47 protein-coding genes, 2 rRNA genes and 1 riboswitch (1 of these 50 cut by a window edge) are annotated in these 57671 nt (G+C 46.9%); of the genes, 18 read left to right on the top strand and 31 right to left on the bottom strand.

All coding sequences use genetic code 11. The features are described from left to right. Nucleotides 1-90: 90 nt before the first annotated feature. The 6 genes from ACZ5DR_RS10285 to ACZ5DR_RS10260 all read right to left on the bottom strand — a co-directional run bounded on the left by ACZ5DR_RS10285 (nucleotide 91) and on the right by ACZ5DR_RS10260 (nucleotide 7193). Entirely contained in the window at nucleotides 91-654 is a 564-nt protein-coding gene (locus tag ACZ5DR_RS10285; protein ID WP_377369013.1) for a hypothetical protein, read from the bottom strand. A gap of 126 nt (nucleotides 655-780) precedes the next feature. Beyond that, complete coding sequence (locus ACZ5DR_RS10280) at nucleotides 781-1776, bottom strand: phospholipase A (RefSeq protein ID WP_377369011.1); 996 nt, start codon at nucleotides 1774-1776, stop codon at nucleotides 781-783. Between the two features lie 29 nt (nucleotides 1777-1805). Continuing rightward, nucleotides 1806-2153, bottom strand: coding sequence for a 5-carboxymethyl-2-hydroxymuconate Delta-isomerase (locus ACZ5DR_RS10275; RefSeq protein WP_377369009.1), 348 nt, complete (start codon nucleotides 2151-2153; stop codon nucleotides 1806-1808). Between the two features lie 33 nt (nucleotides 2154-2186). After that, entirely contained in the window at nucleotides 2187-3131 is a 945-nt protein-coding gene (locus tag ACZ5DR_RS10270) for a 2-hydroxyacid dehydrogenase (protein WP_377369007.1), read from the bottom strand. A 103-nt stretch (nucleotides 3132-3234) separates the two neighbouring features. Then, nucleotides 3235-5634 carry a putative bifunctional diguanylate cyclase/phosphodiesterase gene (locus ACZ5DR_RS10265; protein WP_377369005.1) on the bottom strand — a complete coding sequence of 800 codons (2400 nt, stop codon included), beginning with the start codon at nucleotides 5632-5634 and terminating at the stop codon, nucleotides 3235-3237. Between the two features lie 356 nt (nucleotides 5635-5990). After that, complete coding sequence (locus ACZ5DR_RS10260; protein WP_377369003.1) at nucleotides 5991-7193, bottom strand: MFS transporter; 1203 nt, start codon at nucleotides 7191-7193, stop codon at nucleotides 5991-5993. A 99-nt stretch (nucleotides 7194-7292) separates the two neighbouring features. Here ACZ5DR_RS10260 and ACZ5DR_RS10255 point away from each other — a divergent pair, with 99 nt between their 5' ends. Continuing rightward, nucleotides 7293-8189 carry a LysR family transcriptional regulator gene (locus ACZ5DR_RS10255; protein ID WP_377369001.1) on the top strand — a complete coding sequence of 299 codons (897 nt, stop codon included), beginning with the start codon at nucleotides 7293-7295 and terminating at the stop codon, nucleotides 8187-8189. Between the two features lie 51 nt (nucleotides 8190-8240). Here the strand turns inward: ACZ5DR_RS10255 and ACZ5DR_RS10250 are convergent, their stop codons facing one another. Further along, on the bottom strand, nucleotides 8241-8822 hold the full coding sequence (locus ACZ5DR_RS10250) for an NnrU family protein (RefSeq protein ID WP_377368999.1): 582 nt from the start codon (nucleotides 8820-8822) through the stop codon (nucleotides 8241-8243). 153 nt (nucleotides 8823-8975) lie between these two features. Between ACZ5DR_RS10250 and ACZ5DR_RS10245 the strand changes: the two genes are divergently transcribed. The 4 genes from ACZ5DR_RS10245 to ACZ5DR_RS10230 all read left to right on the top strand — a co-directional run bounded on the left by ACZ5DR_RS10245 (nucleotide 8976) and on the right by ACZ5DR_RS10230 (nucleotide 15564). After that, the gene (locus ACZ5DR_RS10245) at nucleotides 8976-10844 is read left to right on the top strand and encodes a cation:proton antiporter domain-containing protein (RefSeq protein ID WP_377368997.1); all 1869 of its coding nucleotides are present in this window, start codon (nucleotides 8976-8978) and stop codon (nucleotides 10842-10844) included. A gap of 172 nt (nucleotides 10845-11016) precedes the next feature. Then, nucleotides 11017-12612: a glucan biosynthesis protein G gene (locus ACZ5DR_RS10240; RefSeq protein WP_377368995.1), complete on the top strand. Its 1596-nt coding sequence runs from the start codon at nucleotides 11017-11019 to the stop codon at nucleotides 12610-12612. Further along, nucleotides 12612-14762: a glucans biosynthesis glucosyltransferase MdoH gene (gene mdoH, locus ACZ5DR_RS10235; protein ID WP_377368993.1), complete on the top strand. Its 2151-nt coding sequence runs from the start codon at nucleotides 12612-12614 to the stop codon at nucleotides 14760-14762. The genes ACZ5DR_RS10240 and mdoH overlap by 1 nt, the downstream gene beginning before the upstream one ends. A 223-nt stretch (nucleotides 14763-14985) precedes the next feature. Further along, nucleotides 14986-15564 carry a porin family protein gene (locus ACZ5DR_RS10230; RefSeq protein ID WP_377368991.1) on the top strand — a complete coding sequence of 193 codons (579 nt, stop codon included), beginning with the start codon at nucleotides 14986-14988 and terminating at the stop codon, nucleotides 15562-15564. Nucleotides 15565-15626: 62 nt separating this feature from the next. Here the strand turns inward: ACZ5DR_RS10230 and ACZ5DR_RS10225 are convergent, their stop codons facing one another. Genes ACZ5DR_RS10225 through ACZ5DR_RS10210 form a run of 4 tightly spaced genes read right to left on the bottom strand, consistent with a single transcriptional unit; the run spans nucleotide 15627 to nucleotide 19213 of the window. Beyond that, a complete protein-coding gene (locus tag ACZ5DR_RS10225; RefSeq protein ID WP_377368989.1) occupies nucleotides 15627-16847 on the bottom strand; it encodes an MFS transporter in 1221 nt (406 codons plus the stop codon). Nucleotides 16848-16888: 41 nt separating this feature from the next. Then, on the bottom strand, nucleotides 16889-17332 hold the full coding sequence (locus ACZ5DR_RS10220; protein WP_377368987.1) for a pseudoazurin: 444 nt from the start codon (nucleotides 17330-17332) through the stop codon (nucleotides 16889-16891). After that, complete coding sequence (locus ACZ5DR_RS10215; RefSeq protein ID WP_377368985.1) at nucleotides 17319-18158, bottom strand: ABC transporter ATP-binding protein; 840 nt, start codon at nucleotides 18156-18158, stop codon at nucleotides 17319-17321. Before ACZ5DR_RS10215 ends, ACZ5DR_RS10220 begins: the two co-directional genes overlap by 14 nt. A 2-nt stretch (nucleotides 18159-18160) precedes the next feature. Beyond that, nucleotides 18161-19213, bottom strand: coding sequence for a FecCD family ABC transporter permease (locus ACZ5DR_RS10210; protein ID WP_377368983.1), 1053 nt, complete (start codon nucleotides 19211-19213; stop codon nucleotides 18161-18163). Nucleotides 19214-19467: 254 nt separating this feature from the next. Here ACZ5DR_RS10210 and ACZ5DR_RS10205 point away from each other — a divergent pair, with 254 nt between their 5' ends. Continuing rightward, nucleotides 19468-20562, top strand: a complete 1095-nt coding sequence (locus tag ACZ5DR_RS10205; RefSeq protein WP_377368981.1) for an ABC transporter substrate-binding protein — start codon at nucleotides 19468-19470, stop codon at nucleotides 20560-20562. Between the two features lie 163 nt (nucleotides 20563-20725). Continuing rightward, the gene (locus ACZ5DR_RS10200; protein ID WP_377368979.1) at nucleotides 20726-21478 is read left to right on the top strand and encodes a MipA/OmpV family protein; all 753 of its coding nucleotides are present in this window, start codon (nucleotides 20726-20728) and stop codon (nucleotides 21476-21478) included. 64 nt (nucleotides 21479-21542) lie between these two features. Here ACZ5DR_RS10200 and ACZ5DR_RS10195 read toward each other — a convergent pair whose 3' ends face one another. The 11 genes from ACZ5DR_RS10195 to cobJ all read right to left on the bottom strand — a co-directional run bounded on the left by ACZ5DR_RS10195 (nucleotide 21543) and on the right by cobJ (nucleotide 36742). Then, nucleotides 21543-21773: a DUF2789 domain-containing protein gene (locus tag ACZ5DR_RS10195; RefSeq protein WP_377368978.1), complete on the bottom strand. Its 231-nt coding sequence runs from the start codon at nucleotides 21771-21773 to the stop codon at nucleotides 21543-21545. An 84-nt stretch (nucleotides 21774-21857) separates the two neighbouring features. Then, entirely contained in the window at nucleotides 21858-22514 is a 657-nt protein-coding gene (locus ACZ5DR_RS10190; protein WP_377368976.1) for an NAD(P)H-binding protein, read from the bottom strand. Between the two features lie 180 nt (nucleotides 22515-22694). Next, complete coding sequence (locus ACZ5DR_RS10185) at nucleotides 22695-24557, bottom strand: methyl-accepting chemotaxis protein (RefSeq protein ID WP_377368974.1); 1863 nt, start codon at nucleotides 24555-24557, stop codon at nucleotides 22695-22697. A 650-nt stretch (nucleotides 24558-25207) separates the two neighbouring features. Continuing rightward, nucleotides 25208-26797, bottom strand: a complete 1590-nt coding sequence (locus ACZ5DR_RS10180) for an ABC-F family ATPase (protein ID WP_377368972.1) — start codon at nucleotides 26795-26797, stop codon at nucleotides 25208-25210. Between the two features lie 151 nt (nucleotides 26798-26948). Continuing rightward, the gene (locus ACZ5DR_RS10175; RefSeq protein WP_377368970.1) at nucleotides 26949-27980 is read right to left on the bottom strand and encodes a GGDEF domain-containing protein; all 1032 of its coding nucleotides are present in this window, start codon (nucleotides 27978-27980) and stop codon (nucleotides 26949-26951) included. Nucleotides 27981-28144: 164 nt separating this feature from the next. Beyond that, nucleotides 28145-28729: a hypothetical protein gene (locus ACZ5DR_RS10170; protein WP_377368968.1), complete on the bottom strand. Its 585-nt coding sequence runs from the start codon at nucleotides 28727-28729 to the stop codon at nucleotides 28145-28147. 137 nt (nucleotides 28730-28866) lie between these two features. Continuing rightward, nucleotides 28867-30138, bottom strand: a complete 1272-nt coding sequence (locus ACZ5DR_RS10165; RefSeq protein WP_377368966.1) for a sirohydrochlorin chelatase — start codon at nucleotides 30136-30138, stop codon at nucleotides 28867-28869. 81 nt (nucleotides 30139-30219) lie between these two features. Further along, a complete protein-coding gene (gene cobN, locus ACZ5DR_RS10160) occupies nucleotides 30220-34056 on the bottom strand; it encodes a cobaltochelatase subunit CobN (protein ID WP_377368964.1) in 3837 nt (1278 codons plus the stop codon). A gap of 10 nt (nucleotides 34057-34066) precedes the next feature. Beyond that, complete coding sequence (gene cobW / locus ACZ5DR_RS10155) at nucleotides 34067-35143, bottom strand: cobalamin biosynthesis protein CobW (RefSeq protein WP_464543917.1); 1077 nt, start codon at nucleotides 35141-35143, stop codon at nucleotides 34067-34069. A gap of 9 nt (nucleotides 35144-35152) precedes the next feature. Beyond that, nucleotides 35153-35932 (bottom strand): precorrin-4 C(11)-methyltransferase, encoded by a 780-nt coding sequence (cobM, locus tag ACZ5DR_RS10150; RefSeq protein WP_377368960.1) that lies wholly within the window; start codon nucleotides 35930-35932, stop codon nucleotides 35153-35155. 33 nt (nucleotides 35933-35965) lie between these two features. Further along, nucleotides 35966-36742: a precorrin-3B C(17)-methyltransferase gene (gene cobJ / locus ACZ5DR_RS10145; protein WP_377368958.1), complete on the bottom strand. Its 777-nt coding sequence runs from the start codon at nucleotides 36740-36742 to the stop codon at nucleotides 35966-35968. Nucleotides 36743-37017: 275 nt separating this feature from the next. Then, nucleotides 37018-37179: riboswitch (FMN riboswitch) on the top strand. 97 nt (nucleotides 37180-37276) lie between these two features. On the opposite strand from cobJ, the gene ACZ5DR_RS10140 reads away from it, so the two are divergent. Continuing rightward, entirely contained in the window at nucleotides 37277-37762 is a 486-nt protein-coding gene (locus ACZ5DR_RS10140) for a 6,7-dimethyl-8-ribityllumazine synthase (protein ID WP_377368956.1), read from the top strand. Between the two features lie 47 nt (nucleotides 37763-37809). On the opposite strand, the gene ACZ5DR_RS10135 is transcribed toward ACZ5DR_RS10140, so the two are convergent. Together ACZ5DR_RS10135 and ACZ5DR_RS10130 are read right to left on the bottom strand one after the other, a co-directional pair. Then, nucleotides 37810-38448: a hypothetical protein gene (locus tag ACZ5DR_RS10135; RefSeq protein WP_377368954.1), complete on the bottom strand. Its 639-nt coding sequence runs from the start codon at nucleotides 38446-38448 to the stop codon at nucleotides 37810-37812. A gap of 93 nt (nucleotides 38449-38541) precedes the next feature. Next, a complete protein-coding gene (locus ACZ5DR_RS10130; protein WP_377368952.1) occupies nucleotides 38542-40713 on the bottom strand; it encodes a malate synthase G in 2172 nt (723 codons plus the stop codon). Between the two features lie 348 nt (nucleotides 40714-41061). Here ACZ5DR_RS10130 and ACZ5DR_RS10125 point away from each other — a divergent pair, with 348 nt between their 5' ends. Next, a complete protein-coding gene (locus tag ACZ5DR_RS10125; protein WP_377368950.1) occupies nucleotides 41062-42657 on the top strand; it encodes an isocitrate lyase in 1596 nt (531 codons plus the stop codon). A gap of 232 nt (nucleotides 42658-42889) precedes the next feature. Beyond that, nucleotides 42890-43435 carry a glutathione peroxidase gene (locus ACZ5DR_RS10120; RefSeq protein ID WP_377368948.1) on the top strand — a complete coding sequence of 182 codons (546 nt, stop codon included), beginning with the start codon at nucleotides 42890-42892 and terminating at the stop codon, nucleotides 43433-43435. A gap of 62 nt (nucleotides 43436-43497) precedes the next feature. On the opposite strand, the gene ACZ5DR_RS10115 is transcribed toward ACZ5DR_RS10120, so the two are convergent. From ACZ5DR_RS10115 to ACZ5DR_RS10105, 3 genes are all read right to left on the bottom strand, one after another. After that, nucleotides 43498-43893 (bottom strand): MmcQ/YjbR family DNA-binding protein, encoded by a 396-nt coding sequence (locus ACZ5DR_RS10115; protein ID WP_377368946.1) that lies wholly within the window; start codon nucleotides 43891-43893, stop codon nucleotides 43498-43500. A gap of 40 nt (nucleotides 43894-43933) precedes the next feature. Then, a complete protein-coding gene (locus tag ACZ5DR_RS10110; RefSeq protein WP_377368944.1) occupies nucleotides 43934-45049 on the bottom strand; it encodes an AbrB family transcriptional regulator in 1116 nt (371 codons plus the stop codon). A gap of 161 nt (nucleotides 45050-45210) precedes the next feature. Further along, nucleotides 45211-45825 carry a phosphatase PAP2 family protein gene (locus tag ACZ5DR_RS10105; protein ID WP_377368942.1) on the bottom strand — a complete coding sequence of 205 codons (615 nt, stop codon included), beginning with the start codon at nucleotides 45823-45825 and terminating at the stop codon, nucleotides 45211-45213. Between the two features lie 168 nt (nucleotides 45826-45993). On the opposite strand from ACZ5DR_RS10105, the gene ACZ5DR_RS10100 reads away from it, so the two are divergent. The 7 genes from ACZ5DR_RS10100 to ACZ5DR_RS10070 all read left to right on the top strand — a co-directional run bounded on the left by ACZ5DR_RS10100 (nucleotide 45994) and on the right by ACZ5DR_RS10070 (nucleotide 53182). Next, complete coding sequence (locus ACZ5DR_RS10100) at nucleotides 45994-47157, top strand: MFS transporter (protein WP_377368940.1); 1164 nt, start codon at nucleotides 45994-45996, stop codon at nucleotides 47155-47157. 151 nt (nucleotides 47158-47308) lie between these two features. Further along, nucleotides 47309-47743, top strand: coding sequence for a MarR family transcriptional regulator (locus ACZ5DR_RS10095; protein WP_377368938.1), 435 nt, complete (start codon nucleotides 47309-47311; stop codon nucleotides 47741-47743). Nucleotides 47744-47746: 3 nt separating this feature from the next. Next, nucleotides 47747-48814, top strand: a complete 1068-nt coding sequence (locus tag ACZ5DR_RS10090) for an HlyD family secretion protein (RefSeq protein ID WP_377368937.1) — start codon at nucleotides 47747-47749, stop codon at nucleotides 48812-48814. Beyond that, complete coding sequence (locus ACZ5DR_RS10085; RefSeq protein WP_377368935.1) at nucleotides 48804-49823, top strand: DUF2955 domain-containing protein; 1020 nt, start codon at nucleotides 48804-48806, stop codon at nucleotides 49821-49823. Before ACZ5DR_RS10090 ends, ACZ5DR_RS10085 begins: the two co-directional genes overlap by 11 nt. A 198-nt stretch (nucleotides 49824-50021) precedes the next feature. Then, entirely contained in the window at nucleotides 50022-51020 is a 999-nt protein-coding gene (locus tag ACZ5DR_RS10080; protein ID WP_377368933.1) for an ABC transporter substrate-binding protein, read from the top strand. Between the two features lie 82 nt (nucleotides 51021-51102). Further along, on the top strand, nucleotides 51103-52002 hold the full coding sequence (locus tag ACZ5DR_RS10075) for an ABC transporter permease (RefSeq protein ID WP_377368931.1): 900 nt from the start codon (nucleotides 51103-51105) through the stop codon (nucleotides 52000-52002). Continuing rightward, nucleotides 51995-53182, top strand: coding sequence for a quaternary amine ABC transporter ATP-binding protein (locus ACZ5DR_RS10070; RefSeq protein ID WP_377368929.1), 1188 nt, complete (start codon nucleotides 51995-51997; stop codon nucleotides 53180-53182). Before ACZ5DR_RS10075 ends, ACZ5DR_RS10070 begins: the two co-directional genes overlap by 8 nt. Before the next feature lie 28 nt (nucleotides 53183-53210). Here ACZ5DR_RS10070 and ACZ5DR_RS10065 read toward each other — a convergent pair whose 3' ends face one another. Together ACZ5DR_RS10065 and ACZ5DR_RS10060 are read right to left on the bottom strand one after the other, a co-directional pair. Beyond that, nucleotides 53211-53861 (bottom strand): glutathione S-transferase, encoded by a 651-nt coding sequence (locus ACZ5DR_RS10065; RefSeq protein ID WP_377368927.1) that lies wholly within the window; start codon nucleotides 53859-53861, stop codon nucleotides 53211-53213. 55 nt (nucleotides 53862-53916) lie between these two features. Further along, nucleotides 53917-54465 carry a DUF2058 domain-containing protein gene (locus ACZ5DR_RS10060; protein WP_377368925.1) on the bottom strand — a complete coding sequence of 183 codons (549 nt, stop codon included), beginning with the start codon at nucleotides 54463-54465 and terminating at the stop codon, nucleotides 53917-53919. 175 nt (nucleotides 54466-54640) lie between these two features. Between ACZ5DR_RS10060 and ACZ5DR_RS10055 the strand changes: the two genes are divergently transcribed. Continuing rightward, entirely contained in the window at nucleotides 54641-55510 is an 870-nt protein-coding gene (locus tag ACZ5DR_RS10055) for a lipase family protein (protein ID WP_377368923.1), read from the top strand. Between the two features lie 761 nt (nucleotides 55511-56271). Here the strand turns inward: ACZ5DR_RS10055 and rrf are convergent. Further along, a 5S ribosomal RNA gene (rrf, locus tag ACZ5DR_RS10050) occupies nucleotides 56272-56386 on the bottom strand. 209 nt (nucleotides 56387-56595) lie between these two features. After that, nucleotides 56596-57671, bottom strand: a 23S ribosomal RNA gene (locus tag ACZ5DR_RS10045); it runs 1811 nt beyond the window's last position.

Here is a 57671-nt window from a genome sequence, read left to right as displayed (position 1 = left end):
TGCACTTCAGTGATGCTTTTATGACAAAAAAGCCCCGCTGAGCGGGGCTTTTTAGGGAACCGAAACTTTAATGAATTTCTATTTAGAGCATTAAAGTCCGTTTACAGATTTGAATTTGGCGATCAAATCACTTGGTTGCTGCTTCTTGTTTTCATTGTTTAGGGCATAAACAACGGTTTCACCCTTTGGACCAGACGCGATATCTGTGTAACGCAGTGGTACTTCACCAACAACACGAGCCGTATTCATTTCTTCAAGAGATTGGAATACGTAAATTCGGCCTTCCATACGCATTTCGCCATAGAAGTCTTCTGCACCCGCTAGGTCACCATCAAACATTTCAACGCTAGCGATACCGGACATTTTCTTCTTGTCTTCATTAGTTAGACCAAAGACCACCGTCTCGCCTTTTGGTCCATCGCCAATACGTACTTTACGGAAAGAGGTTTCGCCGACAGTCAGAAACTCTTCATAAACATCACGGTCATCAAAGACATAAATGCGACCGTCATCGTGCACTTCATAAAGGTCATCATTATTCATAGGTGCGCTTTGAGCAGCCATAGAATCATTTGATTTTACGTTTCCACCACAGGCTGTTAGCAATACAGATGCGGCAATAAGACCCAGTGTAGGCAAAGTTATTTTTTTCATGGTTGTCTCCTTGAGTTAATTGCCTTACACCATACCGTCTAAATGTGACAGTTTTAGTGCACCTTTATTGCAACTTCTTTAGAGTATTTACCCTTAAGGAGAATTGGCCATTTTAACAAACGAGGGTTAGAGCCACCCCGTCAACATAAAGCCCAAACCTAAGGTACGGGTATAGTTGTCATAATCCAGCATGGATTGACCATAGCCCTCAAAGTATTGAGCATAACCACGCACTTTCCCCCAAAGCGGGAAACTCACCCCTAATTGGATGGCACCTTTGTTATCACTTCGAAGGTTGTTTCGCAGCAAGACGTCATAGGTCACATCATCGATCACATGGGCGATCTGGATATCCCCATAACCTAGATAACGTTCAATATCCGGGTTGTCATCATCGGAGGATTCGGGGATGCGATACCAAGGGCGGAAAGCAAAAACCGTATTCTCCCTTTCAAACACAAAGGATAAAAACAAGCGGTTCCAAGAACGGGACCATGGATCTTGACGCCCATTAGACTGATGGTTGATACCATAATTTAGATAAGTCAGTTTTGTTCCAAAAAAGCTTAAATCTGGCTGAGTCACAATAAAGGCTTCTGGCTCATAGTTAGTATCACGGAACGGAGCAGAAGCATTACTGTTGTAGGCCTGCCAAAAGGACCTCTGGGTGTAAGCAAACCAAAGAGTCGTGTTCTCACCAGCGATACTTGTTGCCACTGGAAACTTCACACTGAATTGAAACTGAAACTCTATGTCCTGCAAGTTGTCATTTTCAATACCTTGTTGGGATTCACGATCATTCGGATCATGAGTAAAACTAAAAGGCAGGAAATAGTTAGGTCGATGGGGCGTTAAAACAAACGGGTCATCGACCGTGGCACGCTCCCGTGCTGCCCTTTGCTCAATTAGACCATTTGCTTTTTTAGCCCGAACTGCAATCGGCTCAGGAACTTCCGGCTCCTTTAGGATAGGCACATTTTTTGATGCCTCATTGTCTTCCGATTGGGCGGGAACCTCAGAGTTTTTGACACTTCCAGTGCTCGTTGCTTGGGTATCTTCTACGGCAAAGGCCGGAAACGACAGTACATAAAGCCAAAATAGACTTCGCTTAATCCAAGGCATCCATTGATCCTCATGGTTAGGTAAGAGTCTTAAGCTGGAAAGACCTTGCGCATGTAGCTTTCGTTTTCCATCTCAAGAATTTCAACCGTAAGGCTAACTTGTTTCAACGCAAAGCGACACAAAGCTTCTAGGACAGACTGTGAAAGTAGCGTTTTCTGCTCTTGCGTTCTTCCACTCAAAATCCGAACCGTCACATGAATGAAAGCGTCCTGCGCACCACCCGTAATGAAGTGTTTGCAGGGAAAAGCCCTAAGCTTAATATCACTCGGCTGAAAAAGCTGAGAGTTAATACAGGCTTCTTGAACAGCTTCCAGTAAGTCCATAGGCGGCACTTCTTGTTCAAGATTCTGGCTGTACTCTAAGATACAGTGCGGCATAGTCTTTTCCTTTTATTAGTATTTTGAAAAACGTTAATAACCAAGCTGTAAATCTACTGTATTGGGCAGTATGTTTAGCATTCGATAATTGCGAACATTCTGAGCCACTATTTGCGACGCTGAGTAAATGGATGTGGCCGCGGAAATATGGGGCAACACACTCACTTTTGGATGCGTCCAATAAGGATGAGAGCGTGGCAATGGCTCAATGGCAAACACATCCAATACTGCTCTCTGTAAGCGTCCCGTGTTTAAGGCATAAAGTAAGGCTTCATCATCGATTATTTTCCCTCGAGCAAAGTTAATCAGCTTAGCCCCTGGCTTTATTAGATCCATACTTTCAAAACTAAGAAGATTTTCCGTATGCTGCGTCAAAGGAAGCAAGCAGACCAGTATATCACTTTTATTTAGAACGCTCTCAAAACCCTCTTCACCGGAAAAGCATTCCACGCCGGCAATCGTTTTTTGCGAACGACTCCAACCAATCACATTAAAGCCATTGGACTTCAAGCGCTCGGCACTGGCTTTACCGAGTTCACCCAATCCCAGTAGTCCGACGGTACGTTCTCGAGCAGGTACATAGGGTAAGGGTTGCCAAAGCGCTTTCTGCTGCTGCAAGGAATAATCAGGGATGTCTCGATGTAAAAACAGCGACCAGGTTAACACCGCCTCAGCCATAGTGTTGCTCAGCTCAGGATCCACGAGTCGCACAATTCTAAAAGCTGGGTTGTCCAGCTCGTTCACCATTCGCTCCACCCCAGCCCAGACACTGTGTACCCAAACAAGGTTAGGTAGGCGTTTTAGATCTTCAGGATCAGGATTTGCCACCACCGCAATATCTGCCATCTTGCATTCCGCATCACTTAGCTTATTAAGAGGTAAAATACTTTCATCGGGCATCTGGCGAGACAGCTGCTCTAACCAAAGTCTCTCGTCTGCTTCATCTAAGCGATGGATAAATGGGATGGGGGCTTTCATGAACTAACACCTTAATTTAAATCGAATAAGCATGACAAACATACCGAATCAAACACAAAAGTGAAACGTTCACCCAGTATTGCGGTCACGTGAAATCGTTTAGTTAAACGACTTTAAAAGGATTGCGACACAATTCGGCAAACTGAATAGCAGGACAAGGTCGGCCAAAGAAATAGCCTTGGTAAGTGAAACATTCCATGGCTTTTAAGTGGTCAAAGTGCGCTTGAGTTTCCACCCCTTCCGCCAACACATTCACCCCAAGTGCTTTCGCCATAGCAATCACAGCCAAGACAATGGCACGATCATTTGGGTCGTCAATCAAATCACGGACAAACGATTGGTCAATTTTGAGTCGGTTGATCGGCAGCTCTTTTAGATACTTCAAAGAGGAATAGCCAGTCCCAAAATCATCGATGGATAAATGAATGCCTAATGCCCGAATCTGAGCCATTTTAGACAAGGCCAGCTCTAGGTCTGACATGAGCATATTTTCGGTAATTTCCAGATCCACCGCGCTGGCTGGCAAGCCAGATTTTTCCAATGCGTCAGTAATGTCTGGCACTAGATTTGGATGAAGAAATTGAATGGGGCTGACGTTTATAGAAATTCGCCAATCATCTTTCCAGATCCCCTCTTTCCGCCATTGGGCCACCTGTCTAGCTGACTCTTGAAATACAAACCGGCCGATATCGTGAATGAGTCCGATTTCTTCCGCAACCGATATGAACTCGTCGGGAGAAATAAAGCCATCATCCGGGTCGTTCCAACGTAATAATGCTTCCGCACCAATAATATGACCCTGATCGTCATTCTGGGGTTGGTAATAGACTTCAAATTCATTTTTGCTTAAGGCTCGGTGCAGAGATTTTTCCCGACTAAGACGCTTATCAGAAATAGCCTGCATATCGTCTTGGAAGAAGGCAAAGGTGTTACGCCCCACTTCCTTAGCTCGATACAGAGCCGTGTCCGCTTGACGCAAAACCGTCGCTGGCGACTCTTCTGAGCCATCGAAAAAGGACACCCCGATACTGGCAGTGACATGAAGTTCATGTCCGGCCACCCACTTGGCTTTGGCACATTCATTTAGGACTTGCTGGACGAAGTTCAACACATGGGCGTTTCTATCCCCTTCGCCCCCTCCCATACTTCCCCATAGGAAGGCAAACTCATCTCCTCCCATACGAGCAAACGTCATATCAGCGGGTACACTTGGTAAGATAGAATCCACCACCTCAATCAGCAGCTGATCACCCACGTTATGACCAAGGGAATCATTAATGGTTTTAAAGCGATCAAGATCGAGCATGATTAAAGCGCCCGTTTCATCACTGGCCAAGCCATTCATACTTTTTTGTAGGCGATCAACCACTAGCGATCGATTCGGCAAACGGGTTAACGAGTCATAATAGGACAAGCGGTTTATCCGCTGCTGTGCTTCTTTTCGCTCTGACAAGTCACGCACTAACAGCACCATCTCAGGCTCATCCTGAACCAGATACTTGGCGATCCTTATTTCCACGGGAATTGGGGTAGTCTCAGGGGAGAACGTTGTTTCAACGGTCATCACCCCATCCACAGGCATTTCCGTCAACAGTTCGTCCAAAGGCAACCAAAGATTATCCCCATGAAGCTCACTTAAAGGTCGGCTCATCAACTCTTGTGAAGTGAGCGACGTGAGCTTCTCAATTGCACCGTTGGTTAGAGTAATCTTATTGTTGTGGTCCACTACCAAGATGCCATCGGCTGCATGGTCAATCATTGCTTTTGAATGCTGATGGCTACGCTCCAAAGCACTCATGGCGGAGGTCAACCGAGACAGTAACTGATTAAACGTTGTTTTTAATTTGCCTAACTCATCTTCCTTGTGAACCCGGTCAAAGGAACTCGGTAAGGACACCATATCTCGCCCACCGAGATGGGCAATTGACCAAGTTAACTGTTTGACAGGGCGAGTGACTAAACCATAAAAAACAAGAGAAATGAGAGAGGCCAGCAAAATATCTTTAACAAGATTTTGGATAAAAAATTGGCTATTAAAGCGCACAATTTCATCGACTAAATAGCTACGATCTAAGTTAACAAGAATCTTTCCAAGCTGTACTTCAATATCACTGAAATACAGTTGGCGGGAGATAGATAATTCCCCAGGCAATAGACGTTCAGAAAGAGAATCACTGATATTTGGGGCCAAACGAAGGGCATTTGCTTGGGCAAACACATTCCCTTCTTCATCAAGCAGCACCACCCGATGAATGGCAGGGTGATACAGCAAACTCTCAGCTTGCTGTTGTGCAAACGGACGATCTAATCGAAATAAAGCTTGGGCTAGAGGTTGTTCCACAAGAGACAATACACTTTGCAACTCTTGCTCTATTCTAGCGGGTTCGTTTTTTAGAGTTTCATAGGCTTGTAAACAGCTCAACACAACACTTAAAACAATCGCCAACATCAAAGTTGCAATCGTTTGCTTTAAATACAGAGATTTCGTGAGCGCTAACCGCATAAGATCCCTACTAAGCTAAACCATTTAATAATAGTGGCGATGTACTATTCGCTTTGAGCTTAACTACCACCAAAGAAAGATCAATGATCGATCACTAAAATGACGGCATTAGGGCACCAGTCATTCCTAAATTGTGCAATAAATGAATATGCCAACAATTTATTCAACATTCAACTGGTATAAAATTTTCTTTATACATTAATAAGTTGTATATAAAGCAATACTAATTTAAGTCTCCCAAATACATAAAGACGACTTACTAGTTTACAAAAGCCTACAAATAGAAAGCGACTACCCATAATATCAAGCACGAGATATGCCAAAAGAGCTCACTGACATCCGATCAGACGAACAGCCTATGAAGCTGAAAATGCTTCCACCGGCTTACGGCTCACGCTTGATAACACCAAGGTTAAAGTCAGTACACAAGAAAAGACCAAAATAGACCCTGCAACTACCCAGCTCCAACCTCCATATTGCCAAAACGGGTCTAAGTAAAAACCACCGCAACTGGCGCCAACATAATAAAACACCAAATATAACGATGAGGCGCTGGCCTTAGCCTGATGGGCATTTTTACTCACATAACTGCTGGCGGTAGAGTGGCATAAGAAGAAGCCAAAACAATTTAAAAACAAACCCATAATGATCGTTGATAACGAGCCCTGAAGAGTCACAAGAGAGCCGATAATCAACACACATGTGCCCAATGTCATAATACGTGGCTGAGGAATAATGCCCGCAAGCTTACCAGAAAATGCCGACCCCACAGTGCCACTTAAATAGGTCAAAAACAGCAAGCTCACATACTTTGCTGACAAGCTGTATGGCGCTGCTTCAAGGACAAACGTGATATAGCTGTACTGGTTAATAAAGATAAAGAAGTTAAAACCACCAATAAGGTAGCACAGCAACAGTACACGATTACTTAAATGTAAACGGACGTTTTGTAAAATAGAGCTCACCTTAAATGGGCGCGGTTGAAACCTTTGTGATTTGGGTAACAAATAAGCGAACAAAGAAACGCACACCAAGCTGACCAAGGCCATCACCATAAAAGCGGCAGACGGCCCCTGCCATTCACCGACAAACCCTCCGATTAGGCGACCACCAATGCCCCCCAAAGTATTGCCACTGATATAAAGGCCAACCGCTACCGCTAGCGCATGGGGCGTATATTCATCCCCCATATACGCCACAGCAATAGCGGGCAAGCCCGCCAAAAAGAACCCTTGAACTCCTCTTAACACTAATAACCAAGGGTAACTTTCTACAAAAGCTAAGGCACAAGTGGTTAAGGTCACCCCGAATAAAGTGAAGAGCATGATGCCTTTTCGACCTAACGCGTCAGATAAGGGACCATAAAATAATAGGGAGATGCCTAAGGTGAAGGTGGTGATAGTAAAACTACTGGCCGCTTGCAGCTCCGTGATGGCAAAGTGCCCTGCAATCATAGGAAGTAATGGCTGAGTCACATACACATTGGCGAACACCATAAATGAACCAATGATAAGCGCTAGAGTACCACGCCAGAACACCCAACCTTTTGCTTCGATCATGCTTATGAGCCTGCTTTAAATTCAACTATCGGGGCACTATACTCCTTTCAAAAGCATCAAAAAAATATATAAAAATTATCCAATAGATAAGAGATGATTATGGAAGTAAAACCCTTACGCTATTTTCTAGCGGTCGCCGATACTTTGAGCTTTACCCGAGCCGCCGAACAACTGCACATCGCTCAACCGGCAATCAGCATGGCAATCAAAAAACTAGAGAGCGAATGTGGGGTAGACCTATTTCATCGTTACGAGCGTAAAATTTCGCTTACCGATGAAGGTCGGGTATTAATCGATTACGCTCGCAAGACGGTTCAAGCCGCCGATGATGCTCAGCTAGCGATGTCAGAGCTCAATGGTTTGGCCAAGGGAGAGGTTCGTGTGGGCATTCCCAGTATGCTGGGTTCTTATTACTTTCCACCCATATTAATGGCCTTCAAGCATCGCTACCCCAACCTGTCACTTCAGGTTATTGAAGGAGGCACTTGGAAGCTCAAACAAATGCTGGAAGCCGGCGAGATTGACCTTAGCGTGATCGTTGCAGAGTCCCCAAGCGATCAACTGGAAACTCGCGCTTTGATCCGGGAACAAATGCTGGTGGCGATTAATAAGGAACACCCCTTTGCTGCCTTAGACACAGTCACACCGGAGCAATTCTTTAAAGAGGAGTTGGTCATGTTTAAAGAAGGCTATTTTCATCGCCGAGTCATTGATCGCCTTGCTAAGGAGCAAGGTGTCACTCCAAACATAGGTTTTGAAACTAACTTGATTCCCCTGATCAAATCCATCGTACAACAGGGTTTTGGGGTATCAACCCTTCTTGGAATGGTCATTGAACCCAAAGACGACGTCATCACCAAACCCTTTGCGGATAATGTCTGGCTGGACATTAATATTGCATGGCGAAAAGGAGGCTACCTATCTAAAGCCAATCAGGCCTTTTTAAACTTTTTGATCGAAGAAACAGAACGAAAAAAGCCAATCTTTGAAAAGTGATTGGCTTACTTAAAAAGTGATTGGCTTAGTGGCTAACTCAATAATGGCTTGCTAGATAGCAAATGGCGCTACACCGATTAGGATGGGATGCAAATAGAAAGCGAACAAAGCAAAAGCAACCGTACCGATCACGACCGCTATCAAATCGTATTTCATATTAGGCGCTTCGTAAGTCACACCGGCTTCACGATCACGTCGTTTAGAAATGGCATAATCCGCCACAGCCCAAGCGAGAAAGGCACCAAATAACACCACGTCCGCCGAAGAGCCATTGCTAATAAGATGTGCAAAGGCCCAAAGTTTCACACCGATAAGCATTGGGTGGCCACCCATTTGCTTCATTTTCGAGTACGGCATCTTAGCCACAGCAAGATAAATAAATGCCACCAGTATCAGAAGAGCTGCCACATGACGTGACCAAACGGGAGGCGTCCACAACCAAACAGCACTGTATCGCGCATACCCATACCCCATAATGGTGGTGAGCAATCCCACAATGGCCACGGCACTGTATAGCAACTTCCAATTACGGGCCCCCAGTTGTTCGATCATCGACTCTCGTAAATCTGGTGCAAATGGACGTATGCAGTGCACCCCAATAAATAAAAACAACCCTACTAACAATAGCGCCATAACCCTCTCCTGTATGAACGACCTCTTCTGGCACGCTAACTTTATCCGCCCCCTATAGGTCGTGCAAGGCTATTCCCCAATTGACCATAGTCAAACAAAGCCAATCAGGTTTACACTAGTTCACTCTAACCTTCTGAGCTGTAGCTGCTTATTATGATCGATGCTTTATTTCTCACCTTCATTTTCCTTGTTGCTGGCGTCGTATCGGTTCCCATTGCCACTCGGTTAGGACTCGGCTCCGTATTAGGCTATTTACTAGCGGGTGTACTAATAAGCCCATTGTTGTCACTGCTGCAAGTGGACATCACCGCCTTGCAACATTTTGCGGAGCTTGGGGTGGTACTGATGCTGTTTTTGGTCGGCCTTGAACTTAAACCTCAAGCACTTTGGGCCATGCGTGCTAGGTTGGTAGGACTTGGTGGCGGCCAAGTGGCGCTAACTGCCCTAGTGGTCACAGCTGTCTGTCTAGGGTTTGGTGAATCTTGGAATACAGGATTGGCCATCGGGCTTATATTAGCCCTCTCCTCTACAGCTATCGTCATTCAAACCTTATCTGAAAAGGGTCTACTCAAATCAGACGGTGGTCAATCGTCGTTTGCCGTTTTATTGGCACAAGACATTATTGTCATTCCAATGCTTGCCTTTATGCCGTTACTGGCGTCCCCTGACTTGTCCAATATAGTGACAGAGGTTGCTGATACCGCAGGCTCTCATGATTCAACCTTACTTCATGGACTATCAGGGTGGCAGACCACCGCCGTCACTCTTGGCGCCATAGCACTGGTCATTGTTGGTGGTCATTACTTGGCGTCACCAATATTTCGCTATATTTCCATTGCTAACTTGCGTGAGATGTTCACGGCTACCGCATTACTGTTTGTTGTCAGTGTTACGGTATTGATGTCACTGGTTGGCCTATCCCCTGCCTTGGGAACCTTCTTGGCTGGCGTGGTGTTAGCGAGTTCTCCTTATCGTCATGAGCTAGAGAGTGACATTGCGCCATTTAAAGGGCTTCTTTTGGGGCTGTTTTTCATGACCGTCGGGGCGGGCATTGATTTCCAACTTTTATTTGAAAAGTTCTGGCTCATTATAGCCTTGAGCCTAGGCTTGATGATCGTAAAAGCGATCGTGCTTCTGGTTTTAGGACGGTTGTTTAATATCCGAGGAAGTAACAAATGGCTGTTTGGGCTGAGTTTAGCCCAAGCGGGGGAGTTCGGCTTTGTGTTGATCGCATTCAGCGAAAGTAACTCAGTATTATCCCAAGCTACGGCAGACATTCTACTTTTGATTGTTGCCATCTCGATGTTACTCACGCCTCTGCTTTTCATTCTTTACGATAAAAAAATCGCTCCACGCTATGTGAATGATTCCACCGGCCAGCACAGCAGTGAGTTTCCTAACGATAAAAAGATCATCATTGCGGGATCTGGTCGAATGGGCAGTGTTGTAGACCGTATGCTGAGATTGGCTAATTATGACGCCACAGTGATTGATTTTAGCGTCAAACGTTTACGTGCCCTAGAACGATTCGGGGTGCAAAATTATTTTGGCGACGCCACGCGACCAGACATTTTACATGCAGCCGGGATTGAAGAGGCAGACATCTTGATCATTGCCATTGATGACCCAGAGCAAGTGACTAAATTGGTAAAACATGTTGTTGAACACTACCCGAAACTTCACGTTATTGCTCGGGCCCATGATAACAACCATGTATACGATCTTTGGTCCTATGGCTGCCGTGACATCATCCGTGAAACCTGGGACAGCAGCTTACGTATGGGGCGCTCAACCTTCGAAGCACTAGGCATTCCAACGGAACAAGCTCAACAGATGGTGGATACTTTTAATCATTATGATAAGGATTCCATGGTTGCTGTAGCAGATGCTCATCAGACAGGAGTCCCTTCCCATGAAAACCAAGCCTACATCGCTCGCATAAAAGAACACCTTAAAGAGCGGGATCCAGAAGTTCGCGCGACCATGAACGCCCTACGTCATGGGAAAGATTCTCAAACATAAGGACAGTAATTGCGCAAAGTTCCGTCAACATACTGGTGAATCCCCAATCTTTGCGTAATCTCGACAGCAAAACCACATTATTCGGCTCATTTATCATTAACATGGAATGTAAAGATGGTGAGCCCGCCTCGCCAAAATGCCAGAATCCAAACAGACGGTGATATTTAATTCTATGAGTAAACTAACGACGCTGGCTTTACCCCTGCTGACAAGTTTATTGTTCAGTACGGCGGTATTTTCTGCGCCAGAAACGGAACTTCAAGACCAAACAGCGACTCCGGAAGTAACCGAAGCAACCGACGAGGCTGTCGAAAATCCAACCATTCCCCCAAGCCCAGAAGGGTATAAATTCAACAAACAAACCGTTGTGGATTTAGCCCGATCTCTTTCTAAGCAGCCGATGCAGGCTCCGCAGAAAGCCCCTGAGGCACTTAATGGGATGGATTACGAAACCTATCGACAAATCAACTTCCAACAAAACCAAGCCGTTTGGGGTAATTCACCCACCAAGTTCTCTATTCAGCTGTTTGCCCCTGGTTTTCTTTATCAAGATTTGATCGAAATTGATGCGGTGGAGAATGGCCGAGCTTTCCCGATTGAAGTAAAGCCAGATTCTTTCACCACACCTAACGATGAAATCAACCAACTGATTACTCAGGTGGGCAAATACGCTGGCTTGCGATTGCACTATCCAATCAATCGTAACGAATACAAAGATGAGTTTATTGTGTTTCAGGGGGCCAGCTACTTTCGCGCTGTGTCCCGGGGCCAAAACTACGGAGTTTCTGCCCGAGGTCTAGCCATAGACGTCGCCCAGCCAACGGGTGAAGAATTCCCAATGTTTCGCCATTTTTGGATCGAGCGCCCATCCACCTCCCAAGAAGCCATTGTCGTTCACGCCCTATTGGACAGTAAGCGCGTCACGGGAGCATATCGCTTTGGTATTTACCCAGGCTCTCCTACCCGTGTAGATGTAGAAGCGACGCTCTTTCCAAGGGATGACATTAAGCACGTGGGTCTGGCCCCGATCACCTCTATGTATATGTTTAACGGTTCTTTAAATCACTCCCGTACGGAAGACTTCCGTGAAGCGGTGCATGATTCTGAGGGATTGCAGATTCAAACAGGAAAAGACGAGCTACTTTGGCGTCCATTGAATAACCCTGAAAACCTTCAAATCAGCGCGTTCATGGACCAGTCACCAAAAGGTTTTGGTCTGATCCAACGCCATCGTCGGTTTGCCGACTATCAGGACCTAGAAGCGAATTACCAAAATCGCCCTTCCATGTGGATCAAGCCTTTAAATGATTGGGGCGAGGGCCATGTTGAGCTGGTAGAGATCCCGTCAAATTCAGAAGCCAATGACAACATTGTGGCCTATTGGCAGCCTAAAGGCGGTCTGAAGAAAGGTGAGCCATTTACCTACTCCTATCGTTTAACCATGACTAACGACACCCCTGTGTTGGCTGATAAACCCCACATTGTTCGTAGCGCTCAAGGTAACAAGCTACAAAATGACAACGAAGAAGTGGTGATTGATTTCAACAATATTGACATCACGGATATGAATACGATCGCGGTTGACGCAAGCATTTCTTCTGGAGAAATCATTGAAGCGCACCTAGCACCTAACCCATACCAAAATGGCGTACGCGCCTATGTGACGTTTGATCCAAAAGATGCAAACTCAGCAGAACTGCGAGTACAACTTCAGCAAGAAGGTAAGCCCCTTGCTGCCACTTGGTTATACAGATGGTTGAATGAATAATGGACGTTAATAGCAATAAAGGACATTACGCACTTCCTAACGAAGCAAAGCTCACCATGCCTCGTCATGAGGTGGGTGAATCGCGACAAAAAGCTAAGAGACAAAACCAACGTTTCTTTTTGACCACCCTATTGGCGCGTCTCTTTGTCATCGCTTGTACCGCGGGCTTAACGGTTTATGGTGCAAAAGAGATGTACGACGTACTGAATACGAACCAAATCACCTCCCTACAGTGGTTATTTTTGGGATTGTTCTGCGTGAACTTCTCGTGGATTTCCTATGCTTTCAGCCAAGCCACCTTAGGTTTGGTATTTAAGCTGTCACCCTTCCATTGGCGACGAAAAGAACAGGAGCCCGAGGGCGTCACGGCCATCTTGCTACCGGTTTATAACGAAGATCCTGTGCGCATCCGCGCCAGCATTGAAGCCATGCATGATGACTTGGTAGAGAAAGCCCCAGGGAAATTTGCCTTCTTTATCCTCAGCGATACCAACCGTTCGGAATCGAGCATTAAAGAGAAGCAGACTTTTTATCCCATTTTGAATCATGACGAATCCGCCTGCCCAATCTATTACCGTCGCCGCTTAAATAACGCCGAACGAAAAGCAGGTAATATTTCGGAATGGGTCACCCGTTTTGGGGCCGATTATGAATGCATGATCGTACTAGATGCTGACAGCCTAATGAGCGCTGAGTGTCTACAATCCCTGTCTCGTCGTATGGCAGCGGAACCCACCCTTGGCTTGATTCAGACCTTACCAACCCTGATTCGTGCTGACACCCTTTATGGTCGCATTCAGCAGTTTGCAAACCAGTGTTTTGGTCCCATCTATGCGGCGGGTTTAACCACTTGGCATGGTAATGCTTCTAACTTCTGGGGTCACAATGCCATCATTCGCACCCGAGCCTTCGCTGAATCCTGTGGCCTACCGCTATTACCCGGTGAAGCACCATTCGGTGGCCATGTATTAAGTCACGACTTTATTGAGGCGGCATTACTGCGCCGCGCCGGTTGGGGTGTTCGATTTGATACAGACCTACAAGCTTCCTATGAAGAAGCGCCGCCATCGCTCATTGATGTGATGGTTCGTGACCGTCGCTGGTGTCAGGGCAACTTGCAGCATAAAGCTTTTTTACCTGCTAAAGGCCTACATTTCGCCAGCCGTATGCACTTGCTAACAGGTATCTTCGCCTATTTCAGCGCAGTGTTTTGGTTTTCGCTGATTGCTGTCGGTTTCGCCTTGGCGGTACAGGCTCATTTTGTTCGCCCAGAGTACTTTAACAATTTATCTCTGTTCCCGAATTGGCCTGTCTTCGACTTCGAAAAAGCACGTTCTCTATTCATAGTATCCATGGGCCTAGTACTGGCCCCCAAGATCTATGGTTGGATCAGCGGCATGGTGCATTTGAAGCAGTGCTTCAAATTCGGCGGCCCTATCATGCTAACACTCGATACGCTGCTTGAAATCATCATCTCTGCCCTTTATGCACCGATTTTGATGTTCTCTCAGTTCCTTGTGGTAATGGACATTTTAAAAGGCAGAGACAGTGGCTGGGCTCCTCAATCCCGTGATGACGGAGCCAACTCTTGGGGTGAAACCGCCCGCGCCCACAGCTACCACACTGTTTTTGGTTTGGTATTAGGTGCAAGTGCATTGTATTTAAGCCCCCAACTGTTCTACTGGTCTCTGCCTATTACTTTTGGTTTAGTGTTTTCTATTCCCTTGTCTTGGCTCAGTGGTGGCGCGAAACGAGGCAACTTGCTCTCCAAACTAGGCCTGCTAAAAGGCCCGGAAGAACGCAAACCAACACCTATCGTTAAGCGCCTTGAGCAGAAGATCGCTGAGCTTGCTTCCTTAGAAGACAACTTACTGCAGCCTGAAGAAGCTCATGCCCTAGAGGCCTACCTGAACGATGTGCAGTTTTACCACTGGCATTTAGCGCAACTGCCTGAAGAGGAAGACACCAGCTTCAACCGCGATCGCATCTGCGCTGCTTGGCAAATCGAGAATAGCGAAAGCCTTGATGAGCTTCTCACCCACCTAAGTGAGAAAGAGTGCTTAATGATTTTGAAAAATCGATCGCTATTTATGGCTCTACAAAAGTTCTTTCACATGAGTGATGAAGGCCAAAAACAAGCCTATGCTTAGCCCAACCACTTAACTGTAAAAGGCCGCTTTCTAAGCGGCCTTTTTTTGTGACATTTTCAACCGTCAGCTTTCCATCAAGTTTGGCAGCATTTCGCAACTTAGTGCACCAATACCCAAAAGATAGCACAGGTAAAATGAAGTCGTCGGTTTTCGGGTTTACTACAGAGCGGGTTAGGTCAAAACTAAATCCCGTACTAAACAACGAGCAAAAAGGAGTAGCACCATGAAAAAATTCATGCCGATTGTAGCAAGCACGGTAGCACTTACAGCCTTCACAACCGCTGCCAATGCTGAGGATATGAGTACAAACGACAGTGGCCTATACCTAGGTGGTAACTACGGTTACCTGAAAGTCGACAATGAGGATGATTTCGACGATAGCAACGATATGTGGCAAGGGGTATTGGGTTACCGCTTTAATAGCTTCTTTGCTTTGGAAGGTGCCTACTCGGACTTTGGCGAGTACGGAAACAGTATTTCCAACGCAGAAACCACCGGCTATTCAGCGGCATTAAAAGGTACATTACCAATCACGGATACAGTAGAAATCTTCGCTAAAGCAGGTCAGCTATGGTATGAAACAGACTATAACGTGGCTGGATTTAATGGTTCAAACGATGACGAAGCATTGTTTGCAGGTGCAGGTCTTAACTTCAAGCTGTCTCAAAACCTACTGCTTAGCGCCCAATACACCTGGTACGACGTTGATTTGAATGCCGACGAAGCGGCAGATAGCGGCAGTGACACAGACTTTGACACGGACTTTAACCAAGCCTCACTCGGTCTAGAATACCGTTTCTAAGACACCTCATAAGCAGCATCAGCCTAGTTGGTGCTGCTTATCTATACCTTACTTATCTTCCCTTAATCTGATGTTGCCAACTGGCTCACTTGCCGATACAACCCCATTCCAGCAACAACACCGACAACACATAAAGCAAGCCACACCCATTCACGCTCTAATTCAGATATAGAGAGCAATCCACCTAACGTCACATTACCAAGAAAAGCCACCGCACCACCGACACAAGAGTACAATCCATAGTAACTCCCCAACTCGGACTTAAGACAAAAACGTGGCACATAAGAACCAAGCAAAGGCAAAACCAACATCGACCCTAAGCTAAAGGTCACTCCGTACCCAATAAAGTTGAGCCATGGGGCACCAGAAAACGAAACAATAAACCACAGAAATGAACTCCCCATCATGGCGATGCCCAAACCCATAGCACGGGCACTACCAATAGTGCGTGCTACCCAGCGGCTCACAGGAAGTTGCAAGGTAATACCCAGCACCGAGGTGGTCATAAACACCCAGGTAATCACCTGAGTCCCCAATGCACGGGATTCCACTTCCGCAGGCAAAGATAAGTACAGCTGGTGGAAAAACAGATGGAACGCACAGGCAAAGGCAATAAACCCCATGAAAGCTTTATTAGCAAACATAGAGCGCCACTGATACCAAAAAGGGAGCTCATTGGAGGAACGCTTTTCCTGATCAACCAGTTCTGGCAAATAGCGCCATTGGATCAAAAACAACAGACTAAAGAGCAAGGCAGCCCCAGTTCCAACCCAAGTAAAACTAAAAGAGGCTAGCGCCACACCCACTAATGGGCCTAAAAACATACCCGCTTCGCTGGTCCAGTTCTGCATGGCAAAGACACGATCACGGCGCACCTGATCCGGTGCTTCATAGGCCAAATAGGCGTTGCTAGAAGGGGTAAATAACGCCCCAGCCAATCCTGTTAAAAAAGCGCCTAACAACAATAGCGGAAGCGTCTGAGCCAAACCAAGCAAGGCAAAACCAACCACACGAACCACACATCCCAACAGAATAAGTCGCTTATAGCCAAGGTAATCCCCTAAGGTCCCCCCCACTAAGAACAACCCCTGCTGACTTAATACCCGTAACCCTATCACCCATCCCACATGCCATGGGCTCAACCCCAATGAGCGCTGCAAGTGATCCGCTAAATACGGCAGCAACATGTAGAAGCCTAAATTAAATGTGAAGCCATTAATGACCAGCACACGACCAGCAGCTGAAAGGAGTCGCCAATCAGCCATAAAGTGGTTTGCGTTCATGAAAAATACTGTGTTGGATGATTAAATCAAGCAGATAGGTACTATTGGATTTGACTTAAAATGGCATCAACTCGCTCTGGGTTAATCGCAATCTTATCTCGAAACTCTGGATAAGCTGCATCAAGATCCGCCTTATTCACCGGATCACCCACTTGGATTATCCCTACCATTCCCATCACCAAATGCGGCGGACAGTAGTAAAGCTGCAGTCCTTCCTCAGTCAAAGTGACCGTATAGGTTTCATTCAGCTTGGACTCCCAAGCAGTCTGGCCTTCTGGAGTGAGATAGGATTTCACATGATGTCCAGGATTCGTCGGAACAAATGTCACCGTATCGCCAACTTGAGCTTGCACAAAAGAAGGCTCAAACACCATGGGCCCCTTCTTGCCGAAGCTCAGCATTTGCACTTGCCAGTCCTTTGCCAAAACACTGGTGCTCATCATCAAGGCCACAGCGGCAACTATGATCGTTCTATTTAACAACATAACTAGATTTCCCTATTTCCCCTTTGCTAAGGGAGTCTTTCATATTCAAAAAAGCTGATGCGCCACGGCGCTGGGTACGGACAAATGGAATCCCCATACTATCCAAGGCCACATCTGCTCGCACCCCGTATACATCAAACACCAACTCCGGGGTTAAAATATCTTTTGGTGCCCCTTGGGCAACTAGCTCGCCCCCTTTTAACACCAGCAAATTATCCGCGTATTGAGCAGCGAGGTTAAGATCATGAAGAATCATAATAGACGTCCAACCATTGGCCTTCGTCTGCTGATCAAGGTGATCCAATAACACCTGCTGGAAATGCAAATCCAACGCACTGACAGGCTCATCGAGCATGAGTATTTTAGGTTTACGCATTAACGCTTGGGCGAACAAGATCATCTGACACTGACCACCACTTAAGGTTCGCACATCTTGGTTCGCAAGATGCAATAAGCCGATCTCATCCAGCGCTTGCAAGGCCTCTTTAATCAAACGGTCCCCAAGATTAAGGGACAAAGCATTAAGCTGACCAAGGAGAACCACCTCCAAAACACTCAGCCCCACATCCAATTTAATGTCTTGAGGCATATAGCCAAATTGCTGTCGCCAGGCTGTTAAATGCTTTTTGCTTAGGGTTTTACCCTCAAACTGCACTGCCCCTTGTTGAGGTGAGATATCACCAAACAAGGTTTTTAATAGGGAGCTTTTGCCGGTGCCATTAGGTCCAATGATCACATGAACCTTACCGGCCTCCAGCTCAAAGCTCATATCCTTTGCCAACACCAGATCATCAAAGGCCAAACTCAAATTTTGAACTTGCAACATGATTAGCGCCTCTTTCCTATGATCAGCCAAAAGAAGAAGGGCACCCCGATAATGGCGGTAACAATACCAATTGGAAACAAAGAGCCCGGAACGATTACCTTCGACAACACTGAAGCACTAGATAATAAGAAGGCTCCGACCAAAAACGACAAGGGCAGAAAGTACCGTTGATCTTCACCCACAAGAATACGAGCAATATTCGGTGCAACAATCCCGATAAAGCCAATGATGCCCACAAAACTGGTGGCAGTGGCGGTCATTAACGCCACCAGCACTAATGTCTTTAAACGCAGGCGCGCCACATTCACCCCGAGACTTTTCGCCCGTTCCTCCCCTAACCTTAGGGCCGTTAACTTCCATGAGTCCTTCATCAAGATGGCGACACAGCCAAACGTTACCAATGCGGTGATCGCCACATTGCTCCAAGAGGCTTTCGTCAGGCTACCAAATAACCAAAATAGAATCTGCTGACTCAGCTCAGGAGACGACACGAATTGCACTAAAGACAATAAAGACTGGAACAAAAACAGTAAGGCGATACCCGCCAAGATAAGCTGACCCGATGAAATATGTCGCATCATAGCCAACCCAAACAACAAACTAGCCGACAACATACAACATAAGAACGCCCCAACAGGAACGGCTATCTTAGCGTTCAATCCCAGCGACCCTAAATACAGCATCAAAGCCGCCCCAAATCCAGCTGCCGCGGCCATACCAAGGGTATAAGGGCTCGCCATGGGGTTATTCAGTAACGTCTGCATTTCAGCACCACCTACCCCAAGAGAGCCTCCTACAATGATAGCCATCAAAGCGATAGGTAGTCTCAAGTTGGTAACAATGACTTGAGTCGTGCTGGATACCTCCACTGGCACCCCCAAAACATTCAGCAAGGCATTGGCAACGTCCCCAATACCCAACAATGAGGGCCCCGTTGCAATATCAAAAAGGAAAGACAATAACAAAGCGACTAGCAGAGCCAACAAGACCCACCATCGCTTTTTCTCATGTTGACGCTGAGCAGATAAGGCGTCAGCTACCAAGTTTGCGTCCAAAATTTACCCGTCTTTTATCTAACTACCAGATTGGATCATGATCCACTTCTCAGCCTTACGGCTGGGCGTAAAAGGCGCACATTGTACCTTCTTCACATGGCGAGGGCTTCAATTGATTGGCCTTATTTACAACAATCACAATAATGAGAATAAGTTGCATCCGCATTTTAAATCACTGTAGAATCCCCGCAAGTTTTAAATAGAACTTAAATGCTACCGCATCCCTTCAATTCTCTCTGTTTTACAGGTTTATCATGCTACGCAAACAACTGAAAAAGTGGGCCGTTCTTGCGACCTTATTAACGGCTTCCAGCGCTTACGCTGAACGCATCACTATCACCGACGTATTAGATCGAGAAGTCACCTTTGAAGCGCCAGCACAGCGTGTCATCGTTGGCTTTTACCCTGAAGACTACATGGCAATCGGCACCGAAGCGGCCTATGACAAAGTTGTTGGGATGTCTAAATACATTTGGCAAGCCCGTTCTGCAAACTGGGAAATGTATCTTGAGCATCGCCCTTCATTAGACGACATTCCAGGCATCGGCCGAGTCGACACCAAAACCTTCTCCGTAGAAAAAGTCATTAGTATGAACCCTGACCTACTGATGCTGGCAGATTGGCAATACAAAGGCCTTGGTAGTGATATTGAGCGTTTAGAGAACGCTGGCGTTAAGATTGCCGTAGTAGATTTCAACGCCCAAACCGTAGAACGTCATGTTAAAAGCACCCAAATCATTGGTGCTATTACGGGCCAACAAGAGCGCGCCAACACCATTGCTAACGAATACGCGCAAAACGTTAAACTGATTACAGATCGTCTTGCAGAGGCCAATCTACCTCAGCCAAAAATCTACACTGAATACGGTGCCGCTGACATTGATGAGATCGGCTACACGTTTGGCAAAAACATGTGGGGAGCCATTGCGACGACCGCAGGCGGCGATAATATCTCAGCACCCTTTATTGAATGGTGGGGCAAATTGAATCCAGAGCAGATTCTTGCTTCTAACCCAGACGTCATTGTCATTACAGGCTACGAAACAGGTACAACAGACTCCTCCATGGTTATGGGGCAAGGTGTTAAAGAGTCTTTAGCAAAAACACGATTAGAAGGTTTTAAAGAGCGTACTGGCTGGTCCTCCCTATCAGCGGTACAGAATAACCGCATGTATGCAGCTTACCACGGAGCCTGCCGCACCATCTTAGATGGCGCCATGATTCAGTTCTACGCAAAGGCTATGTACCCAGAGCTGTTTGCTGACCTTAATCCAGAAGAAGCCTACAAAGACTTCTACCAAAAATACCTACCAGTGATGCCTGAAGGCACCTTTGTCACTGAACTGTAAGTCCCTGCAAAACCCGCTCACTGGGGCATTCCCTGGTGAGCCTATGTCTCATAAGTCAGTAAAAACCAATCAAGGAAGTTTGTAGAAACCCTACTCTCTGGGCTTTTAATCACGCTGAATTTTAGGTTAAGGTTAGCGTCCAAATTCATGCTAAGGATCTGCAATGAAAACCCTAAACTTACGCAATTATTCAGTGATTGGTCTTTGTGTTCTTGCTTCAAGCGCCGCGTCGGCTAATGGATTATCGGCCAGCACTTTTATCGGTTACGGTGAATCACCGTACAAGCACACAGACCCAAACAGCACGGCTCTCCCGCTTATCCAATATGAAGGCGATAGATTCTATCTAAAAGGCACAAACCTCGGTGCTTATTTAGTCAAAGAACGTGCCCAACAATTCAGCGTTTTCGCTGGTTACTCACCCTTTTCATTTGACCCAAGTGACAGCAGTGATGCGCAAATGCGTCAGCTCGATGAGCGCTACACGACAGGTGTATTTGGTTTAGAGTACACGCGATTCACACCAGCAGGTATTTTCTCGGCAAAGATAACCCACGACTTCCTTGATACCTACAACGGTTTCAATGCCGACTTGTCTTACGGTCTTATGCTCCCGGTTAGCCCAACTGTACGCATCATGCCCAAAGCAGGTCTAGTGTGGAATAGCGGTGATTACAATGACTACTACTTTGGCGTGTCTTCTAATGAAGCGGCTCGCAGTGGCCTAGCAACTTATACGGCAGATGACAGTATCACGCCTTACGTGAGCGTGATGACTCTTATAGGCCTTTCGGAGCGTGTTAGTTTGTCTCTAAGCGCCGACGCTCGCTTCTTGCCAGATGAAGTGAAAGACAGCCCAATGGTCGATGAAGACACTCTTTTTGGTGCCACCATTGGCTTAGGCTACGCCTTTTAAGAACAAATAAATGGATACCCAAAAGCACCCTACTGGGTGCTTTTTTATGCTCTTCGTTTGCTAACTAGCGCAACATGAGATCCAGCTCATCAACCACTGGAGACCACTCGGCGTCCTCTTCTTTCAATTGCTTCAATAAGCTAGCTTGGGCCGATGTCCAAAAATCAGCATTCCACAGCAAAACATCTTTAGGGATAGGGCCATTCTTGGCGATAAATGCGTCCACAGCGTCTTCACTCGCCTCCAAACCAAGCTGTTCGAAGAGCGTTTCAATTGAGGGGCTTAACGTATCCATGCTATCTCCTTTAAATCAATTTTTAATCAGTAAAAAGTCTAGAACACTAAACAAGAAGCTTCTAACGTCATCATGATCAAGAGCTTAGTTTCTAACCAGCTTAGCGACTGCTAAGTCCACCGCATCAGAACCGTCTGTTAACTCAACTATTTCCTGTTTGATGGCTGGCGTATCAATCATGGTCGCCAAAACTTTAGCCACGTTACCTCGTTTCACGCTGCCATAAGGCAAGGCTTTTGCGAGACTGATTGCACCATCTCCCTCCTCATCAATGAGCGTTCCAGGACGTAAGATCACCCAATCCAAGTCAGTTTCCACGAGGGCTGCATCGGCTTCTTTTTTCGTTTCCATATAAAACTCAAAGCCTTCTCCTAGCCCCTTAGTGCGCCCTGCTTCCGGGAAGGCAGACACTAGATACACGCGCTTGATGCCATTGTTTTTCATTGCTTCAATGAGCGTCTTAGGCCCTTGACCGTCAATCATAGCGGTCCTGTCGCGGCCACTGCCAGCAGCCCCAGCCGAGAACACCACCACATCAGCACCCTTTGTCAGCTCTGTTAACGTAGCAACATCCATATCCATCATGTCCCCAGCCACGCTGCTTACTTGGTTGCGCTGATACCAGCCTGCATGTTTTGGATCCCGGCTGAGCCCTGTTACATCATGGCCAGCCGCTACCAACATAGGGCATAACCGCTTGCCGATACCACCTGTGGCACCAATTACAAATACCTTAGACATAGAACCTCCTTATCAAATGGTTCATTCAATTTAGTCCCATTAAAGCAGGGCAAAATGCAGGAGGTAAGCAAGAAAAAATAAAACAATAAGAAGCTAATTTGCGCATTTGAATGCACCAACTAGCATTGATTTCAAAGAGAAAAGATATCGCACAACTGTCCCTGTTGTGCTGGACTTGAATCACAATTTAAAAACTGAAACAGCCTGCTTTAAATCGTTCGCTTGCTGCGCTATGGCCGCACTGGACTGTGAGTTTAAGGCAACCGATTCACTGGTATCAGAAGTGATTGCCCGAATGCTCTCGACGTTTTTGCTGATTTCATTAGCCGCAACAGTTTGCTCCTCAATGGCGCTCGCCACAGAGCCTGCCATGTGAGCAATGTCATCTACTTCGCGGATAATTTTGCTTAACACATCTCCTGTGATGGCAGCTTCATCACGGCTCTTAAGCCCCTCATCACGGCATTCATTAATCAATGCCACCATACTCTTAGTACGAGATTGCAAGGACTCAATGATTTCTGAGATTTCTACCGTAGCAGTATGTGTTCGGCTCGCTAGTGCCCTGACTTCATCCGCCACCACCGCAAACCCTCGACCTTGTTCACCAGCGCGCGCCGCTTCAATAGCGGCATTTAACGCTAATAGGTTTGTCTGCTCTGCAATGTCTTGAATTACGTTTAATACAGTACCAATACTTTCACTTTCCTTGGCCAATGCATCGGCGGTACTCATAGAACCTTCTAAACGGGAGGCAAGACTGTGAATATGCTCAATAGCTGAACTCACCTTGGCTTGACCGTCCGCAGCACTATCTTGAGTTGCCGTAGCTTTGTCTGCCGCGTGCTCCATATTGCGAGAAATTTCCTCCACGGTCCCCACCATCTCAGCAACCGAAGCAGCTACCATATCGGTTTCATCTCGCTGGCGATCTGCATCGTGGGCAGTCCGTGCAGCCGTTTTCGATAGCAACTGGGTTTGATCTGTCATATTGACCACAGTATTGTTTACCGATTGCACCACACTCTGAAAGCCTTCCAACATCTGATTAATGCTCTTTGACACCTCGCCAATCTCATCTTTTCCTTCATAGGCGACTCTAGTACCAAGATTGCGAGTTTGATCAATCTCTAACATTGCTCTCCTAATGATATCGAGAGGACGGCTGATAGATTGGCTAATGCGCCACGCAATCAATCCAGCTGACACCACAATAAGCGCAAACACAACCAACATAAGCATGCGAATTTGATTCAATAGCTCATCTGTACGTTGCTCCATGGCTTCAGTCATAAGCGCTAATTTGCTTTCAGTCTGCTGTATAGTTCGACGCATGACACCCATCTGGCCATCATTACTGGTAAGACCAATAGCCTGTTGTTGATTAACATAAACTGAGAATTTATCTTGATAAGAATCCGCTAAAGAAAGGAGAGATTGCTTACTATCGGCGGGAATACTAGCACTACGTAACTGATCTTTGAGTCTGGTTAATGTGCTTTTGAAGCGTTCAAGATACTTCATATCTAAACGCAACATAAAGTCTTTTTCATGCCTGCGTAACTGCAACATGGTCACCAATAAGGCGTCTTGATTAAACGCTTTTAGCGACGATTCGATATCATGAACAGCGCTACGTAAATCCCCCTCAAGCCCCTCGTCTTGATTGAGCCCCATTTGAACTGTGGCATCAACTACCCCGTTAAAAAGGCGTCGATACTCCACAAACAATTCCTCTAAATCGCTAAATTCAGAAGCTTGCACGCCTAGTGTCCCGAACATTACATTCAGCTTTTGCTGTTGCTGAACAATACGTTCTGCAACGTCGTCAAATTGCTTAAGATATTTCAGATCTTCCCGAGCTAAAAAATCTTTCTCATGGCGACGCAATAAGAGCATTTCTGACTCCTGTCGCTGGGACAGTTCTTTACCATCTATCAAATCTTCTAAATGCGCTTCAGCAAAGAAGAGGACAATGATCAGAGCCAACATTGACACTAAAACAACACAGGTATTTAACGCGAGCTTTTGCTTAATCAGCATGATGTCACCCTATAATTGGTTAACTTATACGGGTACGCATCCGTGGTGACCGCATACAGGCTTTTGTGTAAGCCTTTTATTTATCAGCCTAACTCTTGTTTTTTAAATTTAGATGAAAAATTAAAAACTGTGAAAAAATCTAATTGGAATTCTGGCTGCGAGCAATAGGCACTACATCCACAGTGCAGCACCTCTATTAAGATTCCAGTGTAGAGCGCTGGGCAATTCTAAGACAAGAAAGCAGGTAGAGAAGTATCACTGGTGCGGTTAAAAATACCGGCGCAACTCCCCAGTGAATCGAAAGCGGACGGATCATAAATAGGGTTAAAGCAACAGGCAGTAGTAACAATAATCCTCGTCCCACACTCAAACTTAACACATAGGACTGTTCACAAGCAGGACAACGCTGAGGTCGAAAAAAGCTTTTTCGTAGGGAAGATAAAGCAATGGGATTTTTACAATGTGGGCACTTCATAGGTCGCTCGCTTCGCCAATACAATCCATAAGACACACTCAGAGTATACAAAACTCTCTGGGCTTACGTCTTATGTTTCACCACGGGTCACTGATACTTTACTGCGCCAAAACGAAAAAGCCCCAGCGCTAGGCTGAGGCTTTTTAAACATCGAATTACTAATAAAAGATTAGCTTTACAGCTCTCGGGAGCCTAGGAACTCATCATAAGTACCTTGGAAGTGCTCTATTTTCTCATCTTTGATATGTAAGATTTCGGTTGCCAAAGAGGACACAAACTCTCGGTCATGACTGACGAAGATCAAAGTACCTGGGTACATTTCCAAAGCCATGTTCAAGGATTCGATGGATTCCATATCCAAGTGGTTGGTTGGCTCATCCATGACAAGCACATTGGTTTCTTGAAGGATCAGCTTACCGAAGATCAAACGGTTCTTCTCACCACCAGAACACACTTTCGCTTTCTTTTTGAAATCATCCGCAGAAAATAGCATACGGCCTAGAGTCGCACGCACCACCTGATCATCATCCCCTGGCTTACGCCACTGGGTCATCCAATCAAACAGGGTCATATCATTATCAAACAAATGACTACTGTCTTGAGGACAATAACCTAAGCTCGCATTCTCCGCCCATTTAACCGTACCTTCTTTGGCTTCGATTTCAGACATCAAACAACGCAACAAAGTCGTTTTACCGACACCGTTTTCACCTAGTACCGCCAAGCGTGCACCCGCTTCTAGAATTAAGTTACCGCCGGAGAACAAATGCTCATCTTCGTAGCTGTGACCTAGATTTTCTAGGATCAGTGCTTGACGGTGTAGCTTCTTATCCTGATTAAAACGGATAAATGGGTTTTGACGACTAGAAGGCTTGATGTCTTCGAGTTTAATCTTCTCCAATTGGCGCGCACGGGACGTCGCCTGTTTTGCTTTAGAAGCGTTCGCCGAGAAGCGCGCCACAAACTGCTTAAGATCGGCAATCTGTGCAGATTTTTTCGCATTCGCTGCCATCATACTTTCACGGGCTTGGGCAGACGCCAGCATGAAATCATCGTAGTTACCTGGGTACACACGCAACTCGCCAAAATCGATATCTGCCATGTGAGTACACACAGAGTTCAAGAAGTGACGGTCGTGGGAAATAATGATCATGGTGGACTGATACTGATTCAGAAGATCTTCCAGCCAACGGATCGAGTCAATGTCCAAGTTGTTGGTTGGCTCGTCCAATAGCAGGATATCCGGGTTCGAAAACAACGCCTGAGCCAACAATACACGTAGCTTCCAACCCGGAGCCACTTCACTCATAGGACCAAAGTGCAAAGACTCTTCGATGCCCGCGCCCAGCAAAATTTCACCGGCACGGCTTTCTGCACTGTAGCCGTCCATCTCAGCGAACTCACCTTCTAACTCAGCGACCTTGATGCCGTCTTCTTCGCTCATTTCTGGCAAGCTGTAGATGCGATCGCGCTCTTGCTTCACTTCCCACAGCTCTTTATAACCCATGATTACGGTATCAATAACGCTGTATTCTTCAAACGCAAACTGATCCTGATTTAGCTTACCGACACGATCATTTGGCGAGATAGAAACGTTACCAGCCGTCGGCGTTAAACTACCGTCTAAGATTTTCATCAGGGTAGATTTACCACAGCCATTGGCGCCGATCAGACCGTAGCGGTTGCCATCGCCAAATTTAACTGAGATGTTTTCAAAAAGAGGTTTGCTACCAAACTGCATGGTAACGTTAGAAGCTGTGATCATTGATATTCCAGAGAGAGATAGAAGGCGTTTCTAAAAACGCTTATTGAATTGATGGGCGTACTATAAAGCCTGACAATAAAATGTCCATGGAAGCGGCGAAAAAATCATCGATTTTACGGAATCTTCGAGGCAATTCCGCTTCATTCACATGCTAGGCTGGAATCTCGGACGGAGTGGTTTCTATATCAAATGCCACAACACAGTTGCGTCCATTTCGTTTGGCTTGATACATGCGTCGGTCGGCAATATCCAGTAAAACCGCCCCTTCATTACTGTCTTCTAGGGTGGCAACACCAATACTCACTGTCACTTGGATTGGCAGTTCTGCCCCAAAATCATAATGGCTTATGTCTTCACGGATACGCTCCGCTTGCACAGTCACCTGTTTGACATCTCCAGCCACCAACAAGCAAAATTCCTCCCCACCATGGCGATAGAGATTGCCACTACCGCAAGACTGGTTTAATTCACTGGTCAAATGACGCAGCACTTCGTCCCCTGCTTCATGGCCATAGTTATCGTTCACTTTTTTAAAGTGATCGATGTCTAGCAGAAGCAGGCCAAAGTTTTCACCTGACGCCACTCGAGCTGCAAAATCCCGCTTAAAGGCGAGTCGGTTTTTTGTTCCTGTGAGCACATCCGTTAAGGCTAGTTTTTCTAAGTCCTTTTCTATGCGCATACGGTTATGCTCATAGACAGCAGAAATCCCCCAGATCAACACATAACAGAGCCCAAAATTAAGCCGTACGGTAGAGGCGTTCAGAGCGACTTCATTATTCAGCTTGATACTCAAAACAATAAATGCGAGCACTAATGATGCCACGGATAAAACAAAGCCATCTCTAGCACCAAGGGAAAGGTAAAACAAAATAGGAAGAAATAAAGGCCAGACAAACAGACCATTCATTAGTGGTCGGGATAAAATAGCAAAACCAACGATTAGTATGAAAAGTGCGATGTACGCATATTGAAGAAATAAGGTTTCGCGACCTTGTTTAAACTTTCGGTAAATCAACAAAGAAAATAAAGCTAATCCCAGCTCAACAAGGCCAAGTACTGGCGCATTATTAAACCCCACATTCCAAACCCCTAAAATGACAGCAATGGTTCCCATAACGGTGGTAAGGCCCTGCCAAACTTTAATACGCAGTTGATCACTGCTGGTGGCTTTCAGTGGATCCATATCCGTTTCCTAACAAGGTGGGAAGAATTCAATAATATAAGAGTTTCTAATACAGCTTTGTCTAATCCGATAATACATGGCTGATTCGCCAAATCAAAGGTTAACCCATCGTACAAATAAAAAAGCTCCGAAAATCGGAGCTTTTAATAGAGTTTTGACGAAGATCACAGACGAAATGTCATACACAAGATGTCTTTAATCTTACGATCAATGTCTATGCCCGCCGCATCAAAATCCGCACGTTCAGCTTGATAGAGTAATGGCTTCACTTCACGCAGTTTTTTAATACCTTGTGGGTCCTCTGTCAGTAAGACAGAGACATACGAAAACGCATCATAGTACGCAAATGCTTGTTCACGTAACGCATTTAAGTAGGAATCGACACTCTCCTCTCCAAACACTTGCTTTAGAGCCGCCACGGCACCATAGATGGCCACCCCTTCAGCCAAAGCTGTCGTGTCCTGTTTTTCATACCCTAATGGATACAAACCACGGGTCATTTCTTGAATCACATCTGCCAACAACATCACGTCATTCGTAAAGCTGCGTGCTGGCATTTGCAAAGTATAACGGTAGGGCTGCTCAGGATGCTTGTATAGCACTTGTGGCTTTGCGATATCATCACTTACTTCAAAGCCATCAAATTGAGCTTCTTGTGCGGCAGGTCCAAAAAGAAACTCTACTGCAGGCAACCAAGCCTCACGTAGCTTGGCTAATTTTTCAACTTGAGTCATTTGAGTCTCAGACACAGTCTTGTCCTCATGGTGTTAGACAGTTCACAGCCCCAACAGGGGGCTGTTTTTAAGATGGAGGAACCTTATCACACTCACCCTATGGGGGTGAAAAAGCCCAATGAAAAGATCAATGTGCTTTGGGGTTAATCAGATTATTTACGATGGGCTAATGCGGTTTTAGAGCAATCACCTTCAATACGGTGTTTCTCCTGCTCTAAAATCTCCTCTGTAAATTGCCCCATAAAGCAGCAACACACCCCTTCGCCAATCATGGTGCGTGGTCCCATTGGATGACCGATATGCTTATACACGCCATGGTGATGACCGTGGTCATGGCTATGATGGGAATGGCTATGCCCATGATTATGGGAATGGCTGTGGCTGTGGCTGTGGCTGTGGCCGTGATCATGAGAGTGACTATGGCTGTGGCCATGAGAATGACTGTGGCCGTGATCATGGGCTGTGACAGACGTAATCTGACCAAAAGCTTGGTCATGCTTTTGATCTGACTCAGATACCCCTTGGGTATCGTCTTCTGGATCAACATATTCCGCATGGTGGTGGTGTACATCCACCTCACCCGCTGCCAGGCGACGCTTAAATGAGCTCATCAAGGTTTCTTGATGGCCCTTTTGCAAGGAGCCATCCATGATTTCTTGCACTCGATTTTCAAAGGCATCGATCACTCGCTCATGATCACTTAAATAATGGGCTTGGATAAATTCAATAGCAGGATTCTCTTGAGCAACCTTGTCTACATACCCTTGAATACGCTTGATCAAACGGCCAGTAAAGAGGAAGTATGGGGCCACAACAATACGTTTAAAGCCTAGTTTCATTAGCTTTTCTAAACCAACCCCAACAGAAGGATACGTCACCCCTGAATACACGGTATCCGCCCAGCCAAAGCCCATGTTTTCATTCACAATACGGGTGAGTTTAGCCGCCTCAGCGTTTGCATACGTATCTGAAGTACCACGGCCAACCACCACTAACATGGTGTCATACAGAGTTTCAGGTGGGTTCTCAGGATCGAGTCCAAGAGACTCATAAATGCGGGCCTGAAACGCCTCAATCATATCCTCTTGTAACCCCAACTCACGACCATAATGCATGCCCATACCAGGTGTTTTCTCTTGGAATGTGGTCAGCACCGAAGGGATATCGTTTTTCGCATGGGTGGCCGCAAACAGCATGCCGGGGATGGCATAGATGTCATTGACCCCTTGCTTCAACAGGCTGTTTAACCCCATATGAATATTAGGGGCAGAAAACTCTAAAAAGCCGTATTCCACCGGCAGGTCTGGAAACCGAGCTTTCAGTCCCGCTGCGACTAAGCCAAACTCTCGTTCTGCATCTTTGTCACGGCTACCGTGCCCGCAAATCATAATGCCTTTCTTTTTGGCTTGTTCAGTAGTACTCATGCTTTCTCTCTGCTTTGATTAACGCTTTTGTGGCGACATATTAACGCCAAATAAAGGATGCGCAAGGGGCCAAATTAAAGGCTAACCCCGCTGCTCTTGTTTCTGATCTATTTCCAACAGCAGTGATTGAATCTGCTGCTCGTATTCCCCAGGCTCTTGCCACATGCCTCGCTGGATGGCTTCCAACAATCGCTCGGCCATTTCCTCTTGAGCATGGGGGTTGTTCTGTTCCATAAATTCACGGTTCTTGGAGTCTAACAATAACGTGTCTGTGACTTGTTCATATTGATAATCAGCAATCAAATCCGTGGTGGCATCATAGGCAAACAGATAATCCACCGTAGCGGTCATTTCAAATGCGCCTTTATAACCATGCTCTTGCATCGCGCCTATCCACTTTGGATTGAGTACCCGCCCTCTAATCACTCGATTCAATTCTTCCTGCAAGGTACGCACCTTAGGCACACTCGGATTAGAATGATCGTTGTGATAAACATTTGGCGCAGTCCCACTCAGCTGAGTCACAGCGTTGGTCATCCCCCCTTGGAATTGATAGTAATCATCTGAGTCTAGGAGGTCGTGTTCGCGGTTATCTTGGTTTTGCACGACTACTTCTAGGGTTTTAAGACGCGTAGCAAACGCTTCCCTAGCCTCTACTCCGTCCCGCAGATCTCCATCGTAGGCATAGCCGCCCCAGTTCAAGTAAGCCTCAGCAAGATCCGCTTGGGTATCCCATACACGTTCATCAATTAACCCTTGCAGTCCAGCACCATAGGCCCCCGGTTTCGAGCCAAACACACGATAACTGGCTTCCCGAGCCGCGTCTTCTGCATTCGCCCCTTGTTGCTCTAACTCTGCTTGGCGCTGTTGAATATTCGCTCTTATGGTATTGCCTGTTCCGGGCTCTTGATAATCCGCCACAGCCTGCACCGCTGCGTCAAATAGGCGCATCACATTGGCAAAAGCATCTCGGAAAAAGCCCGAAACACGCAAGGTCACGTCTACCCTTGGCCGACCTAATTGCATGCAGGACAAGACCTCAAAGTCCGTTACCCGATTGGAGCCGGGGGCCCATATAGGTCGCACCCCCATGAGCGCAAAGGCTTGAGCAATATCATCCCCACCAGTACGCATGGTGGCGGTCCCCCAGACGGATAAACCCAAGTTTACTGGGTAATCCCCATGCTCTTGTAAATGCCTTAACACCAAGGCTTCTGCCGACTTCTGGCCAATGGCCCAAGCAGCAGGAGATGGGATCGCACGATTATCAACGGAGAAAAAGTTACGACCTGTAGGCAAGGTGTCCAACCGACCGCGAGTCGGTGCACCACTAGGGCCTGGTGGTACAAACTGCCCTGCTAAGCCATTTAACAGTGCTTGCACTTCATCCGTAGCACTTTGCTCCAGTGCACGATACAAAGTGCCTTTGGCATGGGCCAATAGGCGCTCAGTTTGCGGAAAGTCTTTTTGGCTAATCGGCTTATCTTCTATAAGCACTTGAGTAATTAAAGCTTTGGCCAACAATTCTAAACGTTCTTTGCCATCCGCGTGGGTACGAAATGACGAATCAGAAAGAACCAACAATGACTCAGGTTGCTCGCTTATCCAAGGCTTAGAGGAAGACTCCATAGGATCAAAGCCCGGCTCCATGATGTGTAAATCTTTGACTAGCCCATGCAAGATGCCTTGACTCGTGACAGTGGTTCCCCGAGGTAAGCGCAACAAAGCCACTAAAGTATCAGCGAGCTTGTCAGATTCAGGTAATTCACCAAGGCGATGTAAACCATGGCGAATCTGGGACTCTTTTATCTCACAAAGGTAGGTGTCTAAACCTTCTAATACCGAGGCTTCATCACCCGGTTCAATGCCCGTTAACTCCTCTAGCAAGTGGCTGCTTTTGACTTTTTCAAGAATATTGTCTTTAAGCCAAGCTTCACGACGAGTATCCATCCCCATAGCCTGATAATACTCATCCACAAGGGTCTCTAGCTCTGCCATGTCCCCGTAGGTTTCAGCCCGGGTCATAGGCGGCATTAGGTGATCAACAATAGTTGCTTGCGTGCGGCGTTTTGCCTGAGCCCCTTCCCCAGGATCATTTACAATGAAGGGGTAAAAATGCGGCATCGGCCCCATGGCGATATCCGGCCAACAGGCATCCGACAAGGCTGTGCCCTTACCCGGTAACCACTCCAAATTGCCATGTTTACCCACATGAACTACCGCATCCACCTGATAGACATGGCGTAACCAAAAATAATAGGCCAAGTAACTGTGGGGAGGCACTAGATCTGGGTCGTGGTAATTGGCCGCCAAATCCACGTTAAATCCTCGGGCAGGCTGGATCCCAACAAAGGTTTCGCCCAAACGAATCCCCGCCAGCATCATGCGCCACTCACCAGCAACGGCACGACACTTTTGGTCGTCTTCTGGCGGCCCCCATCGCTCCCATACGGCCTGCTGTGCCGCCAGAGGCAACTGGTAAAAGTGATCTAGATAATCATTCAGGGATAGGCTTTGCCAGCATCCCCGCTCATGTAGGGAGTTAGGGTTATTTGTCACCGCGCCCAATAAGGCTTCGATCAGCCCATTGCCATGTTCAGGCACCTCCGCAATGGGATAGCCATGGTCAAATAAAGCTTTTAACAAAGTCACGGTAGACGCTGGCGTATCGAGGCCAACACCATTGCCAATACGACCATCTTTGGTGGGATAGTTCGCCAAGATAAAAGCAATCCGCTTGTCTGAATTTGGCTTTTGGCGCAGTTCTCCATATCCCTTGGCAAGTTTAGCCACAAAGGTCGCCCGTTCCTCATGAAGCTGATAGCGAATTAAATCAATCTGTGCCGCTTCATGGTATTCCGATGAGGTTTTAAAACTCACAGCGCGGGTGATGATTCGACCATCCATCTCCGGCAAGACAATTTGCATGGCCACATCACGACTACGTAACCCCTGAGTTTGCGCCTGCCAATCTTCTTCGGTACTACCAGATAAAATCACTTGCAGTACGGGTAAGGTATTCGCAAACGCTGAGGCAAACTGGGTAGGCTCTGACGCAAGATCTGGGCTACCGGCCCGATTGGCCGAAAATCCTGTGCAATTCAGGATCAAGCTAGCGTTCGAACGTTCCGCCAGATGTTCCACCAAATCGAGACTAAAAGGATCTTTTAGGGAGTTTAAGGCAATTTGCAGAGGGACCACACCTTGATCCAGTAAAACCTGAGCAAACTCGCTAAAAACTTGGGTGTTGCCGCTTTGCAGATGGGATCGGTAAAACAAGACAAGGACAACAGGCATCCCTTGAGACAATGCTGACTGATAAGTGTTTTGCCATGCAGAAAATGAGCTCACCTCTCCTTGGTGAACCATGACTGCATTGGGAATAGCACTGGGTTCTAGCCATTGGTCTGGCCCCTCAAACCACTGGGCGGCAAGGAAGCGAAACAAATGCTCTGCATTATGTTTGCCCCCTTCTCGAAGATAACGCCAAACACGATGCACATGCTCTTGAGACTCTGTGGAAGCAGCCATAATGTCAGGGTCGGCAGCATCGTCCCCAGGGACGATAATCAAGTGCCGATGGCGGCTTGCCTTGGCCCAAGCTTGCAGTCGCTCAAAGCCATAGGGCCAATAATGCTGACCACCGAGTAACGACAGGATGACAACCTGTGGCCGCTTCGTGGGGCGCTCTAGCACCGCGTCTTCATACAAATCATAGGCAGCCGGTTTAACCAACTGCATCCAGTTGGCTAAACGAACGCTGGGGGCCCCCTCATCAAGCTGATGCAGGGCTTGCCCTAAACCACTTAATAAAGAGTCCGCCGCCGCCAAGACGATGATGTCTGCGGGGCTTTGTCCTAGATCTATAATGCCTTCGTCATCAACGAAGCCACCAGGTTTTGCCGCCAGTAAATGCACGCGTTACGACTTAAGCTGACAAGGCAGCATGCAAGGTTTCTTCAATCTGTGCCTTGCTGATGCCTTTACCAATAAAGACCAATTGGGTTTGGCGCAACTCTTCTGGCTGCCATAGGCGATCAAAATAGCGATCCAGACGGGTACCGACTACTTGGAAGACTTGACGCATTGGCTTGCCATTCACCGCAGCAAAACCTTTCACCCGGAAGATGTTATTTTGCTCCACGAGATCTTCTAAGGTGTCTTGCAAAATGTCTGCATCCACTTCCCCTAAGGACACCACAAAAGAGTCAAAATGATCGTGGGCATGATCATGCTCTTCCCCGTGGGCGTGATGGTGGTCGTGGTGATTGTGGACATGCTCAATACGTGACTCCGTGGCAGCTTCTAAGCCCAGCAGCACATCCAGGGCGGCTTCACCGTTTTCGATGTAAGCAATCTTAACGCTTGATTCCACTTCACCTTCAATGATGCTTTTCACCCGTGCACGCTGCTCTTCATCCAGTAAGTCGTTTTTACTGACAACCACCAAATCAGCAGCGCTCAATTGGTCATCCAACAGCTCTTGCAAGGATGGATCATGGTCTAAGGACTCATCCGCTAAACGTTGCGCTTGCACCTTGTCTTCGTCATGGGCAAAACGACCTGCCGCGACCGCAGGGCCGTCAACCACGGTAATCACCGCATCCACGGTGCAATGCTCTTTAATACCAGGCCAGTTAAAGGCTTGTACCAAGGGTTTAGGCAGCGCCAAACCACTGGTTTCAATCAAAATATGATCGATGTCACCGCGACGCTCTACCAGTTGTTTCATCACTGGCAAAAACTCTTCTTCTACGGTGCAGCAAATACAGCCATTTGCTAGCTCATAAAAGCCTTCATCGGTTTGAGTCGCCGCCGCGTCCTCTTCACAATCCAGAGGACAAGAGCGTAGCAAATCAGTGTCTATGTCTAACTCACCAAATTCGTTAACAATCACAGCAATGCGTTTGCCTGCGGCTTGTTTTAATACATTCGACAAGAGAGTTGTCTTACCACTGCCCAAAAAGCCAGTGACGACTGTGGTTGGAATCTTATTCAGTTGCATCATGTGTCCTTATACGTCGCCATCGTTTTTGCGATGAATTTTGCGGTAAATATGTGCTTGAGTTTTGTCGTACAGATAAGAGTCAGCAAAGTCCTCCGTATCCAATACATGCCCTACCAAGATCAAGCTGGTGCGGGTGAACTTTTTCGCGCGAACCTTTTCGACAATGTCCTTAAGGGTGCCTGTCACATAATCTTGATCAGGCCAACTGGTGCGGTAACACACTGCCACCGGACAATCTTCTCCATAATGGGGGAGTAGCTCTTCGACAATTTTATGTATACGAGTCACTCCAAGATGAATCGCTAAGGTTGCACCACTTTGAGCCAATGCTGGCAGTCGCTCCCGCTCAGGAAAAGGTGTCTTGCCCTCATAACGGGTCATGATCACGGTTTGCGATACACCTGACAGGGTCAGCTCTTTTTTCAGCATGGCTGCAGAAGCCGCCACCGCACTGACTCCTGGGATCACTTGGTAATCGATATTTAAGGCATCAAGGCGACGCATTTGTTCCCCTGTGGCACCGTACAAAGCAGGGTCACCACATTGTAGACGTGCCACGTCTTTGCCTTCGGCAGCGGCTTTTTCGATCACGGCAGTGGTTTCATCCAAATTCATGGAGGCCGTGTCATAAATGGCTTCTGCAGTGTCTCTCACATCGTCCAAGACTTCCTTTGGGATCAAGGAGCCTGCATAAAGAACAACTGGGCACTTGGCGATGGTCTTAACCGCCTTAACAGTCATTAAGTCTGGATCACCTGGGCCAGCACCAATGAAAAATACCGTCATGATTCAGTTCCTTACTAATCTTGCTGCTTTGAGCTAGAGTTTTTTGGAGTAACCCCGCGGGGTATAAATCCAATGTTTCTCACCATTTACAATATGTCGTGACTCAGAGTTACCAACAGAAACCATGGTGAACATATCCACGTCTTTGGCATCCAACTCTCCCAAGGTCGTGAAGGTAATGTCTTCTTCTGGGCGGGTCAGCTGACGACCAATCATCACCGGGGTCGACGCTGGACGATACTGTAGCAATACGTCTCTTGCATGATTCAGTTGCCAATCACGTTTTCTTGAAACAGGGTTGTAAAAGGAGATCACAAAGTCTCCTGCCCCAGCAGCATGAATACGCTTATCAATGGTTTCCCACGGCGTCAGCAAGTCGCTTAAAGAAACCGTACAAAAGTCATGACCTAACATGGCACCGACACGGCTAGCACCTGCTTGCATGGCAGAAATACCAGGAATAACTTGAATATCCACGTCCAGCCACTCTGGGTGACTTTCCTTGCCTTGTAATTGCTGATCAAGCAACTCAAACACTAAGGTTGCCATGGCGTAAATACCGATATCACCACTGGAAATCAAAGCGGTGGTTTTACCCTGTGCCGCCAGATCCAGTGCCAATCTAGCGCGTCCAATTTCTTCCCCTAAGGGTAGATCATGGAATGTTTTACCTGCGCTCAGTTCTCCTAATAATTCTAGGTAGTATCCATAGGCTACCCAATCACTGCATGCTGCTAATGCCTTGGTCGCATTCGGCGCCACTAGGCCAAGATCCCCTGGCCCCATGCCCATGACAAATAATTTGCTCATATCTTTTGTATACCCAATAAATTTGACCGCATTGTACACTGTCAGTAGGGGTGTCGGCACGAAAAGCACCGTAGTAAAGGTGAAGGATATTCAGGCGCAACCAAGCTCAGGTCAGGTTTATGACAAATAAGCTCATGCTTAGGCAGTAATCGAAGCAACTGCAACGGCGGAATTAGAAAGGTATTTGTTCGTTTTTATGCAAGTTTTTGCGCACTTTGCCTTTGACACTTGTAGCCGTTAGACACTAAAGTAGCAAAGTCGTTAACAAGTAACGACTTCGTTCTCGGGGCGGGGTGAAATTCCCCACCGGCGGTAACGAGTTTTACACTCGAAGCCCGCGAGCGCTTTCTCTGCTATTAAATGATAGAAAAGAAAGGTCAGCAGATCTGGTGAGACTCCAGAGCCGACGGTCATAGTCCGGATGATAGAGGACGGCGTAGACAAGATACATAGATACACTCTTTGAACCATTCAAAGCGGTTTGGCTTGCCTCCCGTTCGCCCTGATTCAGCATTTTTTGTGGAAGATACATATATGAATCAGAGCTCAACGAATACTCAAACATTTGATCCTTCAACTAAGCGCGTGGCGTTTATTCACGCCTCTTGGCACAGTGACATCGTGTTGCAATGCTGGGAAGGATTCAAAGAAATCATGATTGCCCGAGGCTTCAGTGAAGACAACTTAGAACTGATCGCAGTACCAGGCGCCTACGAGATCCCACTGCAAGCAAAATTACTTGCTAAATCAGGCCAGTATGCAGCCATTGCTGCCAGCGGCCTAGTGGTAGATGGCGGCATTTACCGTCACGATTTTGTGGCTCAAGCCGTATGTAATGGCCTTATGCAAGTTCAATTAGAAACGGAAGTGCCTGTTTTGACAGCAGTACTGACCCCACACAACTTCCATGAGCACGACGAGCACTCTAGCTATTTCAAGCGTCACTTTGTGAAGAAAGGTCAAGAGCTAGCCGAAGCAGCCAGCCGTACGATTTTGCTCACTGAAGTAGCAAAGTCTTAAACAAGTGATATAAAAAACGGCAGCCTAGGCTGCCGTTTTTATTGGATCTACCAGACCCAACTCAACCCTGCCGCGACACCACTGCCCAAGAACCAAGAGTCAAAATCATCAGTGAGCATGTTCTCGTAATAGTAGTAAGCATATAGCCCAAGATTTGGCAGAACTCGCACATCCACGCCCGCGTCAAATCCCAGCTCCATGAGTACATCTTTACTCCAGTCAAACGACAGCAATTTAGGACGTACATCCAATCCCGCGTACCAAGTAGTTTTCTCCATCACAGGAAAGTAAAACGCCGCACGGGCGCTCATTCCTGTTCGGTCATACCCCTCGGTTTTAGTTTGACTCAAACCAAACGTCACATCTGCGCCAATAGGCTCATCATCATTACCCTGAACACTAAATCCTCGTATTCCGAGGGTCCTAATGGTGGTTTCATGATTACCCAGTGACCGCCCAGAAAGGGTTTGCCTGTCATCCAGCGTAGTGCTTTCAAAATACAAACCACCGAATCCGGAGCGTGCGTCTTCCGGTTGAATCCCTAACCCCAACCCAAACTGCGATATACCAGCACCACCAGATGCTTCAAACAATACCGCAGTTCCGTTGCTTTCTACTTGCCTTGTGGCCGCTTGTGCGGGCATGACAAGCACACTTATCCCTAATAATAAAAACGCTTTCTTCATCGCCATCAATCCTAATGAAATGAGCGGAACAATATACACTAAGTCGCCTTATGATCCATACTCCGCCCATTGCAAACCGAATCGAATGACAACCTAGTGCGTTTGTTTAAACGCTAAACGGTGGGCATGAAGTAGTGGCTCGGTATAGCCGTTAGGTTGCTCCTTACCTTTAAACACCAGATCACAGGCCGCTTGAAATGCGATGCCGTCAAAGCTAGGAGACATGGCGTGGTAAGCCGGATCATGGGCGTTTTGCTGATCCACTACGGCCGCCATACGTTTTAACGACGCCATCACTTGTTCTGGGCTGCAAATGCCATGCTCTAGCCAGTTCGCCATATGTTGAGACGAAATACGAAGGGTCGCGCGGTCTTCCATTAAGCCGATATTGTTAATATCAGGTACTTTCGAACAGCCTACCCCTTGATCAATCCAGCGCACCACATAGCCCAATATGCCTTGAGCATTATTATCCAGCTCAAATTGGATTTGCTCGTCCGATAAGGTGGTTGGATCGTCCAGCAATGGAATGGTTAAAAGATCCTCAAGACTTGCTCGCTCACGTTGTGCAAGCAAAGCCTGTCGTGCTTTGACATCCACCGTATGATAGTGGGTCGCATGGAGGATGGCGCCATTGGGTGAAGGCACCCATGCGGTGCTCGCTCCCGCCATAGGATGGCCTATTTTTTGCTCTAACATAGCAGCCATTTCATCCGGCATTGCCCACATTCCTTTACCGATTTGAGCCTTCCCTGGCAAACCGCATTCGATCCCCACATCCACATTCCACTCTTCATAGGCCTTGATCCAAGCTTCTTGCTTCATGGCAGTTTTAGGAACAAATGGCCCGGCCAACATAGAAGTATGTATCTCGTCACCGGTTCGATCCAAGAAGCCAGTATTGATAAACACCACCCGCTCTTGGGCTTGGCGAATGCATTCTTTTAAGTTCACCGTCGTACGGCGCTCTTCGTCCATGATGCCCACTTTAATGGTATTTTTAGCCAGGCCTAGGGCCTGCTCAATTCGCTCAAACAACTCCACCGTAAAAGCGACTTCCTCTGGCCCATGCATCTTAGGTTTTACGATGTTAACACTGCCTACACGACTGTTTTTACGCTGAGTGTTCCCCTGTAAATCATGCATGGCGGCTAACACAGTGATCATGCCATCCATAATACCTTCAGGGACTTCATTTCCTTTCGAGTCAAGAATGGCGGGGTTGGTCATTAAGTGCCCCACATTACGAATAAATAATAAGCTGCGCCCATGAAGTGCAAAACCCTTACCTAACTTGTCCAAGTATTCTCGATCCGGGTTCATGGCACGGGTGACCCGCTTAGCGCCTTTATCAAAGGTTTCTTCTAGAGTCCCCCGCATCAAACCTAGCCAGTTGCGATACACTTCTACCTTATCTTCTGCATCCACGGCCGCGATGGAATCTTCACAATCCATAATGGTCGAGACAGCAGCTTCTACCAAAATATCTTGCACCCCCGCCTGATCGTGTTGACCGATAAAACCTGCTGCATCGATTTGGACTTCAAGATGCAACTCGTTATTTTTCAACAGAACCGCCGTGGGAGACTCAGGAGAGCCTTGGTAGCCGACACACTTTTCCGTGTTTTGCAGCTGCACCACATCGCCGTTCTTCATGGTAACGGCTAACTCACCATCAACGATCTGGTATTTCAGCGCTTGGGCATGTGAACCAGCGACTAACGGGGCAGCCTGATCAAGCAGTTGCCGACCAAACGCAATCACTCGCTGCCCACGCACAGGGTTGTAACCACCGGAGCGCTCTGCCCCTTCGTCTTCAGCAATGGCATCCGTGCCATATAAGGCATCGTATAAGCTGCCCCAACGGGCATTCACTGCATTTAGGGCAAAACGGGCATTCTTAACTGGCACCACCAGTTGTGGCCCTGCTTGCAGCGCGATTTCAGCATCTACATTTTTAGTACTGACTTTAAAGTCGTCCCCTTCTGGTAGCAGATAGCCAATCTCTGTTAAAAAGTGCTTATAGGCCTCCATGTCATGGGACTTCCCGAATGTAGCCCTATGGTAGTCATCCACTTGTTGTTGAATGTCATCACGCTTCTTAAGTAAAGCCACATTGATTGGCCCCAGATCTTCAACAATCTCCTCAAAGCTCTGCCAAAACGCAACAGGGTCCACCCCTGTTCCCGGCGCAATATGTTCATTTACGAGATCGAATAAGTTTTCAGCGATCTGAAGACCGCCCTGCTGGACGCGATTTGTCATGGCTTTTTCCTCACAAACACTGGCTTCCGGTTAAATGACCAGTTTAGTTATTTTAAAAATTCGCTAACAAATTCATTCACACAATGAATGACACATTAAATAAAAACCAATATAGGAATAATGAAACAGGCTTACAGAACTGTAATTTTGTTACAAAACCACAAATATTGAGCTAATAGACTCACTATGACCGTAAAATCGCCACAAATCACATTCACAAAAGATATTATTACTATAATAAATATAGATTAGACGAATCATCTATGTGAGCCCATGCTGAGGATGTGTTCAAAAATCAAACGCTGGACTGAACAGCAAAGCCCGCTACATCATTACGAGGAAACAGCAATGTCTCATTACAAAAAAGATATCGACGCCACTGCTACCCTAATCGCAAAACATGGCGCCCCATGGGAAGCCATTAATCCCGAGTTCGCTGCTCGAATGCGTGCCCAAAACCGCTTTCAAACAGGACTCGACATTGCTCGTTACACGGCAAAAATTATGCGTGCCGACATGGATCGTTACGACCAAGACCCGTCTCAATACACCCAATCCCTAGGGTGCTGGCACGGCTTTATCGGTCAGCAAAAAATGATTTCCATTAAGAAACACTTCAATTCCACAGACCGCCGCTACTTGTACCTATCAGGTTGGATGGTCGCAGCGCTACGCTCTGAATTCGGCCCTTTGCCAGACCAATCAATGCATGAGAAAACCTCCGTGGCTTCACTTATTGAAGAGCTTTACACCTTTCTAAAACAAGCAGATGCTCGAGAGCTGGGCGGCCTTTTCCGCGAGTTAGATCAAGCCACTAACGCTGGAGATCAAGTCAAAGCGGCCGCCATTCAAAAGCAAATTGATGAGCACCAAACACACATAGTGCCGATCATTGCTGACATTGATGCAGGCTTTGGTAACGAAGAGGCGACTTACCTCCTAGCGAAGAAGATGATCGAAGCAGGGGCTTGCTGTATTCAGATTGAGAACCAAGTATCCGATGAAAAGCAATGTGGTCACCAAGACGGCAAAGTGACGGTCCCCCACGAAGACTTCCTAGCGAAAATCCGCGCTGTCCGTTATGCCTTCCTTGAACTAGGTGTTGAAGACGGCGTCATCGTAGCTCGTACGGACTCCCTGGGCGCAGGCTTGACGAAACAAATCGCTGTATCTCAAACTCCAGGAGATCTTGGGGCACAGTACAACGCCTTCTTAGATGTCGAAAATGTCGACCTGGCTAACGCCAGTGAAAGCGATGTACTTATGGTACGAGATGGCCAATTGGTGCGACCAAAACGCCTACCCAGTAACTTATTCCAATTCAAAAAGGGCTCTGGTGAAGATCGTGTGGTATTGGATTGCATCACGTCTCTGCAAAACGGTGCAGACTTGCTTTGGATCGAAACAGAGAAGCCTCACGTTGGCCAAATCAAAGGTATGGTGGATCGCATCCGTGAAGCAGTACCTAATGCCAAATTGGTGTACAACAACTCCCCTTCTTTCAACTGGACTTTGAACTTCCGTCAACAGGTATTCGATGCTTGGGAAGCAGAGGGTCGCAATGTATCAGCCTACGATCGGGCGCAACTCATGAGTGTGGAATACGATAACAGCGAACTCGCCAAAGAAGCGGACAACCGCATCCGTAGCTTCCAAGCCGATGCGGCCCGTGAAGCAGGCATCTTCCATCACCTGATCACACTGCCTACTTACCATACTGCTGCCTTGTCTACCGACAATTTGGCCAAAGAATACTTTGGCTCTGAAGGTATGTTGGGTTACGTGAAAAATGTCCAGCGCCAAGAGATTCGCCAAAAAATCGCCTGTGTGAAACACCAAAACATGGCAGGTTCTGACATGGGTGACGACCATAAAGAATACTTCTCTGGCGAGGCGGCACTGAAGGCTTCCGGTCATGACAACACCATGAACCAGTTCGCATAATCGCAAACGTTTTACCTGCGGATAGCTGATAACTCCACAAGAGTTGGCTAATTCCCCCCGCACTAGGCTGCTCCGGCAGCCTTTTTTTATATTTGACGAAATATATATCAAAGGTACACTGAATATCTTGTTGTCACGCTTTGGTCATAGTTTGTGCGCCAAAATGTTAGCGAAGGTTAGACAAACAGCCCCTATGACAATAATGCTCATTAAACATGATAGAGGTACTAAGATGACGGACATATACGACATCCCAGTCAAAGATATCGAAGGGAAAGAGATGAACCTCGAACCGTTTTGCGACAAGGTATTGCTGATCGTAAACGTGGCCTCAAAATGCGGTCTTACCCCTCAGTATGAAGGCCTGCAAGCCCTGTACGAGCAAACAAAAGATCTTGGGTTTGAGATATTAGCCTTCCCAGCCAACGACTTCGCTGGACAAGAACCGGGCACAGAAGAGGAAATCAAATCTTTCTGCTCTACAGAGTATAATGTGACCTTCCCAATGTTCAGCAAAATCCAAGTCACCGGTGAAGACAAGCACCCACTTTATCAGTACCTCATCGAGCAAGCGCCTACGGCCGTCAACCGCGCAGAGATGGAAGAAAACTTACGGGGTTACAACATCGAACCTACTCAAGAGCCGGAAGTGGTTTGGAATTTTGAAAAGTTTATTGTGAGTCGTTCTGGCCAGATTATTGGTCGATTCGCTCCCAATACACCACTGGACGACACTAATTTGGTGAGTGCCGTCCGAGTAGCATTAGCCAACGGTTAATCTAAGAGCACGACGTTAAAAAGCACGGTACTTCCCCTTAGTGCCGTGCTCTTTAATTCGCTCTATTCCTCTAACACCCCATAAATCAGCTGCTTGCCATAGGCAACTTCTAAGTGTGTTCGCTTAGCCTTAGTTAATCCCTTTACCACCAAAGCATAAGAATGATCCACCATTCGAAAAAGCTCCCCCTTAGGTAAGGAGCCATCCAATACAACCGTATTCCAGTGCTGTTTATTCATATGGTAACCAGGCACCACACAATCAAAGATGCTACGCAGTTCCTGAGCATGAAATGGATCACATTTTAAGTTCACCCGAGCTGTGCCTTCTTTGGTAGTAAACAGGGCGAACATCTTACCCTGTACCTTCATAACCAAAGTAATGTCATCAAATGGATAATCTTCCTGTGCTTCAGGCTTATTCTTCATGTATTGAACTAAAGTCTCTCGAATACTCATGAACAGATCTCAGCTTTACAGAAAAGGTTTAAGGATGAATTTATGTATTATTACCCTGCATGCTTTTCGACAGCCATTGGGCCAGTAGAGGCCCAAGCACCATCACCAATAAGAATCGGCTAATCTGCATGGTCATAACAAAACCCGTATCAACCGGGATATTCGTGGCAATAATCGCGACAGAGTCGGCACCCCCCGGACTGGTACCAAGGAAAGCTGACAAAAAATCTATGTCGATCCAAGCCACTAACACCAGCGCCACAATAACATTTACCACAAGCATAAAAGCGATGGACAGGACAATGTACGGAAAGACATGCAAAGCATGACGCACCACCGCAGGAGTGAAACGAAAGCCAATCGCCCAACCTAACAAGGCAAACCCTGAGGCCAAAAACCATTCGGGCAAAACAAAATCAATCCATCCCAAAGCACTGGCTACAAATCCCAGCCCCAAAGGAACAAGAAGAAAGCTGCCGGAGATTTTAACAAACACTGCCACCGCGAACGCCATCACGATGAAAACAAGTGTCTCTCCAAACCCGAACCAAGAAGACACCGTCCACCAATCCACCTGATACGCTGCCACGTCCCCATCGGCTAACAAGCCCGCCGTCACCATAGCCGCCAAAGCACAAAAAGCCACACGGGTATATTGCATCACAGCCACCAAGCGCATATCAGCACCATACCCTTCACTCATGATGGTCATCACCCCAGCCGCTCCGGGTGAAGCCCCCCATATAGCCGTGGTACCAGGCAGTAAGCCGGACTTAGCCATAGCTACCCCTGCTATTCCTGAGGCCACTAAGGTGGATAAGGTTCCAAACAAAAATACCGGCCAATCACTGGCAAAGTCATTAAAGGTGGACAAAGGTAAATGGGCTGCCATCATGATCCCAATGGTGCACTGAGAAAGTCTAAAGGGCACCTTTGGCAGGGACATATCGTGCCCCGTAATGACCATCAGGATGGCGGCGATCATGGGCCCTAGCAGCAAGGCTGCAGGGGCATGAAAGTATTCTAAAAAAGTGACAATTCCCCCTGACACCAATAAAAGATAACACCAATGTAAGGGGCGGTTACGCCGGTGGGGGGATACAACAGGAGAAGCTTTGTTAGGTGATGCGGGGGAAGATCCGTTTGGTTGCGACACTTTAATAGGAGCCCTTATGCCTGATCTAGTGATCTAGAAATACCTCTTAAATACTATCACGCAGGCCATAGGGAATTTCATAAATAAAGAGACTTCCCGATAACAACTAAGCTCACGAAAGTACTAACAATAAAGCGGGCAATGAGCGCCATAGACACACGTTAGAGCTTGAAGCCTTGCATCACCAGACTGATCCATAGCCAACCCAAAAGCCAACCTGCTAACACATCTGTGGGCCAATGCACCCCCAATACGATACGACTTATCCCCACTAAAATGCTACTCAGCAAGGCAAAAACCACTAACACAAATCGCAATGCCTTGTTGGATGTGCCGCTACTGCACACGAGCGCCGCTCCGACAAAGCAAACCATCGACATCATGGCATGACCGGACGGAAAGCTCGGTGTATAAGTATGAATCAGAGACTCGACCAAGTCGGGGCGGGGGCGCACAAACAGGTATTTGGCTCCCATACTGAACACAATGCCGCCTAGCGCCATGATAGCAAGAGCCGAAGATTGTCTAAGCTTCTTTGCGACTATCAGAGCTGTACAGACACCCAAAACTCCAAACACAAGTATCCAATTACTGCCTAAAGCGGTCACATCCCGAGCGGTAATCGCAAACCAGCGAGGGCCGATTAATTGAGTGGTTTGTGAATCCCGTAGCCAAAGCAGACCCATACGATCAAAGCCAGTTAAAGGCCCAAGAGCAATCACTGTAACCCCGGCCAGCAATAAGGTAACCCACAGCATTCCTTTCTTTGATAGCAAAGCTTTCTCCTACTCATTATTGGTAATATTGAGTAAATATACCGAGTTCCATTGTGTTAGTGGCGGTTTGCGCGTACTTTCCTCGTTTTTTAATGGATCGCCTGAATTTGCCAAAAGCGAATCGAGGGCACCCTACTTCCTACCGCAGACCAATTTAAAGGAATGACTATGCTTTCATATAAATGGGGGATCTTCGCCCTCGCCCTTGGCGCATTCGGAATAGGCACCACCGAGTTTTTTCCAATGGGGCTTTTACCGACCATTGCTGAAGGCGTAAATGTATCGATTCCCACTGCGGGCCTTTTGATTAGTGCTTATGCGGTGGGTGTGATGGTTGGCGCACCACTGATTACCCTATTTATGACTCGCTTTAGCCATAAGTTCTCCCTGATTGCTTTAATGGCTGTTTTCTTCGTGGGTAACTTGTTTTCAAGCATGGCGACGGATTATTCCGTATTACTGATTTCCCGGGTGGTTACCAGCTTATCTCACGGTGCCTTTTTTGGTATCGGTGCTGTAGTGGCCATCACACTCGCCCCCCAAGGTAAAAAAGGCTCTGCGGTTGCGTCTATGTTTTTAGGCTTAACCATTGCGAACATTATTGGTGTTCCTGTCGTGACTTGGTTAGGTAATGCCATTCATTGGCGTGTGGCCTTTGCGGCCACTTCCGCTCTAGGTCTTGTGGCTATGATAGGCTTGATGCGCACCTTGCCAGTGATGGAAAAACCAAACCGCCCTAATGTTCGACAAGAACTGGCTGCCATCCTTCAACCTGCGGCATTGCGCACCTTCTTAACCACCGTTTTGTGTGCTGGTTCCATGTTTACCTTATACACCTACATCACCCCTATTTTGCATACCTTGGCGGGTATCAACGATGCCACCATTGCTTACTTGCTGATGATTGCAGGGATTGGCTTCACCATAGGTAACTTTGTCAGCGGCAAGCTAGCAGACAAATCCCCTGATCTGTCCTTGGTGGTCGCTCTAGTCTCTCAGATTACGGTATTACTAGCGTTTAGCTTTGTAGTGGCAGACACAACTACTGCAGTGCTGGCGGTATTTTTATGGGGTAGCGTGATCTTCATGATTGGGCCACCGTTGCAAATGAAAGTTATGACGATTGCGGATAAGGCACCAGGTCTTGCATCGTCTATTAACATTGGCGCATTTAACTTGGGGAACGCCTTAGGTGCCGTACTGGGCGGCGCAGTGATTACGGTTGGCTTAGGCTATGCTTGGATTCCCGCTTCCGCTGCGCTGCTATCCGCTGCTGCATTAGTGCTATTGGGAATTAACCGTAAGCTTACACCATCAGTTTCTGCAGACTAATCTAATCTCATCTTAAAAGGGGCCTATGGTCCCTTTTTTTCACACGTACAAAGAATTTCACAAACACTTAGGACTTACGCCTTAGGATATTGCCTAGCATGCTATGCTTTATTTAACATACATAGCATGCTAACTAAATATGGAATCTGGTATGGAAAACTCTCTTGGGTGGAACCTCAGTCGCGCAGCGTTAAGTTGGCGCCATGCGGTTGACACTTATATGGCTGACCTAGGTCTGACCCAATCCAAATGGATCGCCATGTTGCACTTAAATCGCAAAGGCGAAGGACTCACCCAAAGTGAGCTGGCTGCCGACATCGGCATTGAGCAACCTTCCTTGATTCGTACTTTGAATAACTTGCAAGCCGCCGGGCTCATTGAACGCAGAGAGTCTCCTAAAGATGCCCGCTGCAAAACACTTTGGTTCACAGAAGAGGGCCACCGCAAGCTTAATCAAATGGAACAGATAGCCTCCCAAGGACGAGAAGAATTGCTAAAAGGCCTCAGCCCAGAACAACGGGAACAGTTAAGCCATGCACTTCTTATCATCATTGATAATGCCCATTTACTCATTAACAAAGACTAGATCATGACACCTGATAAACATTTTAACCGCTGGATGAAACGAGCCCTTGCGCTGTTCGTCGTTATCTTTATCTACATTGTGGTGACGGATGTCACCATTCCTATGACCAGCTATGCAACGGTCCAACGCCCTGTTATTAGCATTGCCCCCCAAGTTTCAGGGGAAGTCATCAAGGTAGCGGTACACAATAACCAAACGGTAAAACAAGGGGACCTACTGTTTGCCATTAATCCTCAGGATTACCAGTTAGCCGTACAGAAAGCCGAACTAGAACTGAGAAAAGCCTATCAGTCTCAAGCCACTCTCCATGCAAATATCGCAGAAGCAGATGCCAACATTGCTGCTTCCAAGTTTGAGCTGGCGGAAGCAGAAAGGGAACTAAACCGCCTTAAATCCCTACAAAACAAAAATATGGTCAGTGAGCAATCCGTAGACCAAGCCCAGACGCAAATGAAAGCGGCTCGAGCAAACCTCAAAGCCGCTCAGGCGAAAAAGAGCGCGATCCAAATTGCCCTTGGAGAGGATGACCAAAACAACTTGGATATCCATACGGCTCAAAATAATTTAAACGATGCTAAATTAGACTTGGAACGCACTCGGATCAGAGCCCCTATGGATGGTGTTGTCTCAAACTTACAACTGATGCAAGGCATGCTGGCGCAAAGCAACCAAGCCCTTTTGTCATTGGTAGTCAGTGGTAAAGATCGCATTACCGCAGACTTCCGCGAAAAGAGTATTGCTAATGTCCAACCGGGTACCCGTGCACTCATGGTCTTTGATGCCCTGCCGGGCCAAGTATTTGAAGGGCAGTTATCAAGCCGTGACTTCGGTATTGCTCAAGGTCAAACCTTAGCCAATGGTGTGCTTGCCACACCTGATGATAGCGACCGTTGGGTCCGAGATGCACAACGCATTCGTACTTACATTCAACAAAATGATGACACCTTGCCCGATACCTTAATCAGCGGCTCCAAAGCAACCATTATGCTAATGCGTAGTGATTCATCAATTTTACAAGCTATTGGGGCGCTCCAAATGCATATCGTAAGCGCATTGCATTATGTTTATTGAGATGACAGCCAACGAAAAGCGACGCCTATTACGCATCGCTTTTGGCACCACTGCGGGCTTCATTGTATGTAAGTTGATGGACTGGCCCTATGGGGTATTCTTTACCGTCTACCCCATGCTATTGCTGGGTATGATCCCTATTTTTAACCGTCTATTAGCCATAGAGTTCATTGCAGGGGTATTTATAAATGCAGTAGAAATGTGGCTATTAGAAACTTTGTTTACGCCCTACCCGATCGCCATGTGGATCGCTGTATTGTTTATCTTTGCAATGCATTTCCGATTTATGCTGACGACCCCTTACTACTTAATGTGGGCGTCTGGTTTGGTCACGCTTTCGACGATGCTCAACTTCGGCAGTTACGATGGCGCAAATTTGAATGACATGTTCATGGCCGCCACACTGGCCACTTCTCTCTCCGTTGCCTGTGCCTATGTGCTCTATTGGCTTTTACCTGACGTGGAACCTTTCAAAGGCGGACCTAGACCACCAGCACCTAGCGCAGCTCAAATTAACCACAGGACTCTATTGTGCGCTCTACTAGCCACGTTATCCTTCACGGTATTTCAGCTATTTGACCTCAAAGACTCCCTGTCAGCCCAAGTGGCCACCATATTGATACTCTTTCCCATGACCTATCAAGGCAGTGTCGCAAGCGCTAAGAATCGCGCCAAAGGTGTTGCCTATGGTTGTGCTCTTGCCTTAGTGGTGCAGGTGCTCTTGTACTCACTGATCGGGCATTTTTTACTCGTGGCATTAGCGCTGTTTATCACTGTAATGATTACCGCCTACTTCCATGTGGCTGAGCGTGTTGGATCTGGTGTTGGCTTTGGTGCCTTGACCACCATTGGTATACTTTTTGGCCAATACATGACGCCTCACTCGGATATTCTTTATAGCACTCTATATCGATTTTCATCAGTGATTATTGCTATGCTTTTGGTATTAATGTGCGCCTATCTGATCGACAATTTTCTGAACAGATTCCCTGCCACACGCAACGATTAACCCCTCTTGCCCCAAGCTATTTACAGTTGGCTTGGGGTGTTAAGCCCTTCTTTTTTGCCTCATTTTTCTACAGCTTGTAATGCTTAATTTTGAACTATTTATCATTATAAGTTTGATAACTAATTGTTAGATGTGTAAATATAATAGTTATAACGAATAAAAACTTTGTATTTATAACACTTCACAAAGGAACGAATAATGATTAAGAAGTCTCTGCTATTAGGGGCATCAGCCCTAGTTGCCACCTCCTCATTTGCTGCCGATTGCGGCAAAGTCACCATTGCAGATATGAATTGGAATTCCGCCACACTCATGGCCAATGTTGACCGCTTTATCCTAGAACATGGCTTTGACTGTGATGCAGAAGTCGTGCCTGGTGATACCATGCCAACAGGGACATCCATGGTAGAAAAAGGCCAGCCTGATATCGCTCCTGAGCTTTGGACAAACTCAATGAAAGCCGCTTTAGACCGTGGTGTAGAAGAAGGCCGTCTAAAAATCGCTGTTAAATCCTTGTCAGATGGTGGCGAAGAAGGCTTTTGGGTCCCTGAGTACATGGTTGAAGAATACCCAGAGCTGGCCACTATTGAAGGTGTCCGCCAACACGCAGATGAATTCACTCACCCAGAAGATCCTTCCAAATCCGCGTTTTATGGCTGTCCTGCAGGCTGGAACTGTCAGATTACAGCTCAAAACCTATTTAATGCACTTGAGCTAGAGAAGGATGGTTTTGAGCTGGTTGATCCTGGTTCCGGTGCAGGCCTTTCAGGTGCCATTGCTCGAGCCTATGAACGCCAAGAACCTTGGTTCGGCTACTACTGGGCTCCTACGGCTGTCCTAGGAAAATACAAAATGGTGAAAGTAGACTTCGGTTCTGGGGTAGACGAACAACACTATCTTGACTGTATCTCAGTAGATACCTGTCTGGAACCACAGGTTACCATGTACCCGCCTTCCCCTGTGTACACAGTCACCACGGCAGAGTTCGCAACACGCGCACCTGAAGCTTATGACTATTTAGAAAAGCGTGCATTCACCAACGATCAGATGAACAGCTTGCTAGCATGGATGGAAGAAAACCAAGCGGACGGTGCTTACGCTGCGGAGAACTTCATGTTTGAACATGAGGACATTTGGAGTGAATGGGTCAGTGCAGACGTAAAAGAAAAACTAGTAACGGCTCTAGACGACTTATAATTCCTAACCATTTCGAGCATAACAAAAGGGAGGTCCTCTCCTCCCTTTTAACTATCTTCCGCGATACAACGAGTACAAAACTATGGCTGATTCTTCCTGGTTAACTGAATTTCCAGATATGAGTCGTCGTGAATTATTGACGATTCGAAAAACCCTAGACGGTCTTTATCGAGACTTTTCCCGCGAATATGGCGACACCATCGAGTCCTTATTTGATCCCCTACTGCAATTTTTAATCTGGTTTGAAGATCTCCTTATCAGCACCCCTTGGTGGTTAGTTTTAGGGGTTATTATTGCCGTTGTGTATGGCGCAACACGCTCATGGAAACTCAGTACTGGCGTCCTCGTATCCATGCTATTGATCGGCTACTTCGGCATGTGGGAAGACACCATGCGCACCTTGAGTATCATTACCGTGTGTACGCTGTTGTCGATCATATTAGGAATCCCTATCGGCATACTCATGTCCCGATCTGATAAAGCCCAATCTGTTATGACACCGTTACTGGATATCATGCAAACCATGCCAGCCTTTGTGTATCTGATCCCTGTCGTGATGTTACTGGGTATTGGTAAAATTCCAGGTGTTATTGCTGTCGTAATTTACGCTATTCCACCCGTGATTCGATTAACAAACCTAGGTATCCGCTTGGTCAGTAGAGAGACCCTTGAAGCGGCAACAGCCTATGGTGCCACGCCTACCCAGCGACTGTTCGGTGTGCAATTGCCTCTCGCAATGCCTACCATCATGGCAGGCATTAACCAAACCATTATGATGGCTTTAGCCATGGTCGTCATCGCTTCCATGATCGGTGTAAAAGGCCTTGGCCAGCCCGTATTAAAGTCCATAACCAACCAATATTTCACTTTAGGTTTATTAAATGGCCTAGCCATCGTAGCCCTAGCGATTATGTTTGACCGTGTTTCTCAAAGTTACGCCAAACGCTCACAAAGACATTTAGAAGGACGAGATCATGGCTAATTCTGATACCAACACTTTGATCGAAATCGAAGGCCTATATCAAATCTTCGGCCCCACCCCTGAAAAGGTCCTGCCAAAGGTAAAAGCAGGAGCAAGCAAAGAAGAAGTACTCGCAGACACGGGCCACACCGTGGGACTACAAGATATTAATATGACCATAGGTCGTGGTGAAATCTTCGTTATCATGGGGTTGTCTGGGTCGGGAAAGTCCACCTTAATCCGTCACTTCAATCGATTGATCGACCCCACAGCGGGCAAGATTAAAGTCAATGATGACGATATTATGCAGCTTCCCATGAAAGAGCTAACCGAGTTTCGTCGCCATAAAATGTCCATGGTTTTCCAGCATTTTGGGTTATTCCCCCATCGCACTGTTGTCGAAAACGTGGGCTATGGTCTGTCTGTTAAAGGCGTAAAAAAACCAGAATGGGAAGGTAAAGCCAAAGACTGGCTAGAGACCGTTGGCCTGTCAGGATATGAAGATCAATACCCATCCCAGCTATCAGGTGGTCAACAACAACGAGTAGGCTTAGCTCGAGCCTTATGTACCGATGCAGAAATTCTACTCATGGATGAAGCCTTTTCGGCACTGGATCCTTTAATCCGCTACGAGATGCAAACCCAGCTCATAGAGTTACAAGAGAATCTGCATAAGACCATTATCTTTATCACCCATGACCTGGATGAAGCTTTACGTTTAGGCGATAGAATTGCCGTTTTAAAAGATGGCAAACTGGTACAAGTCGGCAAGCCTGTAGACATTGTGTTAAACCCAGCAGACGACTATGTGAAAGCTTTCGCCAAAGATGTGAACCGAGCTCGCGCCCTGCTCGTCAGAAACATCATGAACCCAGAAGCGCCTGTCGTTAACGAAAATAATCCGGAGCAATTAAAAGAGATATTAGAGCGTACGGGCTTTGCCTATCGCCAAACGGATGACAAGGTTGAGTACGTATCAAAATCATGGATAGAGGGTGATAGCGTGACCTGGGATACATTACCTTGGTCGCAAGTAAAAAGCTTGAAGCGCAATGCTTTGCTACAAGACGTCCTTCCCGATATGCTGACCACAGTAGAACCTCTACCAGTGTTGGACAGCAAACAACAAATATGTGGTTTTTTAACTAATGAGAAGCTCGCCAGTATCTTATCAGTGCGGGCTGAAGAAAACGTCGCTTAAACAAAAACGCCTCCTAGGGAGGCGTTTTTTATGGGAAATAGGTAGGCTCTTGATCCGATTGCCAAGCTGGGTATTTTTTCATGATACGTTGAAATAATTCCCCCTCTAGCAAGCCATTTAGCCATCGTCGCAATGCGGGGTAATGACTCTGTTCAAACCACTTCGAGTCGACTCCAGCAAACTGGCGTATAAACGGAAACACAGCGATATCCGCCAACGACAAAGTGTCTCCTCGCAAATATGCCTGATGGGAGAGACGAGATTCTATCCGCTTCAGAAAACGCTCTCCCTTTTCGCGATAAAAAGTTTCAGTGTGCTCAGGGTGGCGGTCCGCATATTTATAGCGGTCTAGCCAAGGTTTAAAGCAATCATCGTTGAAACGAATCCAAGCCATTATATTGGCTTGCAGCTTGCCATCATTTGGCCAGAGACAATTGATGACTTCTTTATCCTCGGCCCGCTCTAATGCCCAAAAGATAATATCTAAGCTTTCAGGATAACGCTGACCGTCATCTAGTAATTGTGGCACGGTCGAGCGCCCACCAAGCTCTAGGAGTTCCGCTGGTTTATTTTTGAGTACCACCTCACGTAATTGCACAGGAACGTCCAAGTATGCAATGGCATAACGGGCTCTCATAGCATAAGGGCAACGGCGGAAACTGTATAAGATAGAAGACAAAAATTTCCCCTAATTAATGAATAACGCGCAACACTGAGGACATTGAGATTTTTATTTACCACATGAGGTCATCGGGGATCTGAAACTCAGCATATGGGTCATCTTCATCGGATTCAGTGTCTTGCTTCACGTTATGAACCAAAATCATCTCCGGGGCTTTTTCGCTAATCTTTTCCGCCACACCATGGGGAATGATCTCGTATTGGCCCTCTAATTTAGCAATTGCCAGACGACCTTCAGAAAGATCCTTATGTAGTGTCTCTGAGATATACAGCTTCTTCACTAATTTCTCGTCGGTGAAGTTATAGGCAATATCCCCTTCTCCTTTTGACACTCGATTTTGCAAGATAAATTGACGGATTTGCCCCAAAACAGCTTTATGTTCAATCTCTTGCTGGCGAGCAAGATTTAACGCCTTATCACGGGCAATTTTCTCTTCTTTTTGTTGCTTCAACTCTGCTTGGCGAGCCAACTCTGCACTGTTGTCTAATTGGCCTTTTTTCATCTTCTGCTTTGTTTGAAGCTTCTCAGCCTTAATCTTCTTGGCTTTTTTCTTATCAACAATACCTGCTCCCATAAGCTGTTCTTGCAGGGACTTCGCCATATCAAACCTCTATCTGTACACGATACGTAAAAACAATAATACAAAATCTACTATAGCGCTTATGATAACGAATCTATGGATATTAATCCTAATTTCAAAGAACATATCCTGATACAAGAGTCGCTTTTCGCCACACAGGCGTGAGATAACATTCCCAATACTTAACAGCAACACTATGCATCACGCACGATTTATAATATTCCTGACCATTACGCTATTTTATTCAATCCAAAGTTACGGGAGCACAGACTTCGCCCTGATCCAACAGCAAGGACAACTTGCAAACGATACCTATCTTCCCCCTACAGAGTTAGAAGCGGCTCTCAAGCTACAGGAGCAGGTTTTAATTCATCAAAATATCATGCCTGGATCCAATGTTAGTTACTTTCTAAGCCGATCTCAGGGTGCTCAAACACTCTCTATCCGAGGCACCGCCAACCTAGAGAACGCTTTAGTAGACCTTAACTTATCATTGCGCGATAACAAGACACTGAACATCAAACTCCACCAAGGCTTTGCCTCGGCTGCTGTAGCCGTCTATAACGATGTACAGCCCTTTCTTGACCTAAATGAACCCATTTACATTACTGGGCATAGTTTAGGTGGGGCGATCGCCGTCATCCTAGGCATGTACTTATCTTTGGAAGATGCTCAAATCAGCCAAATAGTGACCTTCGGACAACCTAAAGTAACCAACGTGACCGGAGCCAATGCATTTAGCCAATTGCCGCTAATCAGAGTAGTTAACCAAAGCGATATCGTGCCTTTAGTCCCTCCCATCAGCCCAATGCAAATCAAAGATCTAGACATCTTCTGGCATATGGGAAGTGAGATCATTCTCAATGGGAGTAACGAATTCTCTATCACAAGTGGTATCAAAAGCGCCCTACGTGCCACCAAGTTCACCACATCTATCCCAAATCAGGCGAACCTTATCGCCCATAAAATGGATACCTACCTCACCCACATCAGCCAGTTACGCAAAGGGGCTGTTGAAGTACCTTATAAAATGGGCATTGACCTATTTGGAGTCTCTATCGATTAACAAGCAAACCTCACTGTTTGCTAAACAAGGTTAAAGGGCACTGCTAGTAACACCTAGCACACACCGATACCCCATCCTAACCTTCCCCTTTTCAAGGGGTAGGCTAGGATAGTGATCGGACTCGTAGGGGTCGGATCCCTATACTATTAGGGATTACCTGAAACTGATCTACGTAAAGGGATCTGACCCCTTTATAGAAGCGGACTCACGCACTGAGGTCTCAGGTTCCTTCCTCTTTTCAAGGGGAAGGCTAGGATGGGGATCGGACTAGTAGGGGTCGGATCCCAATACTATTAGGGATTACTTGAAACTAATGTACGTAAAGGGATCTGACCCCTTTATAGAAGCGTACTCACGCACTGAGGTCTCATGCCCCTTCTCCATTTTAACGGGAAGGCTAGGATGGGGGTCGGGCTCATAGGGGTCAGATCCCAATACTATTAGGGATTGCCAGAAACTGATCTACGTAAAGGGATCTGACCCCTTTATAGAAGCGGACTCACGCACTGAGGTCTCATGTTCCTTCCCCTTTTTAAGGGGAAGGCTAGGATGGGGTTAATCTGCCTCGTCATTAATGTAAACGACCTACAATGATCTGACGCTGCGCGTCATCCCCTGCGGGCATCCTTCGGATGTCTGTCACTGGCTCCTACGGAGCATGGTGTCATCACATGGATCCATTGTAGTGGACAGACAGGTGACGTGATTCAAAACGAAAAAACCCCGCCCTGCTTCGCAGGACGGGGTTCTTTTCATTTGAAGCTTGACGACGACCTACTCTCACATGGGATCTCCCACACTACCATCGGCGATGGCGCTTTTCACTTCTGAGTTCGGGATGGGATCAGGTGGTTCAACGCCTCTATGATCGTCAAGCAAACTGGTATGCGTTTTACCGCAAATTCGTTAACTTGAGTCTTCAACAATTAGACTTTTTTGAAACAGTCGATAACCAAGTCATCAAACCGGTACCTCCAAGGATGGAGGCAATACTGATAATTGTCTGGAACAATTTCAGTACTATCGTAAATTCTTTGTAGTTCACTCTGTTTTCTTCAGAGCTAGCAAAACCACTTTGGTGTTATATGGTCAAGCCTCACGAGCAATTAGTATTGGTTAGCTCAACGCCTCACAACGCTTACACACCCAACCTATCAACGTCCTAGTCTCGAACGGCTCTTTAGGGTACTTAAAGTACCAGTGAGATCTTATCTTGAGGGAGGCTTCCCGCTTAGATGCTTTCAGCGGTTATCCCGTCCGAACGTAGCTACCCGGCAATGCCACTGGCGTGACAACCGGAACACCAGAGGTTCGTCCACTCCGGTCCTCTCGTACTAGGAGCAGCTCCTCTCAAATCTCAAACGTCCACGGCAGATAGGGACCGAACTGTCTCACGACGTTCTAAACCCAGCTCGCGTACCACTTTAAATGGCGAACAGCCATACCCTTGGGACCGGCTTCAGCCCCAGGATGTGATGAGCCGACATCGAGGTGCCAAACACCGCCGTCGATGTGAACTCTTGGGCGGTATCAGCCTGTTATCCCCGGAGTACCTTTTATCCGTTGAGCGATGGCCCTTCCATACAGAACCACCGGATCACTAAGACCTACTTTCGTACCTGCTCGACGTGTCTGTCTCGCAGTTAAGCGCGCTTTTGCCTTTACACTCTATGCATGATTTCCGACCATGCTGAGCGCACCTTCGTGCTCCTCCGTTACTCTTTGGGAGGAGACCGCCCCAGTCAAACTACCCACCACACAGTGTCCTCGATCCGGATAACGGATCTGAGTTAGAACCTCAAACATACCAGGGTGGTATTTCAAGATTGGCTCCATGCAAACTGGCGTCTGCACTTCAAAGCCTCCCACCTATCCTACACAAGTAGGTTCAAAGTTCACTGTGAAGCTATAGTAAAGGTTCACGGGGTCTTTCCGTCTAGCCGCGGATACACAGCATCTTCACTGCGATTTCAATTTCACTGAGTCTCGGGTGGAGACAGTGTGGCCATCGTTACGCCATTCGTGCAGGTCGGAACTTACCCGACAAGGAATTTCGCTACCTTAGGACCGTTATAGTTACGGCCGCCGTTTACTTGGGCTTCGATCAAGAGCTTCGCTTACGCTAACCCCATCAATTAACCTTCAAGCACCGGGCAGGCGT

Source organism: Marinomonas vaga (genome assembly GCF_055388305.1).
This window is presented reverse-complemented; position numbering and strand designations above follow the sequence as displayed.

Coding starts and splice junctions, on each gene's coding strand:
- ACZ5DR_RS10175 (WP_377368970.1), bottom strand. CDS start 27,980: ATGGATCCACTGAAAGCCACCAGCAGTGATCAACTGCGTATTAAAGTT.
- cobJ (WP_377368958.1), bottom strand. CDS start 36,742: ATGAGCAAATTATTTGTCATGGGCATGGGGCCAGGGGATCTTGGCCTA.
- ACZ5DR_RS10200 (WP_377368979.1), top strand. CDS start 20,726: ATGAAAACCCTAAACTTACGCAATTATTCAGTGATTGGTCTTTGTGTT.
- ACZ5DR_RS10205 (WP_377368981.1), top strand. CDS start 19,468: ATGCTACGCAAACAACTGAAAAAGTGGGCCGTTCTTGCGACCTTATTA.
- ACZ5DR_RS10230 (WP_377368991.1), top strand. CDS start 14,986: ATGAAAAAATTCATGCCGATTGTAGCAAGCACGGTAGCACTTACAGCC.
- ACZ5DR_RS10085 (WP_377368935.1), top strand. CDS start 48,804: ATGTTTATTGAGATGACAGCCAACGAAAAGCGACGCCTATTACGCATC.
- ACZ5DR_RS10090 (WP_377368937.1), top strand. CDS start 47,747: ATGACACCTGATAAACATTTTAACCGCTGGATGAAACGAGCCCTTGCG.
- ACZ5DR_RS10060 (WP_377368925.1), bottom strand. CDS start 54,465: ATGGCGAAGTCCCTGCAAGAACAGCTTATGGGAGCAGGTATTGTTGAT.
- ACZ5DR_RS10285 (WP_377369013.1), bottom strand. CDS start 654: ATGAAAAAAATAACTTTGCCTACACTGGGTCTTATTGCCGCATCTGTA.
- ACZ5DR_RS10260 (WP_377369003.1), bottom strand. CDS start 7,193: ATGATCGAAGCAAAAGGTTGGGTGTTCTGGCGTGGTACTCTAGCGCTT.
- ACZ5DR_RS10220 (WP_377368987.1), bottom strand. CDS start 17,332: ATGTTGTTAAATAGAACGATCATAGTTGCCGCTGTGGCCTTGATGATG.
- ACZ5DR_RS10180 (WP_377368972.1), bottom strand. CDS start 26,797: ATGATCACAGCTTCTAACGTTACCATGCAGTTTGGTAGCAAACCTCTT.
- ACZ5DR_RS10135 (WP_377368954.1), bottom strand. CDS start 38,448: ATGAAGAAAGCGTTTTTATTATTAGGGATAAGTGTGCTTGTCATGCCC.
- ACZ5DR_RS10265 (WP_377369005.1), bottom strand. CDS start 5,634: ATGCGGTTAGCGCTCACGAAATCTCTGTATTTAAAGCAAACGATTGCA.
- ACZ5DR_RS10120 (WP_377368948.1), top strand. CDS start 42,890: ATGACGGACATATACGACATCCCAGTCAAAGATATCGAAGGGAAAGAG.
- ACZ5DR_RS10195 (WP_377368978.1), bottom strand. CDS start 21,773: ATGGATACGTTAAGCCCCTCAATTGAAACGCTCTTCGAACAGCTTGGT.
- ACZ5DR_RS10185 (WP_377368974.1), bottom strand. CDS start 24,557: ATGCTGATTAAGCAAAAGCTCGCGTTAAATACCTGTGTTGTTTTAGTG.
- ACZ5DR_RS10245 (WP_377368997.1), top strand. CDS start 8,976: ATGATCGATGCTTTATTTCTCACCTTCATTTTCCTTGTTGCTGGCGTC.
- mdoH (WP_377368993.1), top strand. CDS start 12,612: ATGGACGTTAATAGCAATAAAGGACATTACGCACTTCCTAACGAAGCA.
- ACZ5DR_RS10280 (WP_377369011.1), bottom strand. CDS start 1,776: ATGCCTTGGATTAAGCGAAGTCTATTTTGGCTTTATGTACTGTCGTTT.
- ACZ5DR_RS10240 (WP_377368995.1), top strand. CDS start 11,017: ATGAGTAAACTAACGACGCTGGCTTTACCCCTGCTGACAAGTTTATTG.
- ACZ5DR_RS10190 (WP_377368976.1), bottom strand. CDS start 22,514: ATGTCTAAGGTATTTGTAATTGGTGCCACAGGTGGTATCGGCAAGCGG.
- ACZ5DR_RS10270 (WP_377369007.1), bottom strand. CDS start 3,131: ATGAAAGCCCCCATCCCATTTATCCATCGCTTAGATGAAGCAGACGAG.
- cobW (WP_464543917.1), bottom strand. CDS start 35,143: ATGCAACTGAATAAGATTCCAACCACAGTCGTCACTGGCTTTTTGGGC.
- ACZ5DR_RS10125 (WP_377368950.1), top strand. CDS start 41,062: ATGTCTCATTACAAAAAAGATATCGACGCCACTGCTACCCTAATCGCA.
- ACZ5DR_RS10215 (WP_377368985.1), bottom strand. CDS start 18,158: ATGTTGCAAGTTCAAAATTTGAGTTTGGCCTTTGATGATCTGGTGTTG.
- ACZ5DR_RS10255 (WP_377369001.1), top strand. CDS start 7,293: ATGGAAGTAAAACCCTTACGCTATTTTCTAGCGGTCGCCGATACTTTG.
- cobM (WP_377368960.1), bottom strand. CDS start 35,932: ATGACGGTATTTTTCATTGGTGCTGGCCCAGGTGATCCAGACTTAATG.
- ACZ5DR_RS10130 (WP_377368952.1), bottom strand. CDS start 40,713: ATGACAAATCGCGTCCAGCAGGGCGGTCTTCAGATCGCTGAAAACTTA.
- ACZ5DR_RS10070 (WP_377368929.1), top strand. CDS start 51,995: ATGGCTAATTCTGATACCAACACTTTGATCGAAATCGAAGGCCTATAT.
- ACZ5DR_RS10055 (WP_377368923.1), top strand. CDS start 54,641: ATGCATCACGCACGATTTATAATATTCCTGACCATTACGCTATTTTAT.
- ACZ5DR_RS10225 (WP_377368989.1), bottom strand. CDS start 16,847: ATGAACGCAAACCACTTTATGGCTGATTGGCGACTCCTTTCAGCTGCT.
- ACZ5DR_RS10140 (WP_377368956.1), top strand. CDS start 37,277: ATGAATCAGAGCTCAACGAATACTCAAACATTTGATCCTTCAACTAAG.
- ACZ5DR_RS10100 (WP_377368940.1), top strand. CDS start 45,994: ATGCTTTCATATAAATGGGGGATCTTCGCCCTCGCCCTTGGCGCATTC.
- ACZ5DR_RS10165 (WP_377368966.1), bottom strand. CDS start 30,138: ATGAGTACTACTGAACAAGCCAAAAAGAAAGGCATTATGATTTGCGGG.
- ACZ5DR_RS10275 (WP_377369009.1), bottom strand. CDS start 2,153: ATGCCGCACTGTATCTTAGAGTACAGCCAGAATCTTGAACAAGAAGTG.
- ACZ5DR_RS10075 (WP_377368931.1), top strand. CDS start 51,103: ATGGCTGATTCTTCCTGGTTAACTGAATTTCCAGATATGAGTCGTCGT.
- ACZ5DR_RS10080 (WP_377368933.1), top strand. CDS start 50,022: ATGATTAAGAAGTCTCTGCTATTAGGGGCATCAGCCCTAGTTGCCACC.
- ACZ5DR_RS10095 (WP_377368938.1), top strand. CDS start 47,309: ATGGAAAACTCTCTTGGGTGGAACCTCAGTCGCGCAGCGTTAAGTTGG.
- ACZ5DR_RS10115 (WP_377368946.1), bottom strand. CDS start 43,893: ATGAGTATTCGAGAGACTTTAGTTCAATACATGAAGAATAAGCCTGAA.
- ACZ5DR_RS10250 (WP_377368999.1), bottom strand. CDS start 8,822: ATGGCGCTATTGTTAGTAGGGTTGTTTTTATTTATTGGGGTGCACTGC.